Raw genomic sequence first — 56,178 nt, forward strand, 5'->3', positions numbered from 1 at the left:
CCTCCCGACCCCGGGTCCCCTTCCGATCCCCGTACGGGCTCCCCCGTCCGGCTCCCCCGCCGATACCCCCTCCGGCTCCCCAGCCGGTTCCCCTTCTGGTTCCCCATCCGGTTCCCCTTCTGGAGGAGTGACGTGAGCAGCGCGTTCACCGGCACCGATCTGCTGACCGTGATGCCGGACGTCTCGGCGTACGGCTACCCGCCCGACCCGGCGGGCCTGACCCTGGACACCGGCGTTCCCGACGTGGCCGGCACCGGTGTCGCGGACATGGCGTCCGTCTCCGACCAAACCGCCGACGCCGCCACGCACGTCGCCGACGCCGCCACGCACGTCGCCGACGCCGCCACGCACGTCGGCGACGCCGTCGGGCACCTGGCGGACCAGGCCCAGGACATGATCGTGCCCGCCCTCATCGGGCTGGCCGACCTCAGTGGGGCGCTGCTCGTCACACGGCTGGCGCTGCGCGGCACGGTGGCACTGGCGGCGTTCAACAACAAGGTCGCCGCCGAGCAGGAGGCCCTCTCCCGGCGCCAGATGTCACTGGAGACGGGCAGCGAGTGCTGGCGGCGCGCGGCGGAGGCCGCGGCCGGGCTCAACGCCCGGATCACCGTGCTGGGCCTGGACCCCTCGGGGCCCGGCGACCCGCCGCCGCCCGCCCCGGTGCAGCCCGTCGGCGTCCCCCTCGACCTGCTGTGGAAGCGGCTCGCCGAGACCGAGCGCGCGCTGCGCCGGACGGAGGCCCAGCGCGCGGCCCGGGCGACCGCCCGGCTGCCGTTCGACCACGCGCAGGACCCGGAGCACGCCGCCTGGTACGACCGGCTGCGCGAGCGGCGCCGCCAGGCTCTGATCCGGTACGCCGAGGGCGGCCCCGGGCCCGAGGCTGCGGCCCCGGACCACTCCGGGTCCACCGTGCTCGCCGAGGGCACCACGCTCGCCGAGGCCACCGCGCTCACCGAGGACGACGTCCTGCGCGAGGGCGCCGAGCTGTTGGCCGGGCTGCCGCTGGCGTTCACCTCCGCCGGCCGGGAACTGATCGACGACTGTCTGCGGGAGGCCAGGCGGGCGGTGGGCCGACGGCCCACCGCGGTGCGGCGCTACCTCGACGAGGCCGCGCTGATCGCCCACAAGGAGTCGGAGCGGGCGCTGCTCGCCGACCGGGCCCGCCAGGACGCGGCCCTTCGCCTCGGCGCGCTCCAGGCCCCCGCGCCCGAGGGCGTGGACACGCTGCCGGACGCCTCCGAGGCCGTCGAGGTGCTCCAGCGGGCCCTGCGGGCCGGTGTCGCTCCCTCCGGTGCGGCCGAACGCACCGTCCGACAGGCCCTGGTGAGCCGCTCGGCCGCCCTCCAGCGGGCGTACCTGGTGGCGGCGCTGCGTCGGGCGACCGAGCAGTGGGGCGAGGGTTCGGTGCAGGGCCGGATGGACGCGGACCACTGGGACTTCGCCCCGGCGGCCTGGGGCGGCCGGTACTGGCTGCGGGTCCGGCTCACCTCCACCGGCCAGGCCCGCGTCTTCACCATGCGCCGGCCGCTGCCCCCCGAGGAGGAGGCCGACCCGGCCACGGCGGCCCTGGACGCGGAGCGGTGCGCCGAGAGTTCCGGATACGTCGACGCGTTGGGCCGGCTCACCGAGGCGGAGGGCGTCCGCGCGGAGTTCGCCTGGTCCAGCGGCCAGGTCCGCACGGGCGAACCGGCACCGGGTCTGTCCGGCCGTACGTCCTCGCGGCGACGACCGGCGCCGCCCCTGCACCGCCACCACGACCGCTGACCGGCGCCCGCGCCACCGCCTTCCCGGAGGACCCTTGACCAGCTTCCCCGTCCAGTCGCCGCCGCACCTGACCAAGGCGACCGTCACCCGGACCGTCCACCCGCCGTTCGCGGCCGAGCTGCTCACCACGCTCAGCGTCCACTCCCAGTACGTCCTGCACGGCAACGTCCGCGACGACCACCTGGTCGCCGACGTGCGCGACGACGGCACCCGCCGCAACCGCGCGCTGAGCCTGGAGGACCTGCTGTGGGAAGGGCTGCGGCGGGCCGGCTACAAGTGCCTGCTGCGCTACGACCAGGTGGCCGGGTTCACCGTCGCCCGCAGCGAGGACGGCCTCGACATGAACACCCTCCTCCAGCGCAACACCCGCCGGGTGCCCGGCCGTCCGGACGAGGACGACGGCAGCCAGGCGGCACGGGTCTTCGAGTCCTTCGCCCGCGGCTGGGTCGGCGAGCGGCCCGGCCCCCCGAAGGACAATCCGCGCTACGACGACTACCAGAAGCCGGTGCACGCCGCCCTGCTCGTCGACTTCGCCTCCCGGATCCCCACCCAGGCCAACCAGCTCAGCGACGAGGAACGGACGTTCTTCCTGCGTTGTCTGAAGATCGCCGAGGAGGCCCGGCCCTTCCCCCGCCCCAAGACCGGCCGAGCCCTGTTCAACCCGGTGATCTGGCTCGCCGACGGCGAACGCGACCTGCCGGCCTGGCTGGTGACGAGCAGCGTACGGGTGCGCAGCATCGGGGTCCCGATGCCGGACCTCGGCCAGCGTCGCCGTATGGCGGAACTGCTCTCCGGGCAGGCGGGCGTGCCCGAGACCGCCACCAGGCTGGACGTGGGGCCGCTGCTGAAGGGGGCCGAGCGGGAGGAGCCGACGGACGAGGACGTCATGCGGTTCGCGCGGGCCGCGGGCGGGCTCACGCTGCGCGCCATGCGGGAGAGCATGCGGCTGGCCCGTGCCCGCCGGCTGTCGTTCGCCGAGATGGACCAGGCGGTGCGCCTCTACGAGCTGGGCGTCAGCCGCAATCCGTGGACCGGCGGCGCGGTCGCCGACAGCATCCGGGACGGCGAGACGCTCATCGGCGAGCGGGTGCGCGGCCAGCAGAAGGCCGTCACCCAGACCCTGGACGTGCTCAAGCGGGCCGCGCTCGGCCTGTCCGGCGCCCAGGCCGCGTCGACGTCCGTGCACCGGCCGCGCGGTGTGCTGTTCTTCGCCGGACCGACCGGCACCGGCAAGACCGAGCTGGCGCGGGCGGTCGCCACCACCCTGTTCGGCTCGGAGGACGCCTGTCTGCGCTTCGACATGAGCGAGTTCTCCGCCCCGCACTCCGCCGACCGTCTGGTGGGCGCCCCGCCCGGATACGTCGGCTACGAGGCGGGCGGCGAGCTGACCCGCGCGGTGCGCGAGGACCCGTTCCGGGTGGTCCTGTTCGACGAGATCGACAAGGCGGACAAGGGCGTCCTCGACAAGTTCCTCCAGGTCCTGGAGGACGGCCGGCTCACCGACGGCCAGGGGGTGACGACGTACTTCAGCGAATGCGTTCTCATCTTCACGTCCAACCTGGGCGTGCACGGCCCGTCGGGCGCGGACGGGCGGCCCGTGTCGTCCCCGGCCGGGCGCGACCGGCTGCCCGAGACCCCGGACGAGCGGGCCGCGTTCGAGCAGGAGATCCTCGGCAACGTCCGCCACCACTTCGAGCACACCCTGAAGCGGCCCGAGCTGCTCAACCGGCTCGGCGGGAACATCGTCGTCTTCCAGTACATCGACGGGCCCACCTCCCACCTCATCTTCAAGGGGCAGCTGCGCAACATCGTCGAGCACATGCGGCGCCAGGGCGGCCTGTGCCTGGAGGTCCTCCCCGAGGCCGAGAAGGTCCTCGCCGACGCGTGCACCCGTGACCTGCACAACGGCGGCCGGGGCATCGGCATGAAGCTGGAGACCCACCTCATCAACCCGCTCGCCCGCGGCCTGTTCGACCTCGGCGTGCACCTGACCCCCGGCACGGTCGTCACCGTCTCGCGGGTCACCGTCCAGCGGGACGGCAGCGTGCGCCTCGACATCGAGGCCGTACCGGGCGAACGGGCGCAGGACCGGCGACCGCCGTGGTGAGGGACGCATGGGAGCGCCCCGCGCGCCACGTCGACAAGTCGCTCGCGGAGGACGTGGACCTCGACGACGAGACCGGCGACGACGACCTCGACGGGACGGTGCCGGAGCCGCCTCCCTGGCCGCCCGGCCCGCCGGAGCCCGTCGCACCGCCGTCCCGGGCCCACTCCTGCTGGTCCTGCGCCGCAGACGTCCCCTCGGGTGCGGCCGCCTGTCCGGAGTGCCAGGAGTCGGCCCGTCATCTGCGGCTGATCAGCACCCGGCCGCCGGTGGACCTGCGGCACGGCAGCTGCGGCCCCCTGAATTTGGGCCGGCATCCCTCCTGGGCGGCGCCCGACGTGGCCGCCGCCCTCGACGGAGAGCCGGGCGTCTCGCGTCGCCACGCGAGCGTCGAGATGACCCCGGACGGCGGTCTGTGGCTGACGGAACACCCGGCCGGCCCCCTGAACGGCACCTTCGTCAACGGCGAGCGGGTGCCGCCGGGCGGCCGGGTCCCCGTGACGGACGGGGACACCGTCCGGCTCGGCAGGCACTGCGCGTTCAGGGTGCTGGTGGTGGAGCCGCCCGTGTAGGCGGCCCCGGACCGGCCGGCGCAGGGGGATGGTTCAGTCCGCGGGCTCCGGCGGCACGATCGCCGCGCGCAGGGGGGCCAGCAGCCGGTTCGCCGCATCCACCCCGGCGAGCGTGGCGAGGTCGTAGGAGACCAGCGGCTCGCTGTGGAGGGGCACGCGGTCGCAGCGGTCCCCGAACAGCACGAGCGCCTCGCGCGGCCGGTGCCGCCGGGACTGCCAGAGCAGACCGTGCGCCTCCTTGGCCTGACGGCGCAGCTCCTGGGCCCAGTACCGGGTGCGCGGGTAGTCGTCGGGCTCGGAGTCGAGCAGCCAGCTCGTCTGGCAGACGGCCGCCAGGTCCTCCTCGGTGCGCAGTGACACGAAGGTCAGCTCGGTGTCCGTGACGACCTGGGCGAGCGTGTACCGGCTGGCCTGCGCCCACGGCACCAGCCGGACGCCGACGACCGGGTCGAAGTCCATGGACCTCAGGAACACCTCGGCCAGCGCGGTGGTGGGTTCACGGGTGGCGTACAGGTACGGGTAGGGGTCCTCGGCCGTGCAGTCGAAGCGGCTGCCGCCGAACTGCGTGTGCGCCGCGACCGACTTGAAGCCGGTCGCCGGGTAGTGGGTGCGGTGGCAGCGCCAGAGCGCGGTGCCGGCGGGGAGCATCGTGACCCGGGGGACCATGGTGATCTCCGGGGGGATCTGCCGTGTCATCGGCCGCCCTCCTCGACGAGAGCGAGCGCGGCGTCCGCCAGCCGGTCGTCCGGCACCCGGCCGAGCAGCGAGGCCGGCGGCCCGCCCAGCCAGGAGTTCCGGCCCAGCCACCAGTCGGCGGCGCCCCAGGGGTCGCGGTCGGCGAGCAGGATGCGGTTGATCCGTACGACGATGTCCCGGGGCTGCCCGGTGTCCGGGTCGAACTGGAACTCGGGGCTGCGCGGCCCGTCCTCGGGATCGGCCAGCACGATGACGTCCGCGGGCCCCTCACCCGCGGCCGGGCTCCCGGCCGGCGCGGCGGTCCGGGACGGCGCGGTGAGCAACCGCCGCCGCGCGGCGGCGATGACGGCGGCGGGGTCGGTGGCAGCGGGTTCGACGGGGTCGGCGGCGTCTCCTTCGGGAAGGTCCGGCTCCCCCGCCGCCGGTGCCGCGTACAGCTCCTCCAGCGCCGCGAGGACCGCCTCCGGCGTCGGTACGGTCGTCGCCGTGGCGATCGAGCGGTGGTCGGCGTGGAGCAGTTCGGCCAGTACGCCCGCCTCGTCCGGGACGGGCCACAGGGCGCGGACGATCGCCATCACGCCATGCCGGCCCGCTCGGGGTCGTCCCCGACCTCCCGGAGCCGTTCCGTCATGGCCAGGAAGTGCCGGTACTGGTCCTCGTCCAGCCACTGCCGGAGTTCCGCCCGGTGTCTGACGAGAAGGGCCAGCAGCTCATGCGTGTCCAACGGTGTTCCCTTCGGGTCGGACCGGTGCGGGGTTGCCCTGATGGATGAAGGGGGCCCAGGCGTCCGCGGACAGGGCCGGCTTGCCCTTGATCCGGACGGCCAGCGGCCCGGGAAGGCCGGGAAGCGCGGGCCGGTCGGCGTCAAGCGCCCACAGCTGGGTACGCCGCAACGCCTGCGCGGGATCAGCGCCCTGGGCGAGGAAGTGGTGCAGGGCGTACATGAGGACGGCCGAACTGGCGTCGGCGACGGACCACTTGGAGCCGATGACATCGGCGGCCCCGCGCGCGACGAACGCGGTGGTGAGCGTGAGCGTCTCGTCGTGGTCGCGGGTGCTGAGGTCGGTCTCGCAGGCGCTGAGCACCACCAGCGGCCCGGCCCCGCCGCCGTCCACGGCGGGCGCCCCGAGCAGCCGCCGTACGGTGAGCAGGCCGCCTCGTCGGCGGCGCCGCGCGGCCGGTGCAGCAGCAGCCTCGACACGGTGGGCAGGTCGCCGGCGATCCCGTGGACGCTGAACTGCACCAGTCCGGCGGGTCGTTCGGCGGTGCCGCCGGGCAGCAGCGGCAGCAGTTCGTCGGGGGTGCCGTCGACGTCGAAGACGTTCCGGCTGAGGAAGCCGTAGCAGCGGGCGTCCGGATAGAAGGCGGCGCGCAGCGCCTCGACCTCGTGCTCGGCGTAGGCCAGCGTGGCGCGCGGGTCGGCGACCAGGACCGGAGCCTCGGCCAGGGGCAGCCGGGTCCGGGCGGCGGACCGTACGAACTCCGCCCCGGACGCGGCGTAGCTGAGGACGGCGTGGTCGACGGCGTACACGGGCCGCTCCCCCGCACGCGCGCCGAGCCGGGCCGCGTGCCAGGGCACGATGCCGAGGTTCCCGGCGGGCAGCAGCACCAGCCGTACGGGATCGTCGGGGCGGGCCGGGCGGCCGGGCCGGACCACGTCCAGGACCGGCCCCATCACGGCGGGTCCCGCCCAGTCGCACAGCTCGTCCAGGGCCGCCTCCCAGGCCGCCACCGCCTCCGCGCGGCCGGGCGCCGAGGGCGGTACGTCGGGTGCGGTGACGGCGGAACGGGCGCGCGCCGCGTCCACGTACCGTTCCAGGGGTGCGCGTTCCGCCGCGGCGAGGCCGGTCAGCTCCAGCGACAGCGGGGCCAGTCCGGGCCGTACCACCAGCGCCCGGCCGGGCCCCTCGCCCTGCCCGACGAGCAGATGCACCACGGCGTCGACCCCGGCGGCCTCCGCCGCGTCGGACACCTCCTGCCAGCCCGGCCCGGCCGAGATCCCGGCGGTGCGCAGTGCCCTCAGGGCCCGGCGTCGCAGGGTGCTGGGGATGAGGGTGTCGGCGTCCTCGCGGACGGTGGCCGCATCGGCGTCCGCGCCCGCCCGGGCGGCTTCGCGCCACCGGCCGGCGAGGTCCGTCTCGCCGCAGGCCTCCAACTGCTCCGGCACGCTCGCCGAGGCCGCGACCGCGCGCAGCACGAGGGCGCGGCCCGCCTCCAGGACGCGCAGCGCGGTGGCGGCGTCGCCCGACTCCGCCGCCCAGACGGCGGCGGTGACCCCGCGGTCGGCCGCCGCCCGGGCGGCCTCCAGACCGTGCTCGGCGCCGATCTGGAGCAGCACGTCCTCGGCGACCTTCTCCAGCAGCCGCTCGGTCGCCTCCAGCGCCCGCTCGGTGTCGCCGGGGCCGCCGCGGCGCCGGTACTGGTCGGCCAGCTTGCGGTACACGTCCTGCGCGGTGCCGCACCCGGTCAGGTCGCCGATCTCGGCGCGGGCCGCCTCCAGTTCGGCGAGCGCCGCCTCGAGGACCGCCGGATCGCCCCGCCGGTCGTACTCGATGTCGAGGACGAGGGCCATGCCGATCCGTGAGCGGATGTCCTGGTCGGCGGCGACGCGGGGACCGCCGAGCGCGGCACGCAGCTCGGCGACGTCCTCCAGGAGACTGCCGGCGGAGGGGTCGACGTACTGTTCCAGCGCCTTGCACATGGCCCCGACGGGCGCCACGAGCCCGCGCAGCGCGATCGGCATGCCGGGGTGTTCCGTCGACTCGCGCAGATACATCAACGCCCGCCGCAGCGGCGGGGCCACCGATTCGCCGGCCCGGCCGATGGCCATGGTCCGGCGCAGTTGCAGGAAGCCGAGGACGAAGAGGACGACGCTCGCCGAGCCGCTGTCCTCGGACAGTTCCTGACGCATCGCCAGCAGGCGTTCGCCGATGTCGTCGAACGCGTCGAGGTCGTCATCGGGCGTGTCGCAGACCCGCTGGTACTCCAGGAGGGCGCGGCCCGTCTCCATGAACTCCCGGCCGGCCGAGCCCGAGGCCATGCCGTCGGCGAGCGCCGCCAGGTCGATGTCCTCGGTGAGCAGGCGCTGCGCGGCCCTGGCGTCCTCGATGTTGCCGCCGTTGAGGGAGGCGCCGGCCAGCAGCGCCGCCTGGAGGACGGCCGCGACGCCCGGCGGGACGTCCTGGTCCCGTCCGGCCTGGAGCAGCGGCTCGGCCGCCTCCACCAGGTCCTCGGGGTCGCCCGTGCGCATCGCCATGCCGAAGCGGGCCAGCCCCGCGGTGGTCTGTTCCTGCCAGGAACCGCGCGGCAGCCCCTCGACCGCCCGCTCCAGCTCCTCGGGACGCAGGATGCCGGGCGCGAACAGCTCCATCAGCGGAAGCATGTCGTCGGCCGCGCGTTCCACCTGCTCCCGGATCTCCTCCTGCGCGCCGCCCAGCTCCACGGGCGTGGCGTCGGGCAGCCCCTTGAGGAGTTCCATCGCGGCACCCATGAACATCTGGAGCTGCGGCGGCATCGCGCCGGTCGCGGTGGCGAAGTCGCCCAGTTCCAGCAGGGAGTCCCGGTCGCGCGCGGTCTGCATCATCCGCAGCAGCGTCGTCCAGCGTTCCAGGTCCGGTTGGTCGGCCGGGTCGGCGGTCTCCGCCAGTTCCGTGAGCAGGGCACCGACCTCGGCGAGATTCTCGCGCAGCGCGCTGCCGTCCGGTGCCATGAAGGTGGCGCCGACCGTCAGTACGTCGATCATGTCCCGCCGGCCCCGGAACGAGAGGTCCGGCAGCTGCGGCACCAGCAGCCTGATCAGCAGCTTGGTGACGGCCGTCCGGGACCGCGTCTCCCGCTCGTCGACGGGTTCCTGCTCGCGGGCCTCCCGCAGCAGGACGAGGGCCTCGGCCCGGTCGGCCACCGGGTCGCCGACCCGCCGTGCGTCGCGTCGGCCAGGTGACGGACGGCCAGCAGCGAGCCGCGCGCCATCCGTAACGCGCGCCGCCCGGCCCCGTCCGTCTCCCGTTCGGCGTCGGCCAGTTCGCGCAGCATCCGCTCGGTCGCGGCCCCGTCCGGCGGCCCGCCCCCCTCGTGGGCGCCGGCCCACCCCTGGCTGATCGCGGTGGCCCGCCGGAACAGCTCCCGCGTCCGCGCCTCTCCCTCGTCCCCTGCGGCCGTCCCCTGAATCCCGCTCACCGTCACGCGCGCCTCCCCGGATCCCTTTCGCCCACATACTGGCGCCGACGCGGGGTCCGCGAGGCGGTTTCGGCCGCATTTCAGCCGCCTCGACCGGGAAACAACCGTGCTGCGGGCGGTCAGGAGAGACGGGAAGCGCCCACCATCGAGGCAGGGGGCGCCCGCGGCCGCCGGGGCTACGGATCGGGGGAGGCCCTTGGCCCGCGGTCGCCCCCTGCCCACGGCGCCACACGCGTGTGGAGCGCCGGCCGCGCGCGGGGCCCGGGCCAGAGCCTGTCGTTCGGATCAGGTCGCGGGAAATCGACGGCGCTGTTCAGTGCCGGTGAGCGGGGGCTGTGCGTGCGGCTGCAAGGCGGAGGAGGGCGTCGACGCGGAGCGTCGGCGACCGACGACAACGCGGCAGATGCGCGCGCCGGACCCCGCGTCTGCGGCGTGATCCAGACGACAGACCCTGGGCTAGAGCCCGACCCCCACCATCACCGGCTCGTTCACCAGCGTGACGCCGAACGCCTCCCGCACCCCGGCCACGACTTCCCGGGCCAGGGCCAGCAGGTCCTCCGTGGTGGCCGCACCGCGGTTGGTGAGGGCGAGGGTGTGTTTGGTGGAGATGCGCGCGGGCCCGCTGCCGTAGCCCTTGGTGAAGCCGGCCTTGTCGATCAGCCAGGCCGCGGAGGTCTTGGTGCGCCCCTCCCCCGCCGGGTAGGCGGGCGGTACGGCGTCCTCGCCGAGCCGCTCCTTCACGCGCGCGTGGAACACCGCGAAGTCGGCGTCGGTGAGGATCGGGTTGGTGAAGAAGGACCCGGCGGACCAGGTGTCGTGGTCCTCGGCGTCCAGGACCATCCCCTTGCCCGCGCGCAGTTCGAGGACGGTCTCGCGGGCCCGCGTCAGCGGCACCCGGTCGCCGGGCTCCACGCCCAGCGCGCGTGCCGTCTCGGCGTACTTGACCGGCGCGGACAGCCCGTCGGCGTCCTCCAGGGCGAAGCGGACGCGCAGCACGACATAGCGCTCGGGGTCGGCCTTGAAGCGGCTGTGCCGGTAGGAGAAGGCACAGTCCTCGTTGCTGAGGGTGACCGTCTGGCTGGCGCGACGGTCGTAGGCGATCACCTCGGTGATCGTGGCGGAGACCTCCTGGCCGTACGCGCCCACGTTCTGGATCGGGGTCGCGCCCGCCGAGCCGGGGATGCCGGCCAGACATTCGACACCGGCCAGTCCGGCCTCGACGGTGCGGGCGACGGCGTCGGTCCACACCTCACCGGCGGCCAGCTCCAGCGTCGTACCGACGAGGTCGAAGCCGCTGGTGGCGATGCGTAGGGCGGTGCCCGCGAAGCCCTTGTCACCGATGACGAGGTTGGAGCCGCCGCCGATGACGAGCAGCGGCGTGCCGTCGGCGTCGGCCTCGCGCACGGCGGCGACCACCTCGGCGTCGGTCGTCGCGGTCACCAACCGGGTGGCGGGACCGCCCAGCCGGAAGGTGGTCAGCGGGGCGAGCGGGGCGTCGTGGAGTTCCAGCACGCGCCCAGCCTACGAGACGGCACCGACAGCCCCGCCCGCGCACTCGCCATGACGCTCACCATGGGTAAGGGGCGCTCCCCAAGGGAGGACGCCCCTTACCTCACGTGGCTCGTCGAGAGCTTCTCAGAGCCGGGCGGGCCTGCCCGGAAACCCGGCCCGTCTCAGGCCAGTCGTACGACCGCCCGTGACATCCCCAGCACCTTCTGCCCGCCGCTGGTCGCCGTCAGGTCGACGCGGACCGTGTGGTCGTCGAGCTTGGCGCCGATCTTGCCGCTGACCTCGATGGTCGCGCCCTGCTCGTCGTTCGGGACGACGACGGGCCGGGTGAAGCGCACGCCGTACTCGACGACCGCGCCCGGGTCACCGACCCAGTCGGTGACGACCCTGACCGCCTCGGCCATGGTGAACATGCCGTGCGCGATGACGTCCGGCAGGCCCACCTCCTTGGCGAACTTCTCGTTCCAGTGGATGGGGTTGAAGTCCCCGGAGGCACCCGCGTACTGGACGAGGGTGGCACGGGTCACGCCGAACGAGCGGGCCGGCAGCTCGGTGCCGACCTCGACGTCGTCGTAGGAGATCTTCGCGGTCATGTCAGCCCTCCTCCGCCGCGCGGGCGACGAGCTTGGTCCAGGCGGTCACGACGTGCTCGCCCGCCTCGTCGTGGACCTCGCCCCGGACGTCCACGATGTCGTTGCCCGCCATGGACTTGATCGCCTCGATGGTGGAGGTCACGGTGAGCCGGTCACCGGCCCGCACGGGGCGCCGGTAGGCGAACTTCTGGTCGCCGTGCACCACCCGGCTGTAGTCCAGGCCGAGCTGCGGGTCGCGGACGACCTGCCCCGCGGCCTTGAAGGTGATGGAGAACACGAAGGTGGGCGGGGCGATCACATCGGAGTACCCGAGGGCCTTGGCGGCTTCCGGGTCGATGTAGGCCGGGTGGGTGTCCCCCACGGCCTCCGCGAACTCGCGGATCTTCTCCCTGCCGACCTCATAGGGATCGGTGGGCGGGTAGGTCCGCCCCACGAAGGACTGGTCGAGCGCCATCGGCTCGGCACCTCCTGGTTGCTCCGTCGCTCTACTGACCGGTACTGCTCGCTCAACGACGTGAGGCCGCCCCCGATCACTCGGGGACGGCCTCACGTACGAGCCTGTAACTATCCAACTATCGCGTTTCGCGATGCGCGGTGTGCGCATTGCAACGCGGGCAGTGCTTCTTCATCTCCATACGATCCGGGTTGTTACGCCGGTTCTTCTTGGTGATGTAGTTCCGCTCCTTGCACTCCACGCAGGCCAGCGTGATCTTCGGGCGGACGTCGGTGGCAGCCACGTGAGTGCTCCTTGACGAACGGATGGGACATATACACAAAGAAGAGTAGCCGATCGAAGGACCGACCCCACAATCGGCTACTGTCAGTAGCGGTGACCGGACTTGAACCGGTGACACAGCGATTATGAGCCGCTTGCTCTACCGACTGAGCTACACCGCTTTGATGGGATCAGGTCCCGTCTCGCGACGGGAACCTCACCCACCAGAGCCCCAATACGGAATCGAACCGTAGACCTTCTCCTTACCATGGAGACGCTCTACCGACTGAGCTATTGGGGCGAGCGATGAAGACATTACACGGTCCGCAGCCGTTCACCCAAATCCGTTTGTCCGGCCCCGTCCGACCCCTTTCCGCCCAGGTGGCACACGGATCCTGAGCCCCTCGGACCCACCGGACCACACCGGTACGACTATTGCCCTCCTCCCCGTCGGCGCCGGACGGCCGTCCTAGGCTCGACTCACTCTCCGTGATCTTGCCCGAGCCCACGGGCACCGAGCCCCCACTCATCGCCGAGCCCCAGGAGCGCGATGCCCGACAGCCAGCCGCAGCCGCCCCCGTCCTCCGGTGCGCCGGGAGGCTCCCCGGACGGACGGCCGGACCCCGGCACCCTCCTGCTCAGCGGCGCCCGCCTCACGGACGGCCGGACCGTGGACGTACGGCTGGGCCGCGGACGCATCGAGGCGGTCGGCACCGCCGGCAGCCTCACGGCCGGCCCCACCCCCACCCCCGGCACCCGCATGGACCTCGGCGGCTACCTCCTCCTCCCCGCCCCCGCCGAACCCCACGCCCACGCCGACACCGCCCTCTCCGCGGACACCGACGGCCCCGTCTCGTACGCCCCCGAGGACGTCCAGCGCCGCGCCACGGAGGCCGCGCTGCTGCACCTCGGGCACGGGTCCACCGCGTCCCGCGCGCACGTCCGCGTCGGCGACGTCCAGGGGCTCGGCGCGCTGGCGGCCGTCCTCCAGGCCCGGCGCGCGCTGCGCGGCCTGGCGGAGCTGACGACCGTGGCGATGCCCCGGCTGCTGACCGGGGCGGCGGGCGCCGACGGGCTCGCGATGCTGCGGGACGCGCTGAAGATGGGCGCCTCGGTGGTGGGCGGCTGCCCGGACCTGGACCCCGACCCGACCGGCTATGTGGAGGCCGTCCTGGAGGTCGCCTCCGAGCACGGCTGCCCCGTCGACCTGCACACCGACGCCGCCGACCCGGCCCGGCTCGCCCGGCTGGCCGCGATGGCGGGCGGCCTGCGCCCCGGCGTCGCCCTCGGCCCCTGCGCGGCGCTCGGCCGCCTCTCCGCCGAGTCCGCGGGCCGCACCGCCGACCAACTCGCCGCGGCCGGCATCACGGTGGTGTGCCTCCCCCAGGGCGGCTGCGGCGCCACGGACCGCCGCGGCACGCCTCCCGTACGGCTGCTGCGGGCGGCCGGCGTCCGGGTCGCGGCCGGCAGCGGCGCCCTGCGGGACGTCTCCAACCCGGTCGGCCGGGGCGACCCGCTGGAGGCGGCGTACCTGCTCGCCTCCCGCCACGGCCTGCGCCCCGAGGACGCCTACGACGCCGTCAGCAGGTCCGCACGGGCGGCCCTGGGCCTCCCGGAGGTCCGGGTGGAGGCCGGGTTCCCCGCCGACCTGCTGGCCGTCCGGGCCGACCACCTGGCGGGCGCGCTCTCCCTGGCGTACAGCCGGATCGTGATCCACCGCGGCCGGGTGGTAGCACGCACGAGCGCGGTACGCGAGTACTGCGACTCGGCGGCCGCAGCGGAGCTGGGACTGCCCCGGCAGGGGCGGGGGACGCCGTCGTAAGGCGCCCGGCCCCCCTCCGACCTGCCGGTCGCCCGCGGCGACCACCTGGCGGGCGCGCTCTCCCTGGCGTACAGCCGGATCGTGATCCGCCACGGCCGGGGGGCGGCCCGCACGAGCGCAGTGCGCGAGTAGTGCGACTCGGCGGCCGCAGCGGAGTTGGGGCAGCGGAGCTAGGGCTGCCCCGGCAGGGGCGGGGGACGCCGTCTTAGGGCGTGAGGACGCCGTTCGCGCGCCGGGACGGCCCGGCCGGACGGCGCGAGGCCCCGGCCGGGCGTACGGTCGAGGGCATGCGCATTGTCATCGCCGGAGGTCATGGTCAGATCGCACTGCGGCTGGAGCGTCTGCTCGCCGCACGCGGAGTCGAGGTCGCGGGCATCATCCGCAAGGCCGAACAGAGCGACGACCTGCGGGCCGTCGGCGCCGAACCGGTCGTCCTGGACCTGGAGTCGGCGTCGGCGGAGCAGGTCGCGGACGTCCTGCGGGGCGCGGACGCGGCGGTGTTCGCGGCGGGCGCGGGCCCGGGCAGCGGAACGACCCGCAAGGAGACCGTCGACAAGGGCGCGGCGGTCCTGTTCGCGGACGCGGCGGTACGCGCGGGCGTACGCCGCTTCCTCGTCGTCTCCTCCTACGGCGCCGATCCCGGCCACCAGGGCGACGAGGTCTTCGACGTCTACCAGCGCGCCAAGGGCGAGGCCGACGCGTACGTCCAGGGCCTGGACGGCCTCGACTGGACGATTCTGCGCCCTGGTTCGCTCACGGACGACGCGGGCAAGGGACTCGTCCGGCTGGAGGCGCGGACGGGCCCCGGATCGATCCCGCGCGACGACGTGGCCGCGGTCCTCGCGGAACTGCTGGACACCCCGGCGACGGCCGGCCTGACCCTGGAACTGGTCTCCGGGTCGACGCCGGTCCCGGTGGCGGTGAAGTCGGTCGCGGGCAACTGAGCGCGCTGCCGGGAGATTTGCCGGACGGGCGCGTTGTCGGGGCGATTTGCCGGGACGCGTTGCCGGGGCGCGTTGTCGGGCGCGTTGCCGACAGCGTTCAGAACAGGGGCAGCTGCCCCGGAATGTCGGACACCACGTAGCCGTCCAACGAGGGCTGGGCAGCGTCCGATTGCGCCGTGCTGCGGGAGCCGGGGCAAGATGTCAGGCGACCGTTCTCGCGCGCTCCGGGCGGGTCGTGCCGGGCGAACCGTCCGGCGACCACGGCGATCTCCCGACAGCACTCGGGGCAGGTTCTTCGACGGCTGGACATGGGTTCAGTCTGCCCCAGTGAGCCACACGGGTACCGCGCGACAACGCACGCCCCGCTCGCCGCGCACAACTGCCTTCCCGTCCCTAGCATCCCTAGATGTGGCACATACCTTCGAGGAACTCGTGGCGAAACAGCGCGCGGCCGACGAGGCTCACGCGAGGGTCCTGCACCTGCGGGACACCTACGGCGCGCCCACGGCGGCCCCCTGGACCCAGGTCCAGACCGACACCTACGAAACCGCCTGGCGCGCCTGGCGCGACCTCGCCCGCGACACCCAGGCCGCGCTCACCGAATACGCCAAGGACGAGGGCAAACCCCGCAACGCCATCGAAGCGGACTTGAGGAGAGCCGCGAAAACACCGGAGGAGACACCGGGGACGAGGTCGGGCACGGGGTCGAGCCCGACGGCAGGGCCGGGCACGGGGTCGGGTCCGGCAGCCGGGCCGGCATCCGGGTCGGCTTCCGCGGGGCCGCCGTCCGGCGACTGATGCGCCCGGCCCGGACCATGCCCACCCCGACGGACCAGAAGAACCCCCGAAACGAAGCAGACCCCCTCCGCTCTGCGTTTCCGCAGTTCGGAGGGGGTCTCACTCAGCGTGGCGGCGCCAGGATTCGAACCTGGGAAGGCTGAGCCGGCAGATTTACAGTCTGCTCCCTTTGGCCGCTCGGGCACACCGCCGGGTTTGCCGCCGTTCGAACCGCTTTTCGGCGGTGCTCTCCGGCAACGACGTAAACGATACCTGATGGGGAGGGGTGCTTCGCCACCTGGATTCCTCACCGTCCGGGCGGGGCCGGGTGGCTAGGCTTGTCCGGATGCGGCCCGCGTCTTGCGCCGGGTTCGGCGGCAGTCCCACGGACGCCGACACGCATCCGATACACACCCCGATACAAGGAGCCACAGGACATGGCCGACTCCAGTTTCGACATCGTCTCGAAGGTCGAGCGGCAGGAGGTCGACAACGCCCTCAACCAGGCCGCCAAGGAGATCTCGCAGCGCTACGACTTCAAAGGCGTCGGCGCCTCGATCTCATGGTCCGGAGACAAGATCCTCATGGAGGCGAACTCGGAGGACCGGGTGAACGCCGTCCTCGACGTCTTCCAGTCGAAGCTGATCAAGCGCGGGATCTCCCTGAAGGCGCTCGACGCGGGCGAGCCGCAGCTCTCCGGCAAGGAGTACAAGCTCTTCGCGGAGATCAAGGAGGGTATCTCCCAGGACAACGCGAAGAAGGTCGCGAAGCTCATCCGCGACGAGGGCCCCAAGGGCGTCAAGGCCCAGGTCCAGGGCGAGGAACTGCGCGTCAGTTCCAAGAGCCGTGACGACCTCCAGACCGTCATCTCACTGTTGAAGGGTCAGGACTTCGACTTCGCGTTGCAGTTCGTGAACTACCGGTGACCTGAGCGGCTGACCTGCACTATCCGGAAATGAAAGTAGCGGGAGGGCACAACGCGGGCACATCGCCGAGGACCGCCTCGACGGCCGCCCGCGTTGTGTCCTCATCGTCGGGCCACAGATGCGTGTAGATGTCGAGCGTGATCGACGGCTTCGAGTGGCCCAACCGGCGCTGCACGGTCTTCACGCTCTCGCGGTTCTTGATCAGCGCTGAGGCGTAGAAGTGCCTCAGGTCGTGCATGCTCGCCCCGTCCGGCACCCGCACGGGCGCGGGCTCCTCTCCCTTCGGCCGGCCCCGCTGCACCCAGGCCGCGTACGCCTCCGCGTAGGCCTTGCTGAGCGCCTCGTTCGCCCGCTCCTCCATGCGCGTCCACACGTGCGACCAGTTGGCCCGCTTCAACACCACGGCGCGGTCGTTGGTGAACAGCATGCGCGCCTTCCGGCGGCGCGGCTTCCGCGGGTCCGTCCGGTCCTCGATGTCGACCACGGCCGCCGGGTACTGCTGGAGGTGAGCCGCCAGGGCGTCGACCGCGAGGCCGACCAGCGGCACGGTGCGGTAGCTCTCGTGCGTCTTCGGCTCACCGATGTACGGCTCGGGCGTCTCGTCCTGCTCGGCGTCGACGTCCTTGTCCGGGGTGATGAGCTGCTGCCGCACCGTCACCTCGCGGCGCAGGAAGTCGACACAGTCCACCTCCAGGCCGAAGACCTCGCCCTGCCGAAGCCCGGAGGCGACCGCGAGCAGGATCATCGCCCGGTACCGGGGCGGGGCCGCCTCGATCAGCGCGCGCACCGCGTCCCTGTGAAGGGGCACGATTTCCGGGCGTCGCACCTCGGGGAGCTTGATGCCGGTGCACGGGTTCACCGCGATCGTCCGGTCCCGCACCGCCGTGTGCATCACGGTGACCAGGTAGGCGAACGTCACCCGGAGCGTGGACGGGGCGAGGATCTGCGAGCGGTCCTTGACCCAGGCCTGCACCTCCGAGGGGCGGATCGTCACGATCGGCCGGTCCCCAAACGTCGGGTAGATGTGGATCCGCAGGGCCCGTTCGACCCGCGAGGGCGTCCCGCCCTTGTGCACGGCGGACGTACGCCAGCGCTCGGCGACCGCGCGGAAGCTCTCCTTGCCGGCCGCTGGGTCGACGTAGAGGCCGCGCGCGAGGTCCGCCTCGATCGTGGCCGCGCGGGTGTCAGCTTGGCTCCGCTTGGCGAAGTTCTCCTTCTGCTGTTCCCCCGCGGCGTCTCGCCAACGAACCTGCCAGCGCTTCCCCTTGCCGTGGTCGCTGCTGGGCACGAGCGTGCGGGTCTTGCTGGAGTGCTCGGTGCAGGGCTCGGCGCCCTCGTCCGGGCGGGAGCGGTGCCATCGGTCATAGACGCTAGCCATCGTCACGCTCCTCGGCGACCGGCTCGGCGTTCTCCCGCTCCTGTGCCCGCTTCTGGAGCACAGCCCCCTGCTCCGCGAGACTCAGCAGCGTCTCTCCCTGGGCGATCTGCCGTGTGAGGACGTCGTTCCAGTCCCGGATGTGCTGGTAGTGGTCCCGCAGCGTCGCGATGCCTTCAACCAGGTCTGTCGAAGACTTGCCGGTGATGTCCGCAGGGTGGAAGGCGAGCTTGCGATATTCCTCGCGGGACACCTGCACGCCGCTGCGAAGCTCCACTCCGTCGGCCGGCAGCTCAAAGTTGAGCAGCAGCGAAGGGACCGTGGTCTCCAAAGCCAGGGCGAGCGCCACCATGTCGCGCGCAGTGAAGGCTCTCTTGCCCTGTTCAGCAGCGTTCACAGCCTGCCGACTCCACGGCTTTTCCAGGTATCGGCCGAGCGCTTCCCCTAGCTGAGCCTGCGACATCTCTCGATCGTTGCGCAGCCAAGCCAGCTTCTTGCCGATGGCCTCTTCGAGCTTCACGCTCGCTCCCTTCGTGGTGACATCGAAAAGCATGGCAGACGTTGAGAGCGTTGACAACACCAGCCATCGACTGTCATCCTTTTCAACGTCAGACATCGAAACCGATGGCGGAGAGACATGACCAGCAAGCTGCCCCGACGCACTGCGTCCGCACGTCCCCCGCTCGCCAAGCCTGAGGAGATCGCCGAGTTCTGCGGCGTCCCGCTCGGCACCGTCTACCAGTGGTCCAGCCGCGGAGGCGGTCCGAAGCTGATCAAGGTCGGCCGGCACCTCCGCGCCCGCTGGACGACATCGAGCAGTGGCTCGACTCCCAGACGATCGCCGCATAGAAGCGGCCCCCAGCAGGACGGCAATCCAGCTGAGGGCCAGAAGCGCCAGCCATCCATGAACAGCACAACGGCGGCGCGGGCCGTGAACCCGTTGCGCCGCCGTCGAAAGGAGCTTCCCTTGAAGACTGCCACGAACATCCCGCGGAGCGCCACTGCGCCCACCGGCCGCCCGCACCCGCTCCTCACCGCGGCCGCCGTCGCCGAGACCGCCCGCGAGCACACCGACCGGCCGCTCACTGCTGCCGAGCGCGGCAACGACTGGATGTTCCGCTGGGGCTGCACCCCCGACTGCATCAACGACCACGAGGGCCCCGGCGCCGAGTGGCACACCGCCGGCCGGGTCGCAACCGCCCTGCGGGACCTCGACTCCAGCAGCAGCCCCGACGAGAACGCGCGGGTGCCGTGGCTGGCCGCACAGGTCGTCATCTCCAGCGACAAGCCGCAGGCATACGGCCGTCAGACCCGCGTGTGGCTGGACTACGGCACCACCACGGGCGAGCTGAGCCCCGCCGAGGCCCGCCAGGCGCTGGAGGCGATGCGCGGCTTTGTCGCCGATCTGGAGTCCGTCGTCGTTCGCGCCGAGGAGAGCGCGGCCGACGACTTCGACGGGGACCCCGAGATCGCCCGGCTCGACTCCGAGGCGACCAACCGCCGGATCCGCGCGATCACCGAGGCCCGCGCGTGACCTCCCATCAGCCGCAGGAAGCCCCCCGCCCGTTCACCGGGCGGGGCGCCCCCTGCACGCTGTCCCCGACCACGCCACCGCAGGCGAGGTGACCCACCTGCGGGCCTGCGCGCAAGCGACCGTCCTGCTCCCCAACGGCGAGACGTGGCCGACCTACGGCACCCTCCCGTGGCTACGTCTCGATCCCCAGGACCCGCGCGTCTACGTCGCCACCCTCGAAGCAGCGGAACAGCACCGCATGGACGAGGAACGCCGCCACGCCGACGCTCGCGCGCAGGCCCTCGCCACCAGGCAGGCCGCCGCCGATCAGCGCGCCGCACGGCACCACACCATGCGCACCCGCGAGCCGCACGCCCTCACCGCCACTCCCGATTGGCCGCCGATCCAGATCCCTGGCAGCCCCGGCGAGTACCTCACGTACCAGGGGAACGAGTGAACCTGCACGACGCACCCCCGCCGCCGCCGCACGTACGCGACCCGTTCGCGAACGGCGCGGCGGCGGGGGACCGCGGCCCCGTCCTTGGCCCCTTCGCGGATGATGGCCAGTGGCCGCCGCAGGAGCCGCCGGAGAACGAGACGCCGCCGGATCCCGAGCCGCGCGCCCTCATCCTGCGGCCTGCCTCCGAGATCAGGATCCGGCCCGTGCGATGGCTGTGGGACACCACTCCGGAGGGTGCCCCGCCCACCTCGCACGGCCGTATCCCGCTCTACTCACTGGCCATTGCGGCCGGTGGGCCCGGCCTCGGCAAATCTCAGTTCGCCGTCTGGCTGACCGCCCGTATCACCCGCGGTGAACTCCCCGGCGAGCTGTACGGCAAGCCGCGCGGCGTGATCTACGCGGCCACCGAGGACTCGTGGACGTACACGATTGCGCCTCGGCTCATCGCGGCCGGCGCGAACCTGGAGCTGGTGTTCCGCGTCGAAGTGAAGGACGACGAACGCCCAAGGGCTCGACTCACGCTCCCCTCGGACACGTCCCTGATCGGGCAGGCCGCCGAGATGTACAGCGTCGCCCTGCTGGTGGCAGACCCGCTGCTGTCCTTGATCGATCGCGGCATCAACGACTACCGGGCCGCGGAGGTCCGCGAGGCCCTGGAGCCCCTCGTGGCCTCCGCCGAACGTCACCACTTCACGATCCTGGGGCTGGCCCACTTCACCAAGTCTGGTGGCGCCGACCCCCTCGCCCGCCTCGCCGGATCCGGCGCCTTCGGCCAACTCATCCGCTCGTTCGTCGCGTTCGCCCGAGAGGACGTGGAGGGAGGCGAGGAGCGGTTCGTCATGTCCCTGGAGAAGAACAACCTCGGACGCCTCGGACTGCCCTCCTACTCGTACGCGATCCAGCCGGTGACCGTGGAGACCGAGGACGGTCCGTCGTACGTCTCGAGGTTCGTCCTCGGGCCCGAGACGTCCACCTCGGTCCGCGACGTGATGCGCGACGAGATCGCGCCGTCCGGCGACAAGGCTGAGAACGACGAGGTCCGCATGTGGCTGCGCAACTACCTGGTGGACCTCGGCGGTGCCGCCGAGAGCGGCGACCTGATGAAGGACGCGGAGAAGCACCGGTACAGCCGTCCGTCGATCTACCGGGCCAAGACCAAGCTCGGTCTGATCACGCGTCAGAGCGGCTTCGGCAAGAGCAAGAAATCGGTCTGGTACCTGCCTGAAGCGGCGCCCGCCGAAGAGCCCGACACCTCTCCCGTCACACCCTGAGACGAATGAGACGACTGAGAAAAATGGCTCCGACCTGCACCTTCTCTGTACGGACTAGCTGAGACGAATGAGACGGATGGTGAGACGCATGCACGGTATTCGTCTCACCCTCGCCCATGCGTCTCACCAATCGTCTCAGCGTAAAACCGCAGGTCAGCACCAATCTTCTCAATCATCTCAATCTTTCCCCTTTACGTAAGGACAGGCCCCATGATCAACGTCATCCCCGCCACCCCCGGCTGGTACGTCCACGAGACCGACGGAGAAGACAACAGCGTCTCCCTCGACCCGGTCATCGCCTGGAAGGTCGTCGCTGGCAACGACGGCGAAGACATCCTGCTGCCCTTCGTCGACGCCGGCTCCTGCTGCCCGCCCTTCGCACACACCGAGGAGTCGTTCAGGGAGTACAGCCGGCACATCGTCTACCGCCCCAACCACGACCCCGCCAACGGCTGACCCGGAGGACCCATGGAACCCGTACGCACCACCTACGCCGCCGGAGCCCCCGAAGTCCTCGCCGCCATGGTCAGCAACTACCGCTGCGGCAGCTGCAACGGCCAAGTCGAGATGCTCACCACCGACGACCGCACCGGCCTCATGGAGGCCAGCATCCGCCACGACGACAACTGCCCCGTCCTCAACGGTCACGTGAGCGTCCTCGGCGACTACGCCCGCGCCGCGACCATCCCCGACACCTTCCGCCGCTGACTGCCGGGCGCATCCGGTTACACCCCATCCCGCGATTCACGCGCGCGCTCGCGGACACACTGAACCCCCAGGTAGGAACCCCTATGCGACTGCAACCCGTGCACATCGAGTGGAACCAGAAGGTCGTCACCGAAGCCCGCAAGCGTGGCTTCACCGCCCTCGAACAGACCCACCCCAGCCACCGCACCGCCGACCCCTCGATCATCCTGATCCGCGGCCCCCGCATCCTGCATGTCTGGCTGCGCTCCGGGCGACGCAAGCCCGTCCCCCAGGCCGACGCCTACACGGAGGCCGGCCTCGAAGCGCACGTCTGGTATCCGGCGGACTGGCCGTTCGTCCTGTCCACGCTGCTGCTGCCTGCCCCTGAGCCGGTTGCCCCGGACGCCGACGAGGTCAGCAACCTGGCGTGGGCGGTCGTCGCCGCGACCGCCGAGGAGCGCGTCCAGGACGTGCACGCGCTGTTCAGTGAGCTGGCCTGGCCCACACAACTCGCCGTGCTGTACGGCGTGGCCACCGCCCTGGTGCGGAGCGTGGCAGACGCCGGCACGGGCGAGATGACGGCCGAACACCGGGCGATGGTGGCCGACATGGCGCGCCGTCAGCTCATCCAGCGAGCCGGCCGTGACGACGGCTGAGGAACTCCTCGCCGAGGACGGCAGCGTGCGCGTGCTGCCGTCCCTCGTGGACTGCGTCGGCGAGTCCTTCAACCTGTACGGCTCCGCCCTCGCCCGGACCAACGAGACCGGCCTGAGCCCCGACGCCCGCACACAGCTCGCCGCCTTCCGCCTCGCCGCCCGCCGTACCGTTTCGCCCACGAAACCCGCAGGTGACAGCCCTGCCAAGGTGGTCATGTTGGGCATGGGAGAGGTCGCCGCGCTCCTGGGGTGCACACCCCAGTGGGCGCGGCGCCTCGCATCCCGAGGGGACCTCCCAGGCGCCCAACGCGTCGGGGGCACGCGGACCTGGGTGATCTCTTCCACGGATCTCGACGCATACCGCGACGAGACCGAGGAGGGCACCCATGGGGAGCCAGGACACACACCGCCGGCCTGATCTGTACGGTGCGGTCGGCAACGCGCTGACCGAGCAGCGGCAGAAGGCAGACGAGGCCGCGCGACCGGAGCGCGAGCGCATCGAGCAGCAGGCCGCCGCGGACGCCAAGCTGATGGGCACGCCCGCGTGGGTCGCCCTCGGCGGCCTCCGTAAGGCCCGCGCCACCCAGTACGCCACCCGCCCCGTAACCGGCGACGACGCGACCGCACAGACCGTCGTGCAGCTCGCCCAGGGGCAGGCGCAGGGAGGTGGCGACGATGCCGCGTGACCTCGCCACCGCCCAGGCCGAGCTGGACACCGCCCGCGCCACCCTCGCCACCCTGCAAGAGCAAGTCCGCGACGGATCCCCCGACGTGACGCCGCAACAGCTCGCCGACCAGCGCGAGCTGATCGCGTTCGCCGAGCTGCGCGTAGAGGCCGCACAGCGCACCGAGACCCGCATCCGCGATGAGGAGCGGGCCGCGCTCGGCGCCGCCGCCAAGCGGGCCGCCGTGCAGCTCATCGAGGGCGACGGCATGGACGCGGTGGCCGCCGCAGAACGGGCCGCCGTCGACGCCCTCGCCCACCTCGCCTCCGTGGCGTACGCCCGCAACGCGCGGATCGCCGAGGTCGGCACAATGGTCGTCCGGCTGGACGGGGACCTTGAAGTCGCGGGAGCTGGCAAGGCTCCGGGCAACACCCGCCGGTACGGCATCTGGGGCGACCGCGGCCACGTCGTCGTGCAGGGCGTGGGCAGCGTGTCTCTGCTGGACGTCGGCGCCCTCACGACCACCGCGGTAGTCGCCGGGCTCGGTGTCGATCCGGTGGGCCGCGACGCCCAGACGCGCCACATGACCACCTTTCACGGGCTCCGGGACCAGGTGGTGCACGGGCTGCTGGAGGCCTATCCGCAGCTCGCCGAAGTGCTGCATGTGACCCCGGAGGAGTTCGCCGCTGCGGACGAGCGGGGCCGGTATCTGCTGACGTTGCAGGGCCGCCGCCCGGTCGCGCAGGAGGTGCCGGCATGAGCGACACCCTGACCGAGCTGGAGGAGCGCGTCCGGTCCGGCGACGAGACCGTCACCCCCGAGCAGATCGAGCAGGCCCGCACGATGGGCCGGTTTGCCGAGCTGCGTCAGGAGGCCGCCGACCGCCGGGCCGCCGAGGAGGCCGCCGCCAAGCAGGCCCGCGAGCGTGCCGACCGGATCGCCGAGGCCCGCCGCCTCCTCGACGGCCACGGCCTGGACGACGTCGCCCCGCTGTACGTCGCCGCGAGAGACGCGCTCAGTGCCCTCGTGGCCGCCTGCGACGGTCGCACCGAGGCCGTGGGCGAGGCCGCCCGCCTGCTGGCCACGACGGACGGCGTGACGGCCGTGTGGGACGGCTCGACGCGCAACGCGGTCGTGGAGTTCGAGCCCGGCGACCGGCACACCGCCCTCCCGCCCGGCCCGGTCGTGCAGGTGCTAGTGGGCAGGCTCGCCGAGGCACGGCCGGACGGCATGGCCATCGACTACACGCACTCGGTCGCCCGGAAGCTCACCCCCTTCCCTCGCGTGTCGCCCCTGGACGAGGCTCTCGCCCGGCGGGAGGGCTGACCCATGGCCCTGACCGTCGGCGAACTCAACGGCATCATCACCATCGATGCCCGTGGCATCGACCCCGGTCTGCGCCGTGCCGAGCAGGCCATGCGCCAGTCCGGGCGGAGCATGGGCGACGACGCCGACCGCGCGGGCGAGACCGCCGGCCGCAACCTCGGCGAGGGCGTACAGACCGGGCTCCTCGCCCGCATGCGCAGCGCCCTGTCCCGCTTCCGTAGCGCAGGCCAGGCCGCGGGCGAGGAAGTCGGGGAGGGTGTCGCCCGCGGAGCCAGCAACAGCCTGCGCACCGCCAGCGGCAGACTCGCCGACGCAGGCCGTGACGCAGGCGAGGACGCAGGCGACGCCCTCGGCGACGGGCTCAACGACCAGGCCAGCGCGGGCGCCGGTGATGCCGTGGGAGGCGTGAAGGGCAAGCTGGCCACACTGGGCCCGGCCGCCCTCGCGCTCGGCGCCGCCGCAGGTGCCGCGCTGATCGGCGCGTTCGGCGAGGCCATGGAGCAGGGCAAGATCACGGCCAAGCTCGGTGCGCAGCTCGGCGCGACCGGCGCGCAGGCGGAGCGGTACGGGAAGATCGCGGGGCAGCTCTTCACCGACGCGGTCGTGGACGACTTCCAGGCCGGCGCCGACACGATCCGGGCCATCGCCTCGTCCGGACTCATCCCGCCGGGCGCGACGAACGCGCAGATCAAGTCCATCGCCACGAACGCGGCGGACCTCGCCGACCTCCTCGGCGTGGACGTGTCGCAGGCCGCGAACGCCGCGGGCACGATGATCCGCAACGGCCTGGTGAAGAACAGCAAGCAGGCGTTCGATCTGCTGGTGAAGGGCTCGCGCGGGCTCGGCGCTGCCTCCGAAGACCTGCTGGAGACGTTCACCGAGTACGGGCCCGTGTTCAAGGCGGCCGGCCTGTCCGGGCAGACCGCGATGGGCCTGATCCGGCAGGCCGTCACGAAGGGCTGGGGCAAGGACACCGACAAGATCGGCGACGCGTTCAAGGAACTGAACCTGCGGGTCACCTCCGGGGCCAAGTCCTCGTCCGACGCGCTCAAGTCGCTGGGCCTTGACTCCCAGAAGCTCGCCGACGACATGTCCGCCGGCGGGACCCGCGGCGAGAAGGCCATGGATACCGTCCTCGACGCGATCCGCAAGGTCGGGCCCGACTCGCAGACCGCGAAGGTCGCCGTGCAGGACCTGTTCGGCGGGCCCGGCGAGGACCTCGGTGCGGCTCTGTTCGCCCTGGACGTCGACAAGGCGTCCGAGGCGATGGGCGGCACGGCCGGGGCCGCCGACAAGCTCGGCAACGCGATGCGGGACAACGCGGGCACGAAGGTGACGCAGTTCCAACGGCGCATCCAACAGGGCGTGGTCGACTTCCTGGGGACGAAGGTCATCCCCGGGATGGAGACGTTCCGGAAGTACGTCGGCACGAAGTTCGCGGGCGTCTGGGAGGAGGCCGGGAAGGACGGCGAGAAGGGCGCGGACCGCGTGGCGAACGTCGCCCTCCTGATCGGTCAGAAGCTGGTGGAGAAGATCGTGGAGGTCACGCCGAAGGTGCTGTCCGCGGTCGCCGGGCTCGGCGGGAAGATCGCCGAGTACGTGATGAAGAACCCGATGCAGGTCTTCAAGATCGCGGCCATCGCCGGGGCTATGCTCACCGCCCTCGTGGCCCTGCCCGCGCTGGTCGCGGCGGGTATCAGCGCGGTCGCCATCTCCATCATGGTCGGCTTCGTCGGCAAGCTCATCAGCGCCACGAAGACGAACGTCCCCAAGTGGTGGAACAGCTTCACCGGCTGGGTGTCGAAGAAGGCAGGCGAGGCGGGCTCGTGGCTGGCCGTCCTCGGAACGGCGATCGGCCGATGGTTCGGCAACCTGTGGTCGAAGTACGTGACGCAGCCCGTGAGCCGCACGTGGAACTCGTGGCTCACGTCCGTCCGAGGCCTACCGGGCCGGACGACGGCGGCCCTGTCGCGGCTGGGCTCGCAGCTGGGCTCGACGGCGGGGCAGGCGTGGCAGCGGTTCAAGGACGCCGGCGTGCGCAAGACGGGCGAGATCATCTCGTACGTCCGGGGCATCCCCGGCCGCGCCCGGTCGGCGCTCGGTGGTCTCGGTGGCTACCTGTTCAACGCGGGCATGTCGCTGATCGGGGGGTTCATCAACGGCATCCGCGCGAAGATCGGCGACGTGCGGCGTGCGGCCTCAGCCGTGCTGTCCGCGGCCCGCGACTACTTCCCGTTCTCCCCGGCGAAGCGAGGCCCGTTCTCGGGGCGCGGGTACACCACGTACTCCGGTCGGGCACTGATCCAGGGGTTCGGGAAGGGTATCGACGGTGAGGCGTCGACGCTGCGGAAGCGGATGCACACGCTGATTGCCAGTCTGCCGCGGCTGGACGTCGAGAGGCAGGTGGCGGTGCGGCCGTCGATGGCCAGCCTGGTCGAGACGCCGCCCCCGGCGGGCGCCGGTGGCTACGGCGGAGGTTCCGGGCGTCAGCGCCCGTCGGTGACTGTCCTGGAGCTGCGCTCATCAGGCAGTGGCCTCGACAACTTCTTGATCGATCGGCTCCGTGCAGGCATTCACAAGAAGGGCGGAGGCGACGCGCAGTTCGTCCTTAGCGGCAACAATCCCGCGATGAGGTGGACAACCCGGGTGCGCAGATGAAGGAACGAGAGAAGCTCGACAAAGGTTGAGGTCTGAGGGGCGTCCGGTCGGGCGCCCCTCACCGCTGCTCGGCGACGAAACTGCCCAGCCCCGGCTCGGTGTAGATCAGCCCGTCCTCGCGCAGCCCGGCATGCACCTTCTGCGCGGTGGCCTGCGCGATGCCGAACTCCGTGGACAGCTGGATGACCGACGGCACGCGCGTGCGCGGCGGATAGGTGCCGTCGGCGATCCGTTGCCGGATCACGTCCGCGACCTGGCGCCAGCGGGGCACATCGGGTGCGAATTCGATCATGCGATCAAGCTGACACGCGATGGTGTACCACGCGAGCGGTCGCATACCTAGCACGCCATAGCATACTGCCTCTACGCTGCACGGATACGACAGAGCCCCCGCGACCTGGCCGGGTCCGGGGGCATGGACGACTGGTGTGGAGTCGACATGCAGCAGCGTACGCAGCCCGACCAGGACCCGACCATCCCCCCGACCGTGGGTATCGCCTGGTGCGCGTGGCACGAGGCGTACAGCAACACCGCCCGCCCCGTCCGGGACAGCAGTGGCGCCCGACTGTTCGCCTGCTACTCGTGCAGGGAGGCCTACGACCTCCCGCTGATCGCGGACGACCAGCAGTGAAGTGCGAGCTGCCCGACGCGGGCGACCTGCCGCGGCGCCAGTACTCCGGCTGGGCGTGCGTGTGGTGTGGCGCATCCTTGCGGGAGGGCGGGAAGTCGGCCGGCATCGCCCGCGGCCGTATAGGTGCCCACCGGCTCGACGTTGAGGTGTACGAGTGCCTCCCCGGCCGCGGGTGCGGCGATGAACCCCGGGCCGCCGCAGCTCCCCAGGCATAGGCGGTCCGGACAGGAAGCGACCCCCGAGGGCTGGAGCCTTCGGGGGTCGCTTCACGTGCGAGTGGGCTACTGGTGCGGGCAGTTCTGGACCCACCAGCCGCATGACGGACAGTAGTCGTAGGCCAGGGCCAGGAGACGACGGATCATCGGGAATGCACCTCCCCCGACTCGTCGACGTACTCGATTTCGGGGAAGATCGTCATCCCCTCCCCCGGCCCCTTCCGCACTTCGCGGACGCGTCCGCTCTCACGTGCATAGGAGTCGACGAGGGGGGCCGTGGAGCGCGGTGGGGGAGGGGCGGACCAATCGGACATCTGCCATGCGCCGACCGCCCACACGAGCGGCACGGCGTAGATCCCGCCGGGGACCCGCTGGAGCAGCGCCCCGTAGAAGACGACCACGAGGAGTGACAGCAGGAGGCGGCGCAGGATCACGCCGAGACGGACGAGGCCGGACTCCTGCTTGTGGCTGGCGCCGGACAGCCACCGCCCCCAGGCCTCCATCTGGTGCCACGTCCCGCGGCTCATGCGGCGGCCCGCGTTGGCCGCTTCCGCCTTCACAGCAGGCCTGCCACGAGGTCACCGAGGGTGGAGACGACCGGGGCGAGGACGACGCCGGCCACGCCTGCCACGCTCTTGGCCAGGCCCAGGCTGATCCCGGCGACGGTCGGCCGTACGAAGTCCCATCGCCAGCCGCGACGGGACGCCACGGCGACCAGCACGACCGTGGCGAGAATGACGACCGCGTGGCCGCCCGGGGTGAGGACGAGGTGGGCGGTGCGGGTGACGTTCGGTGCGGTGCCGCCGACGCCGTAGACGAGGAGGCCCTCGCCGATGTGGTTGGTGCCCCACAGGGACCAGTCCGCTGCGGCGCCGAGGAGCCCGCCGGCCGACAGGATCAGAAGGGTGCCGTAGGACAGGCACAGCAGCGTCGGGGCGAGCTTGCGCAGGGACTTGAGGCTGAGCCGCTTCTTCGGGTGGTCGGCCCACCAGCGGGAGGCGTCCCACAGGAACAGGCCGAGGCCGACGACGACGCCGCCAAGGGTCACGATGCTGTACGTCGGGATGTCGAGCGGAGTCATTGTGGTCCTATCGGACGATGGCCGCGGCGAGGGCGGCGCAGGTGACGATGAACGCGACGGTCCCGGTGATGCGGGGGACGTCGTGGAGCGCGAGGGCGCACAGCCCGGCGAGGGCGACCAGGGCGGAGCCTGCGAAGAACACGGCGATCACGTGGCGTCTCGTGCGGTGCGCAGGAGTCGCCGGCCGTATCCGTCGGAGACGCCGAGCCTGGTTCCGATCTCGGTTCCGGTGAGTTCCGGTTCGGAGTAGAGCCAGGTGCGGACCAGGGCGACGCGGGCCTCGAACGTGGTGTTGCCGGTGTCCTCGGAGGCGATGTCTTCGGCGCCGGTTCCGGTGGGCGGAACTAGGGCGGTACTCGGTTCCGGTGCCGGTTCCGGCATGGGCCCGGTGATCACTTCACGGACGTCCGTAAAGTGATCGAGCAGCAGGTCACGGCTGGTTCCGGTGCCGGTTCCGCTGGTTCCGCCCGCGAGTTCCGCCACAGGCTGCCAGGGGCCGAGGACAGGCCCGACCGGGGCCGCGTCGACGGGCTCCGGGGCACGCTCCACGGTGATCGGTTCCGCTGGTTCCGGCGCCGGTTCCGCCACGGCCAGGACCGGTTCCGCCGCGCGTTCCGGCTGGTGCTCGGAGAGCCGGTGGACGCGCCACAGGACGAGCGGGGCGACCGCTGACACGGCGACGACCAGGGGCACGCTCACGGGCAGCAGGCCGACCGCGACGAGGTGGCTGGCCGCGTTCACGGCGATCAGGGTGACGACGACCGCGAGGACGTCTCGGCGGGCTCGGAGCGCGGCGAGGGCGTACACGTCGAGGGCGGCCGGGACGCCGGCGGCGACGTACTGGCCGAAGCCGCACGCGACCGCGAGTTCGTACTCGGCGGAGGCGAGGACGACGAGGACCGCGGCAAGCGCAGCCCACAGCAAGGGGTCGCGCTTCACGCCGCCACCTCCAGCTGCTCGCGGGTCAGCCAGGGCCGCAGGATGAGCAGCAGCCCGAGCGGCAGCGTGTCGCCCTTGGCGTTGTTGCATGGCTGGCAGGCCACGACGAGGTTGAAGACCACGTTCGCCTGCCACAGCGCGTACGGGAGGTAGTGGTCGAACGTGCCCTCGGTGGCCGGGTCGGTGAAGCGGAGACGGCAGTAGAAGCAGCGGTTCCCCTGCTGGCGGGCGATGCGGACGCGCTTGCGGCGGCCCTTGGCGCCCCGCATGTGGCCGACGCGCTGGCGGGCGCTCACTGGCCACCCCCAGCGAGGAACGCCTCGTGCTGGTCGGCGAAGTCGCGGAGCTGATCGGCCGCGGAGTCGAGTGCCGCAGCCAGGTCGTACAGGCCGGCGGCGTCGAGCGTCGCGGTGAAGTTGGTGTGCTCGATGTACGCGCGGGTGTCGCGGCTGGCCTTCCTGGCCATCGGGGTCTGCGCGAGCATCACGCGGAACAGCGCGGCTCCGTTGAAGGTGAGCCGGTGCTCGGGTCCGTAGTGGGTGATGTCGCTGCGGTGCTGGGCGTGCTCGTGCGGGTCGACGCACCAGTCGGGCTCTTCGACTTCGAGCCGGTAGGTGCGGAGCACGTGCACGCTGACGGTACGGTCTGGCATGGGTCTGACTCCTTGATGCGAAGGGGTTCGGATCAAGGCGCCGTTCGGTGGTAGGACACCGGGCGGCGCCGCTCTGTCTGCGCGAGGCAGACGAGCGGAGTCGGAGGACCACGAGAGGGCACACCCAGGGCACAAGCCCCTGGATGACAGTGCGCAACGTTGGCAAACACTGTCAGTAGTTTCGGCACGTCAACCCCCCTTTCGGGGTTCACGTGCAGGTCAGGCAATCAAGCGGGCGGTACGTGAACTACCGGTAGCACCTGACTCTTCCAGGACGGACTCCCTCAAGACCCGGCAGCGTGGCGGGAAGGGGCGGGGCACCGCGGCAGCGGTGCCCCTTCCCGCCTGCCCGGCCCGGCCCGGACGAGAGGCCCGGGGTCAGTCTCGTGAATTGCCGAACAGGATGCGGTAAGCGATCAGCAGCACCAGCGATCCGCCGATCGCCGCCGCCCAGGTGGCACCGTCGTAGAAGTCCTTGGTGACGGGGTGGTCCAGCCACCGGGCCGATATCCAGCCGCCGATGAACGCGCCCGCCACGCCGATGACGGTGGTGCCGATGAAGCCGCCCGGGTCCCGGCCCGGCAGCAGTACCTTGGCGATGACCCCGGCCAACAGCCCCAGAATGATCCAACTGACGATGCTCATGTCCTGACCCTGCCCTTCCGCGCTGTGCCCGCACCGTCCCGGTGCTGTGATCCTGCTGCGGACGGGCTGTGCGTCCGCACGTCGTCCACGGACCGTTCGTGCTGTGTTGCCGGGGACGACGCCCCGGCGGCGCCCAGTGGTTCCCCGGCTCAGTAGGGTGCGGCCCATGGCACAGTCCGGATCGGCCGCCGAACTGCGGCGCACCCTGGGTGTCGGGGACGCCGTGGTCGTCGGGCTCGGCTCGATGGTCGGCGCCGGCATCTTCGCCGCCCTCGCGCCCGCCGCACGTGCCGCCGGCTCCGGACTGCTGCTCGGACTCGCGCTCGCCGCAGTGATCGCCTACTGCAACGCCATGTCGTCGGCCCGCCTGGCCGCGCTGTATCCGGCCTCGGGCGGCACCTATGTGTACGGACGCGAACGGCTCGGCCCCTTCTGGGGGTATCTCGCGGGCTGGTCCTTCGTGGTCGGCAAGACGGCCTCCTGTGCGGCGATGGCGCTGACGGTCGGGGCGTACGTCTGGCCGGGGCAGGCGCACGCGGTGGCGGTCGCGGCCGTGGTGGCGCTGACCGCGGTGAACTACGGCGGCGTCCACAAGTCGGCCTGGCTGACGCGGCTGATCGTGGCGGTGGTCCTGGCGGTCCTCGCTTGCGTGGTCGTCGTGTGCCTGGGCTCCGGTGAGTCCGACGCCGGGCGGCTCGACATCGGGACGTCCGCAGGCCTCGGCGGTGTGCTGGAGGCCGCCGGCCTGCTGTTCTTCGCCTTCGCGGGATACGCGCGCATCGCGACCCTCGGCGAGGAGGTGCGGGATCCGGCGCGCACCATCCCGCGGGCGATCCCGCTCGCGCTCGGTATCGCGCTGGTCGTGTACGTGTGTGTGGCGGTCGCCGTCCTTTCCGTACTGGGGGCGGGGAGTCTCGGGCGCGCTGCCGCGCCGCTGGCGGACGCGGTGCGCGCCGCGGGTGTGCCGGAACTGGTGCCGGTGGTCCGGGTCGGGGCAGCCGTGGCCGCGCTGGGTTCGCTGTTGGCCCTGATCCTGGGCGTCTCGCGGACGACGCTGGCCATGGCACGGGACCGTCATCTGCCCCGCGGGCTGTCGGCCGTGCATCCGCGCTTCCAGGTGCCGCACCGAGCCGAGCTGGCCGTGGGTGCGGTGGTCGCGGTCCTCGCCGCCACGGTGGACGTGCGCGGGGCGATCGGTTTCTCCTCCTTCGGGGTGCTGGCGTACTACGCGGTGGCCAACGCCTCGGCGTGGACCCTGGATGCCGCGCCGCTCAAGCGGGCTGTGCCGATGGTGGGCCTCCTCGGCTGCCTGGTCCTGGCTTTCGCGCTGCCGGGGACGTCGGTGGTCACGGGGGCGGGTGTGCTGGCGGTGGGCGTGATCGCGTACGGGGTGCGGGCGCGGATGGGTGCGGGGTGAAGGGCGGGGCGAGGATAGGGACGTAGGCCCGTTACGCGGTCGGTGCCTGTGCTCGCCCGGATATGCGGGACACCGGGCGCGGTCGGGCCTGGGCCCGTGGTCCGGTCGGTGGTGTCGTCGCCTGTTCGTTCTCGCTCATGCAATTCATGGTGCGGGCTGCCACTGACATCCGGGTCGGCCTGTGGACAACCGGCGGGCTGTGGACAACTCAGGTCCGCTCGCGGTGACTCAGCGCCCGGCGAACGGCTGGTCCGTGGGCACGATGTCGCGCCCCAGCGGAAGCAGTGAGACCGGGATCAGCTTGAAGTTGGCGATGCCGAACGGGATGCCGATGATCGTGAGACACAGGGCGACGCCGGTGACGATGTGTGCGAGGGCCAGCCACCAGCCGGCGAGGACCAGCCACAGGACGTTGCCGACACAGGACGGCGCTCCCGCGTCGCGGCGCTCGACGGTCGTGTAGCCGAAGGGCCAGAGGGCGTAGACGCCGATACGGAATGCGGCGATGCCGAACGGGATGCCGATGATCGTGACGCACAGCAGCAGGCCCGCGAACACGTAGCCGAGGAACAGCCAGAAGCCGCTGAGGATGAGCCATATGACGTTCAGAATGGTCTTCACTGGTGGCCTGCCATCTTCTCGAGACGGGCGATGCGCTCCGCCATCGGCGGGTGCGTCGAGAACATCTTGGAGAGGCCCTGGCCCGGGCGGAACGGGTTCGCGATCATCATGTGGCTCGCGGTCTCGATACGGGGCTCGGGCGGCAGCGGGAGTTGCTTGGTGCCCAGTTCGAGCTTGCGCAGGGCACCGGCGAGGGCCAGGGGGTCGCCGGTGAGCTGGGCTCCTGAGGCGTCGGCCTCGTACTCGCGGGAGCGGCTGATGGCCAGTTGGATGAGGCTGGCGGCGAGCGGGCCGAGGATCATGATCAGCAGCATGCCTAGGATGCCGGGGCCGTCGTCGTCGTTGGACCGCCCGACGGGAATCAGCCAGGCGAAGTTGACCAGGAACATGATCACGGAGGCGAGCGCGCCGGCGACCGAGGAGATGAGGATGTCGCGGTTGTAGACATGGCTCAGCTCGTGGCCGATGACGCCGCGCAGTTCGCGCTCGTCCAGGAGTCGCAGGATGCCCTCCGTGCAGCACACGGCGGCGTTGCGCGGATTGCGGCCGGTGGCGAAGGCGTTGGGTGCCTCGGTCGGGGAGATGTACAGGCGGGGCATGGGCTGACGGGCCTGGGTGGAGAGCTCGCGGACCATGCGGTACAGGCCGGGCGCCTCGAACTCGCTCACGGGGCGGGCGCGCATGGCGCGCAGGGCCAGCTTGCCGCTGTTCCAGTACGCGTACGCGTTGGTGGCGAGCGCGATCAGCACCGCGACGACGAGCCCCGTACGGCCGAAGAAGCTGCCGATGACGATGATGAGTGCGGACAGTCCCCCGAGGAGTACTGCGGTCCTGAGCCCGTTGTGCCGGCGGTGCACGGTACGCCCTCCTGGTCGTGCGGCAGGGGAACCCTTCGCTTGCTGATCTTCTCTTCCGATCTGCGGTCGCACTGGTGTCGTGGTGCCACCTCCAGTGGAACCTCCCGTTTTGGACAACGCCAGACGAGAGCCCCTGGTTCCCTGGTGCTCCCGGCGGCGGGCGTGGACCGTCCGGGTGACCGCTCAGAAGAGGGTGGTGCCGGCGAAGCGCAGGACCAGCTGCGGGGCGCCGGAGAGGGCGACGCCGAGGACTGCGGTGAGGGTGAGGGCGACCGTGAGGGGCGCGGGGACGGGGTGCTTGCCGGTCGTGCCCTCGGGGGCGCGGAACAGCAGGGCCGTCCACTGGAGGTAGTAGTACAGGGCGATCACGACGTTGGCTGCCATGACGACGGCGAGCCAGCCGAGGCCGGCTTCGACGGCGGCCGAGAAGACGGTGACCTTGGCGAAGAGTCCGATGATGCCGGGCGGCAGTCCGGCGAGGCAGAGCAGGAAGAACGCCAGGAGCAGCGCGGAGAGCGGGTTCTTCGCGTACAGGCCCCGGTAGTCGGTGATGCGGTTCGCGGCGTGCGTGCGGCCCACCAGGGCGGCGACGGCGAAGGCGCCCAGGTTCACGGCGGCGTACATGAGGGCGTACGCGACGGTGGAGCCGACGGCGTGCTCGGGGTCGTCGGAGTACGCGGCGGCGGCGATCGGGACGAGGAGGTAGCCGGCCTGTCCGACGGAGGACCAGGCGAGCAGGCGTACGGCGCTGTACGCGCGCATGGCCTGTTGCCGGAGGGCGCCGACGTTGCCGACGGTCATGGTGAGGGCGGCCAGTGCCGCCAGGGCGGGGCCCCAGACGTCGGCGTACGACGGGAACGCGACGACCGTGACGAGGATGAGGCCGGAGAAGCCGACGGCCTTGCCGACGACGGACAGGTAGGCGGCGATGGGGAGGGGGGCGCGACGTAGGTGTCGGGGACCCAGAAGTGGAACGGGACGGCGGCCGTCTTGAAGGCGAAGCCGATGAGGGTGAGGACGACGCAGGTCTGGGCGAGGGTGTGCAGTTGTCCGTCGACGTCCTGGATGCGGTCGGCCACCTGGGTGAGGTACAGGGTGCCGGTCGCGGCGTAGACGAAGCTGATGCCCAGGAGGCTGACGGCGGTCGCGGTGACGGACGACAGGAAGAACTTCAGGGCGGCCTCGGAGGACCTGCGGTCGCCGTGCCGGATGCCGACGAGGGCGAAGGCGGGGAGGGAGGCGACCTCCAGGGCGACGACGAGGGTGGCGAGGTCGCGGGAGGCGGGCAGGAGGGCTGCGCCCGCGGCGGAGGACAGCAGCAGGAACCAGAACTCCCCTTCGGGGAGCCGTCCGCGCTCGTCCTTGAGGGCGGTGACCGACAGGAGGGCGGCCAGCAGTGCTCCTCCCAGCACCAGGAACTGGATGACCAGGGTGAAGGTGTCGGCCGTGTAGCTGCACACGCCTGGGTCGCCGGTCAGGCAGAAGGTGGAGCGGTCGCCGTCCAGGAGGGGCAGCAGGAGGGCCGTGGCGGCGGCGAGGCCCGCGACGGAGAGCCAGCCGAGGAGCGGCTTGCGGTTCTCCGGCACGAACAGGTCGGCGACGAGGACGACGAGCCCGACGACCGCCGTGAGGGTGGGCGGGGCGATGGCGAGCCAGTCGACTGACTGGACGACGGAGGGGGCGGCGGCGAGCCGGCTCATCGGTTGCCTCCTGCGAGGAGCTGCTGCACGGCCGGGTCGGTCAGGCCGAGGAGTGCCTTGGGCCAGAGGCCGGCGACGACGGTGAGGACGACGAGCGGTGTCCAGGCCGCGAACTCGTAGCCGCGGACGTCGGTGAGGCGTGCGCCGTCCCGCGGGACGGCGCCCATGCAGACGCGGCGGACCACGACGAGGAGGTAGGCGGCGGTCAGGAGCGTCCCGAACGCGGCGATCGCGGTGTAGGTGAGGAAGGCTGTGCGGTTGAGGCCGTCGGCGGGGTCGAACGCGCCGAACAGGGCCAGCATCTCGCCCCAGAATCCGGCGAGGCCGGGCAGGCCGAGCGAGGCGACCGCGGCGAAGGCGAGGAGGCCTCCGAGGCGGGGGGCCTTGCCGTAGAGGGCTGCCCCGGTCTCCTCCGCGAGGGTGTCGAGGTCGCTGGTGCCGGTGCGGTCCTTCAGGGCGCCGACCAGGAAGAACAGCAGGCCGGTGATGAGGCCGTGGGCGATGTTGGCGAAGAGGGCGCCGTTGACACCGGTCGGGGTGGTGGAGGCGATGCCGAGCAGGACGAAGCCCATGTGGCCGACGGAGGAGTAGGCGATCAGGCGCTTGAGGTCGCCCTTGGCGCCCTGTCTGGCGAGGGCGAGGCAGGCCAGGGAGCCGTAGATGATGCCGACGACGGCGAGGGCGGCGAGGTACGGCGCGAAGGTGTGGAAGCCGTCGGGCGCGACCGGGAGGACGATGCGGACGAACCCGTACGTGCCCATCTTCAGCAGGACGCCGGCGAGGAGGACCGAACCGACGGTCGGGGCGGCGGTGTGGGCGTCGGGCAACCAGCTGTGCAGGGGCCACATCGGGGTCTTCACGGCGAGCCCGACACCGATCGCCAGAACGGCGATGACCTGCACGGATGTGGACAGTGACCGGCCGTTGTCAGTGGCGAGTGCCACCATGTCGAAAGTGCCCGCCTTGATTCCGATCAGGAGCAGGCCGAGCAGCATGACCACGGATCCGAGCAGCGTGTACAGGATGAACTTCCAGGCCGCCCGGGTCCGGCCGGCGCCGCCCCAGCGGGCGATGAGGAAGTACATCGGGATGAGGACCATCTCGAAGGCGAGGAAGAACAGCAGCAGGTCGAGGACGGCGAAGGTGGCGAGGGTGCCGGCCTCGAGGACGAGCAGCAGTGCGACGAAGGCCTTCGGGCTGGGGCCCGCGGGCAGGTTGAAGTACGAGTAGACCGCGCACAGGAAGGTCAGCAGCGCGGTCAGGACCAGAAGGGGGAGGGAGATGCCGTCGATGCCGAGGTGGATGCGCACGTCGAGCGCGGGGATCCAGCTGATGTCGGTCGTGGCCTGCATCCTCGACGGCTGGTCGTGGTCGAAGCCGAGCGCGAGGACGATCGCGGCGATGAGGATCGCGCCGGTCACGACGACACCGTGCCGTAGGACGGCCTGCTCGGGTGACTTCCCCTTCAGTCCGGGCGGCGCGGGGAGAAGAGCGGCGGCCGCGCCGAGGAGCGGACCGGCCACGATCAATGCCAGAAGGAACTGCATCACGGACTCGCTGATATCGATCACGCGTGCTCACGCTCCCGTGGCGACGAGGAGGACGGCGACCACCAGGACGACGGTGCCGGCGAGCAGCGCGCTCACATAGGTCTGGACGTTGCCGGTCTGGGCTCGCCGTACGGCGGTGCCGAGCCAGCGGGGCAGGGTGCCCGCGCCGCGTACGTAGGTGTCGACGACCTCGCGGTCGAGGAACCGGACGAGGCTCGCTCCGGTCTGCACCGGGCGGACGAACAGCGTGGTGTAGACGGCGTCCAGGTGGAAGCCGGTGGCCGCGTGGCGGTGGAGCGGGCCGAGCAGGAGCCGTCCGGGGTCTGCGGGGTCTGGCGCCGAGGCCACGTCTCCGTAGGCGGGGGTGTGGGTCGCGATGGCCTCGGCCTCGACGAGTCCGGCGTCGCCCCCGGGGTGGGCGGCGACGGCGCCCAGCGGGGCACGGGCGGCGCGTGCGGTGGTGTGCCGCCAGGCGCTGTGGACGACCAGACCGCCGACGAGCGCCAGGCCGGTGCCGAGGACGGAGGTGGCGAGGGTGGGGGCGAGGTCACGGCCGTCGAACCAGTCGGGCAGCGAGCGGTAGGCGAACCCGCCGAGGGCGAGGGACGGGACCGCGAGCACCCACAGCACCACGGTCATCGTCAGTGGCTGCCGACCGTGGTCGGGGGTCTCGGCGCCACGGCCGCGGAAGGCGAGCAGCCACAGCCGGGTCGCGTAGGCGGCGGTGAGTACGGCGGTGAGCAGACCGGCGACGAGGACGATCCAGCCCGCCGCGGCGGGGGCGTGCTCGGTGTGGCCGGTGGAGACGTGCTCGGCGGCGCCGAGGACGGACTCCTTGGAGAAGAAGCCGCTGAACGGCGGGATCGCGGCGAGCGCGAGGAGGGCCACGGTCATCGTCCAGAAGGCGTCCGGCACGCGGTCCCGCAGGCCGCTCATGCGGGACATGGCGGCCAGCGAGTTGGTGCCGGCGGCGTGGATGATCACGCCGGCCGCAAGGAACAGCAGGGCCTTGAAGGCTCCGTGGGAGACGAGGTGGAAGACGGCGGCACCACGGTCGCCGACGGCGAGGGCACCGGTCATGTAGCCGAGTTGGCCGATCGTCGAGTAGGCCAGGACCCGCTTGATGTCGTCCTGGGCGAGCGCGGCGAGACCCGAGCCGGCCATGGTGACGGCGGCCATGACGGCGAGGACGACCATCGCGGCCTGGGAGGCCTCGAACACCGGGAGGAGACGGGCGACGAAGTAGACACCGGCGGCGACCATCGTCGCGGCGTGGATCAGTGCCGAGACGGGTGTCGGGCCCGCCATCGCGTCGGGGAGCCACGTGTGCAGCGGGAACTGCGCCGACTTGCCGGCCACGCCTGCCAGGAGCAGCAGGGCGATCAGTGTCGGGTGGTCGAGTCCGCCGTGCGCGACCGCGCCGAGGACCTTCGTGATCCGGAAGGAACCGGCGTCGGTGGCGAGGGCGAACAGGCCGATGAGGAAGGGGACGTCACCGAGCTTGGTGACGAGGAACGCCTTGATGGAGGCGGCGCGAGCCTCCGGGGTCTCCCAGTAGTGGCCGACCAGGAAGTAGGAGCAGATGCCCATCACTTCCCAGCCGACCAGCAGCACCATCAGGTCGCCCGAGTAGACGACGAGGAACATCGCGGAGGTGAACAGGGAGACGAGGGCCGCGTACGAGGGGTAGCGCGGGTCGTCGCGCAGGTAGCCCGTCGAGTAGACCTGCACACAGGTGGCGACGAGGCCGACCACGAGGGCGACGAGGGCGGCGAATCCGTCGATGTGCAGGGCGAGTTCGACCGGGACGGAACCGGTGGGCGTCAGCTCGGTGGCCGCGTCGACCGCCGCGTCCCCGCCCTGGCGTACGGCGACGATCGCGGCCAGTACGAGGGAGGCGAGGGTCGGCAGGACGGCCAGCGGGCGGACGAAACCGGGGGCGGTGCGGCCGAGGAGCAGGCCGGTTACGGCGCCGAGGAACGGAAGGAGGGGGACGAGGACGGCGAGGGTGGTCGTGGTCACGCGGTGGCCTCAGCCTTCTCGGCCGCGGGGGCGGTGTCGTCGTCGGCGGGCTCGTCGCTCGGGGCGCTCTCGTGGCCCTCGGCGGTGTCGCGGAGTCTGTCGATGTCCGCGGTGCCGCGGTTGCGGTGGACGGCGAGGACGATCGCCAGGCCGATGCCGATCTCGGCGGCGGCGATGGCGATGGTGAACAGGGTCAGGGCCTGGCCGGAGTGCAGGGTCTCCTCGGCGGTCCGGCTGAGCCAGACGTCGAAGGCGACGAGGTTGAGGTTGACGGCGTTGAGCATCAGCTCGACCGACATCAGGACCAGGATCGCGTTGCGGCGGGCGAGGACGCCGTACAGGCCGGTGCAGAAGAGGAGGGCGGACAGCACGGCGGGATAGGCGAGGTGCATCAGCCGGCGCCTTCCTGCTCGGCCGGATTTTTCCGGGCATCCGGGACGGATGGGGAACTCTCGCCGGTGGCTCGGGAGTTCAGAGGGGGAGAGCTTCGCTCCGCCTTCCCCTTGCGGGACAGGACGATCGCGCCGACCAGGGCCGCGAGGAGCAGGACGGAGAGGGCCTCGAAGGGGAGCACCCAGTTCTGGAACAGGCTCGCGCCGGTGGCCTCGGTGGAGCCGGCGGCCGGGCCGTCGAGGTCGATCCAGGTGGCGCGGAAGGCGTCGACGACCACCCAGACGAGGGCGGCCGCGGCGGCGACGGCGACCGTGAGGGCGGCCCAGCGGTTGGCGGAGTCCGCGTCCGGGGAGCGGCCGATGGGTGCCCTGGTGAGCATCAGACCGAAGAGGAGGAGGACGACGACGGAGCCCACGTAGATCAGCACCTGCACCCAGGCGATGAACTCCGCGGTGAGCAGGAGGTACTCGACGGCGAGGCCGCCGAGCGCCACCACCAGCCAGAGAGCGGCGTGCACCAGCTGCTTGGTGGTGACGGAGACGAGGGCGGCGCCGAAGGTCACCAGGCCGACGAGGAGGAAGGCGATCTCCACGCCGGTCGGGGAGAGGAAGCCGTGGGGTGCCTGAGCGAGGATCACGCCTGGCCTCCCTGGGGGTTGTCCGGTCCGGCCGGGGTGGCCTCGGTGGCCGACGCGGACTGAGCGGCTTGGGTGGCGGCCAGCTTCTCGGCCGTCCTGCGGGCGGCGGTGATCTCCTTCGGTTCCTCCGCGCCGGGGTCCAGGGCAGGCGGGGCCGGCACCGTCCACATCCACTCGCGGAGCTTGTCCCGCTCGTGGGTGAGTTCGTGGATGTCGGTCTCGGCGTACTCGAACTCCGGGGACCAGAACAGGGCGTCGAAAGGACAGACCTCGATGCAGATACCGCAGTACATGCACAGGGCGAAGTCGATGGCGAAGCGGTCGAGGACGTTGCGGCTGCGTTCGCGGCCGCCGGGGGTGGCCGCCGGGATCGTCTCCTTGTGGGAGTCGATGTAGATGCACCAGTCCGGGCACTCCCGGGCGCACAGCATGCAGACCGTGCAGTTCTCCTCGAAGAGGCCGATCACTCCGCGGGTGCGGGGGGCGAGGTCGGGCTGGGTGTCCGGGTACTGCTCGGTGACGGTCTTCCGCGTCATCGTGCGGAGGGTGACGGCCAGGCCCTTGGCGAGGCCGGAGCCAGGAATCGACAGGCGGGGCCGCCCGGAGGACGTCGTTGCGGGGCGGTGGTCGGGTGACGGGCGGGACATCAGGAGATCACCACCTTGACGACGCCGGTGAGGGCGATCTGGGCGAGGGAAAGGGGGACGAGGAGGGTCCAGGAGAGCTTCTGGAGCTGGTCCTCGCGCAGTCGCGGGTAGGTGACGCGCAGCCAGATCACGACGAAGGCGAGGACGGCCGACTTCAGCAGGGTCCAGACCCAGCCGAGGCCGTCGGCGCCCCAGGGACCGTGCCAGCCGCCCAGGAAGAGGACGGTGGTCAGACCGCACAGGACGACGATCCCGGCGTACTCGGCGAGGAGGAACAGGGCGAAGCGGAGGCCCGTGTACTCGGTGTAGGCACCGAAGATGATCTCCGAGTCGGCGACGGGCATGTCGAACGGGGGGCGCTGCAGTTCGGCGAGGCCGGCGATGAAGAAGACGATCGCGCCGACGATCTGCCAGGGCAGCCACCACCACTCGAAGGCGTCGACGATGCCGGGGAGGGACACCGTCCCGGCCGCCATGGCGACGGAGGCGGCGGTGAGCAGCATCGGGAGTTCGTAGGCGAGGAGCTGGGCGGCGGTGCGCAGGCCGCCGAGGAGGGAGAACTTGTTCGCGCTGGCCCAGCCGGCCATGAGGGAGCCGAGGACGCCGACGCCCATGACGGCCAGGACGAAGAAGACGCCCGCGTCGACGACCTCGCCGACGGCGCCGTCGCCGGGGCCGATGGGGATCGCGAGGAGCACCAGGAGGTACGGGAGCAGGGCGACGGCGGGAGCGAGCTGGAAGATACGGCGGTCCGCGCCCGCGGGGACGATGTCCTCCTTCTGCGCGAACTTCACGCCGTCCGCGACGAGCTGGGCCCAGCCGTGGAAGCCGCCGGCGTACATCGGGCCGAGGCGGCCCTGCATGTGGGCCATCACCTTGTGCTCGGCCTGACCGACGATCAGGGGGAAGGTGAGGAAGACGACGAAGACGATCAGGAGTCGCAGGGCGACGTCGAGAGCGTCGTTCACTGCGGGCCTCCCTGGGGGTTCGCCGGGGTGTCCTTGTCGGAGGGGTCGTTGTCGGGCGGGTCGTTCTCGGGAGCGGGCTCTTGGGGCGTCGCCGGTTGCTCGGGCTCGGGGTGCTTCGGGTCCCGGTCCGGGTCCTGGAAGGCGGGGCGGGCGTGGTGCCAGGGGGCGTCGGCGCTGCGGGGTGCCCCGCCGGGGGGTGGCCGACGGCCGGCCGGGCGAGCCCTGGGACGTGCGGCGCGGGTCCGCCGGGGGCTGGGCCGTCCCGTCTGAGGTCGGGGACTCCGGAGCGGTGGGCCCGGTGCCTGTCTCGTCCTGGGCCGTCCCGTCCGACGCCGGGGCCTCCGGGGACGTGCCCTCTGCCCGCTGCGAAGCAGACCCTTGGCTCACGCTTCGGGACCGGCGGGGGGGCGGCGGGCCGGACCGGGGGGCTGGTCGGCTGCCTGGCCGGCCGAGCCCTCGGCGGCCGTCCGGGCGTGTCGTGCGGGGCCGTCGGCCGCGGTCGGCGGTGTCTCCGCGGCGGCGGCAGGCCGGCCGGCCTCCTGGCTGACCGGCTGGCGCGGGGCTTGGCCGACAGCCGGCTGATCCGTGGCCTGGCCGCCGAGCCCTCCGACGCCGTCTCCGCGATGCCCGACACCGGCACCCCGAGGTCCAGCGCGATCTGCACGGTCCAGCGGCCGGTGCCCTTCTGCTCGGGTTGGCCCTTCAGGGGGCCCCACTCGTTGGGGTCGGGGACGCCCGGGGGGGAGCATCTGGCGGCGCTTGGGGGCCGCCGTGCTCGGACTCGCCGGGTTCCTTCGCGCCGGGCCAGGCCTTGGCGACGCGGGCGGCGAGGACGAAGTCCTTGCGCAGGGGGTGGCCCTCGAAGTTCTCGGGGAGGAGGAGGTGGTCCAGGGCCGGGTGGTTGGCGAAGACGACGCCGAACATCTCGTGGGTCTCGCGTTCGTGCCAGGCGGCGCCCGCGTAGACGTCGACGGCGGAGGCGAGCGTCGGGGCCTCGTGCGGGACGGTCGTGCGCACCAGCAGCCGGCGGACCGGTGTCAGGGCGACGACGTGCGCGCAGACGCGGAAGCCGGTGTCCGGTTCGTCGACCGCGCTGAGCCAGTCGAAGTAGGTGCAGGCCAGCCGGTCGCGGGCGGTCAGGAGTGCCTCGGTCCAGGACTGCGGCGGTACGTCGACCGTCAGGACCTCGTACGACTCCTCGGCGGTGGCCTCCGGGCCGAAGAGTTCCTCGGCGGGGGCGGGCAGCCAGCCGACGGTGGTCATCGGGCGTCCCCCTCCGCGGCCGGCGGCCGTACGAGCCCGCTCTGGAGGGCAGCCGCCGAAGGGCGGTCGGTGCCGGTGGCGTAGCGCTCCCCCAGCGACTCGCGCGCGATCTTCTCCTGGAGTTTGAGGATGCCCTGGAGCAGCGCCTCGGGGCGCGGCGGGCAGCCGGGGACGTACACGTCGACCGGGATGATCTGGTCGACGCCCTTGGTGACGGAGTAGGAGTCCCAGTAGGGGCCGCCGCAGTTGCTGCACGCGCCGAAGGAGATGACGTACTTCGGTTCGGGCATCTGTTCGTAGAGGCGTTTGACGGCCGGGGCCATCTTGTCCGTGACCGTGCCCGAGACGACCATCAGGTCGGCCTGGCGCGGGCCCGGCGCGAAGGGGATGACGCCCAGACGGATGAAGTCGTGGCGGGCCATCGACGCGGCGATGAACTCGATCGCGCAGCAGGCGAGGCCGAAGTTGAAGACCCAGAGCGAGTAGCGGCGGCCCCAGTTCAGGACGACCTTCATCGGCTCGGGGGCGAGGCGGGACAACGCACCCAGCCGCTTCGGCTCGGGAAGCAGCACCGGCTCGGGGGCGGGCGGGTTCACGTCCATGTCAGGACGCCCTTCTTGTAGGCGTACAGCAGGCCCACGGCCAGGAAGCCGAGGAAGATGAACATCTCCACGAGCGTGGCCGCGCCGTAGCCGGGGGCGGCGAAGACCGTCGCCCAGGGGAACAGGAAGATCGAGTCGACGGCGAAGATGACGTAGAGGAAGGCGTAGACGTAGTAGCGGACCTGGGTGTGGGCCCAGCCCTCGCCGACGGGGTCGACGCCGCACTCGTACGTCAGGAGCTTCTCGGGGGTCGGGACCACGGGGCGCAGCAGGCGGCCCGCCCCGAACGCGACCGCGACGAAGAGCACGCCGATGACGGCGAGGAGTCCGACGACCGCGTAGGAGTCGAAGTAGTCCGACGCCACGACGACCGTCGGTTCCCTCAGCGCTGCTTGCGACGACTGCGGCACGGTCCGTCCCTCGCTCCCCGACCCGACCTCGGCCTGTTCGACGATCTGTACGCACGGGAGTCTAGGGCCTGATAAAGGCACGGTAAGCAGGCCGTCACAGCTGAGGCAACGGGGGTGGGGTTTTCCCCAGGGACTCCTGGCGGCGAACTCCATGGCGCGGGGGCGTCTCGCGCGGCACGCTAACCCATATGACCGTATCCAAACCCGCTTCCACGGCCGTGCGTCCGCGCGCCGTGCCCGTCGAGTCCGCCGCCGGCCGGGACGCGCCGGGGGCCGACGAGCAGTTGCCGCGCGTCCGGTTCGCCTACGACCCGCGGACGTGGAAGGAGATCGCACACCTTCTGACGAACCTGCCGATGTCGGTCGTCGGTTTCACCTACGTGATGACGGTGCTGTTCACCGGCGCCACCTTGACGCTCACGGTGGTCGGGCTGCCGGTGCTCGCGCTGGGACTGCTGGGGGCGCGGCTGATCGGCCGGTTCGAGCGGGGCCGGGCACGGATGCTGCTCGCGGTGCGGGTCGACGAGCCGAGCCCGCTGCCGTTGCGCCGGGCGGGCAACGTCTTCCAGGGCATGTGGCTGGTGCTGAAGGACCCGGTGGCCTGGCGGACGGTGCTGTACGACTTCATCCGGCTGCCGTGGGGGATCCTCACCTTCGCGGTGACGCTGACGTCGTTGTTCGTGCTGTGGCCGGTGCTGCCGTTCCTGGCCCGGGGGCTGACCAACGCGGACCGGGCGATGGTGCGGGCCCTGCTGTGCCCGTCCGACGAGCTGGAGCGGCGGATCGCCGAGCTGGAGTCCGACCGGGGGATCGTGGTGGACACCGCCGCGGCCGATCTGCGGCGCATCGAGCGGGATCTGCACGACGGGGCGCAGGCGCGGCTGGTCAATCTGGCGATGGGGCTGGGCCTGGCCAAGGAGAAGCTGCTGGAGGACCCGGACGCGGCCTCGGTGATGGTCGAGGAGGCGCACGGCGAGGTGAAGCTCGCGCTCCAGGAGCTGCGGGACCTGGCGCGGGGGATCCATCCGGCCGTACTCACCGACCGGGGGCTGGACGCGGCGCTGTCGTCGGTGGCCTCGCGGTGCACGGTGCCGGTGCAGGTGACGGCGGATCTGCCGGCGCGGCCGGCGCAGGCCATCGAGGGCATCGCCTACTTCACCGTCTCCGAGCTGCTCCAGAACGTCAGCAAGCACAGTGGGGCGCGGTCGGCGGCCGTGGACGTGTGGCGGGTGGAGGACCGGCTGCTCATCCAGGTGCAGGACGACGGCCGGGGCGGTGCGCGGCTCGACGGCGGGACGGGGATGCGGGGGCTGGCGGACCGGCTGGGCGCCGTCGACGGGCTGTTCATCGTGGACTCCCCGGTCGGCGGGCCTACGACCGTGACGGCGGAGTTGCCCTGGCGGGACCGGACGGAGCCGACGGCGTAGGGGGCGGCGTGGGGGACCGATCCGGGACAGCTCCGGGACCGACCCGGGATCGATCCCCGCGGAGCCGTAAGGGGATCTCCGGGGTGGGACCCCCGGGGTGGGAGCGCTGAAGTCCTGAGGTAGGGAAAACCCCCCTTCCAAGAGGCCGACGGACTCCATGGTCCGCGGGGCCGCCTCCGAGGAGGGTGGAGGTAGGGGACGACACCTGCGGACGCGACAAGCAGAACGGACGACGCCGATGGCCACGCAGTACGGGCAGTACGGGGACTACGGGGACTACCGGGACTCCGGGAGCTACGGGGACCGGTCGCGGCAGGGTGAGGTGCCGGGGGCCGGGTCCGGGGAGCGTCGTCGGCACCGGCTGCCGGCCGCGTTGCGGGCGCCGGTCGAGGCTCGGGCGTGGCGGGAGTTCGCCTACGTGCTGCTGAGCCTGCCGATCAGCATCATGCTGTTCACCTTCGCCGTCACGATGCTGTCGGTGGGGGCGGGCCTGCTGGTGACGTTCCTCGGGGTGCCGGTGCTGGCGGCGGGGCTGGCGGCGTGCCGGGGCTTCGGGAGCGTGGAGCGGGCGCGGGCGCGGGGGCTGCTCGGGCTGGACGTGGCCACGCCGGAGCCGTTGCGGCCGCGGGGGAAGGGGGCGATGTCCTGGATGGGCGCGGTGCTCAGGAGCGGCACGTCCTGGCGGCACGTCCTGTACGCGGTGCTGCACCTGCCGTGGGCGGTGTTCTCCTTCTCCGTCGCGATCACCTTCTGGGTGTACGGCTGGGCGACGCTGACGTATCCGCTGTGGTTCTGGCTCTTCCCGCTGTACGGCGGGCAGGGCGGCCTTCAGCTGTACGGCGACGACGGGCACCGCGTGTACCTGGACAACCCGTTCGAGATCACCGTGACGGCGCTGGTGGGGCTGTTGTTCACGCTGGCCACGCCGTGGATCGTGCGGGCGCTGACGACGGTGGACCGGGTGATGGTGCACGGGCTGCTCGGGCCGTCGCGGCTGGCGTCGCGCGTGGTGGAGCTGGAGTCCGACCGGGGGGTCGTGGTCGACACGGCGGCCGCCGACCTGCGGCGTATCGAGCGGGACCTGCACGACGGGGCGCAGGCCCGGCTGGTCGCGCTGGCGATGGATCTGGGGCTCGCGAAGGAGAAGCTGCGGGAGGATCCGCGGGAGGCGGCGCGGATGGTGGACGAGGCGCACGGAGAGGTGAAGACGGCGTTGCAGGAGCTGCGGGATCTGGCGCGCGGGATTCATCCCGCCGTGTTGACCGACCGGGGGCTGGACGCGGCGTTGTCGTCGGTTGCCTCGCGGTGCACGGTGCCGGTGCAGGTGGAGGTGGACCTGGTGGAGCGGCCGGCGCGGCGATCGAGGGGATCGCGTACTTCACGGTGTCGGAGCTGCTTCAGAACGTCAGCAAGCACAGTGGGGCGAGGTCCGCGGCCGTGGATGTGTGGCGGGTGGACGAGCGGTTGATGGTGCAGGTGAGTGATGACGGGGTGGGCGGGGCGGATGCCTCCGGCGGGTCGGGGCTGGCCGGGTTGGCCGGGCGGCTCGACGCGGTGGACGGGATCCTGGTGGTGGACTCGCCGGCCGGGGGGCCCACGCGGGTGACGGCGGAGTTGCCTTGGCGGCGGGGGCAGTAGCAGTGGACGGCGGGGTGGGGCAGGGGGTTTGGCTCGCCCCACGCCGGTTTGCTCGCCCCCCACCGCCCCCTACCCTTCCCGTCCCCAGGGGCTCCGCCCCTACCCTTCCCGTCTCCATGGGCTCCGCCCCTTCGACCCCACCGGGGCTCCGCCCCCGCACCGCGGCCGGGACTCCGTCCCCTGCACCCCGTACCGGGGGCCGCCTGCCCCCCTGGGCAGGCGGCCGCTTCCCCCACGGCGAACCACCGCCCTCGGGCGCCTCGCGGGGACTCCGTCCCCCGCACTCCTGACGGGCTCCACTCCGCACCTCCCTTCTTGCAAGGGCCCGCGCCTGTCCCTCTCAGGGACCACGTTCCTCGGTCTCCGTGGGCCCGCCCCACTACCCCGACAAGGCGCCGCACCTGACTGGCGCGCGGCCGCGTCCCCGCACCCCCGCGGACTCTGCCGCCCCGCCCCTCGACGCCACCGCCCGTCAGGCGTTTCCCTCCTCCCCCGCTGAGTCCGTCGTTGTCCGGGCGCGGGTGGGGGGTTTGCTGAAATGCTGGGGGTGTTCTGTGGGTGACGGGTGGCTGGGGGCCGGCGAGCGTGGAGGTCAGGGTGCGGGTGGTCATTGCCGAGGATTCGGTGTTGTTGCGGGAGGGGCTGACGCGGTTGTTGACGGACCGGGGGCTCGAGGTGGTCGCCGGGGTCGGGGATGCCGAGGCGTTGGTGAAGACGATCACCGAGCTGGACGCCGAGGGCGCGCTGCCCGACGTGGTCGTGGCCGACGTACGGATGCCCCCTACGCATACCGACGAGGGGGTGCGGGCCGCCGTACTGCTGCGCAAGGCGCATCCGGGGCTTGGCGTGCTGGTTCTGTCGCAGTACGTGGAGGAGCGGTACGCCACCGAGCTGCTGGCCGGTTCCAGCCGGGGCGTGGGGTATCTGCTCAAGGACCGGGTGGCCGAGGTGCGGGAGTTCGTGGACGCGGTGGTGCGGGTGGCCGAGGGGGGTACGGCCCTCGATCCCGAGGTGGTCGCGCAACTCCTCGGGCGCAGCCGTAAGCAGGACGTGCTGGCCGGGCTGACCCCGCGGGAGCGGGAGGTGCTGGGGCTGATGGCCGAGGGGCGGACGAACTCGGCGATCGCGAAGCAGCTGGTGGTGAGCGACGGCGCGGTGGAGAAGCACGTCAGCAATATCTTCTCGAAGCTCGGCCTGTCCCCGAGCGACGGAGATCATCGTCGCGTTCTCGCGGTCCTCACCTATCTCAATTCGTGACAATGACAATGACAATGACAATGACAATGACAAGACAACGACACTGACGGTGACTGTGACGATGGCGATGACAATGGCGGTGGCGGTGGCGGTCTTCATCCGTCGGGCCGTGACCACCGCGGCAGTCGTCACGTCGGCCGTCTCGGAATGACCGGTTTTCCTCGTCGTGCCTTCTTGGTCATCCTGGGCAGTCGGAAATCATGGCAAGTCAGGGCGTCGGGCCGTCTCGGGGCAGTGACCGTCATACGAATGGCCGAGGGAAGGCGACCCTTACAGACGTAGGGTTGATCCAGGGAGGGCCTTCGGGAAGGCCTCTCCCACGGACAGCCGCCTCTAGGGAGGTCCAGTTCAGTGACCAGTCAGGTCAGCAGCCCAGCGGAACAGGCCGACGGAACCGACGGAACCGATGCAGCCGTCGTGGGAGAGCAGCGCAAACCGGGCGGGGCGAAGGACGTACGCCGTCTCGACCGGGTGATCATCAGGTTCGCGGGGGACTCGGGTGACGGTATGCAGCTCACCGGTGACCGTTTCACCTCGGAGACGGCGTCGTTCGGCAACGACCTGTCGACCCTGCCGAACTTCCCCGCCGAGATCCGTGCGCCCGCCGGCACCCTTCCCGGCGTGTCCTCGTTCCAGCTGCACTTCGCCGACCACGACATCCTCACGCCGGGTGATGCGCCCAATGTGCTGGTCGCGATGAATCCGGCGGCACTGAAAGCCAACATCGGCGATGTGCCGCGCGGCGCGGAGATCATCGTCAACACGGACGAGTTCACCAAACGGGCGATGCAGAAGGTGGGGTACGCGGCCTCGCCGCTGGAGGACGGTTCCCTCGACGGTTACCAGATCCACCCGGTCCCGTTGACCACTCTGACCGTCGAGGCTCTCAAGGATTTCGACCTCACCCGCAAAGAGGCCGAGCGCAGCAAGAACATGTTCGCGCTCGGCCTCTTGTCGTGGATGTACCACCGTCCGACGGAGGGGACGGAGAAGTTCCTGAAGTCGAAGTTCGCGAAGAAGCCGGACATCGCGGCCGCCAACATCGCCGCGTTCCGGGCGGGCTGGAACTTCGGCGAGACGACCGAGGACTTCGCCGTCAGCTATGAGGTCGCTCCGGCGGCCAAGGCGTTCCCGGTCGGCACCTACCGGAACATCTCCGGAAACCTGGCGCTGTCGTACGGGCTGGTCAGCGCCTCCCGGCAGGCCGATCTTCCGCTGTTCCTGGGCTCGTACCCGATCACGCCTGCCTCGGACATCCTGCACGAGCTGAGCAAGCACAAGAACTTCGGCGTACGCACCTTCCAGGCTGAGGACGAGATCGCGGGCATCGGCGCGGCGCTGGGGGCGGCGTTCGGCGGGTCGCTGGCGGTGACCACCACCTCCGGTCCCGGTGTGGCGCTGAAGTCGGAGACCATCGGGCTCGCCGTGTCGCTGGAGCTGCCGCTGCTGGTGATCGACATCCAGCGCGGCGGGCCGTCGACCGGTCTGCCCACGAAGACCGAGCAGGCGGACCTGCTCCAGGCGATGTTCGGGCGCAACGGCGAGGCCCCGGTCCCGATCGTCGCGCCCCGCACACCCGCTGACTGCTTCGACGCCGCCCTGGAGGCGGCCCGGATCGCCCTGACGTACCGCACGCCGGTGATGCTGCTGTCCGACGGCTACCTCGCCAACGGCTCCGAGCCCTGGCGCATCCCCGAGCTGGAGGAGCTGCCGGATCTGACCGTGCGGTTCGCGCAGGGCCCCAACCACACCCTGGAGGACGGCTCCGAGGTCTTCTGGCCGTACAAGCGCGACCCGCAGACCCTGGCCCGGCCGTGGGCGGTGCCGGGCACGCCGGGTCTGGAGCACCGTATCGGCGGGATCGAGAAGCAGGACGGCACCGGCAACATCTCCTACGACCCGGCCAACCACGACTTCATGGTGCGCACCCGGCAGGCCAAGATCGACGGCATCGACGTGCCCGACGTCGAGGTCGACGACCCGCACGGGGCGAGGACCCTGGTCCTGGGCTGGGGTTCCACCTACGGGCCCATCACCGCGGCCGTACGGCGGCTGCGGGCGGCCGGGGAGCCGATCGCGCAGGCCCATCTGCGGCATCTGAACCCCTTCCCGAAGAACCTGGGCGCGGTCCTGAAGGCGTACGACAAGGTCGTGATCCCGGAGATGAACCTGGGCCAGCTCGCCACCTTGATCCGGGCGAGGTATCTGGTCGACGCGCACTCGTACAACCAGGTCAACGGCATGCCGTTCAAGGCGGAACAGCTCGCCTCGGCGCTCAAGGAGGCCATCGATGGCTGACACGTCCACGGAAGGCACGGGCACGATCGAGGCGCTCTCACTCGTCCCCAAGGCCGAGGGCCGCCAGTCCATGAAGGACTTCAAGTCCGATCAGGAAGTGCGCTGGTGCCCCGGCTGCGGTGACTACGCGATCCTGGCGGCCGTCCAGGGCTTCATGCCGGAGCTGGGGCTGGCGAGAGAGAACGTCGTCTTCGTCTCGGGCATCGGCTGCTCCTCGCGTTTCCCGTACTACATGAACACCTACGGGATGCATTCGATCCACGGCCGGGCCCCGGCCATCGCGACCGGGCTCGCCGCCAGCAGGCGCGACCTGAGCGTGTGGGTGGTCACCGGGGACGGGGACGCCCTGTCCATCGGCGGCAACCACCTCATCCACGCCCTGCGGCGCAATGTGAACCTCAAGATCCTGCTGTTCAACAACCGGATCTACGGGCTGACCAAGGGGCAGTACTCCCCGACCTCCGAGGTCGGCAAGATCACCAAGTCGACGCCGATGGGCTCGCTGGACGCGCCCTTCAACCCGGTGTCGCTGGCGATCGGGGCGGAGGCGTCGTTCGTGGCGCGCACGATCGACTCCGACCGCAAGCACCTGACGGAGGTGCTGCGTCAGGCCGCCGCCCATCCGGGCACGGCCCTGGTGGAGATCTACCAGAACTGCAACATCTTCAACGACGGTGCCTTCGAGGCGCTCAAGGACCGGCAGTCGGCCGAGGAGGCGGTGATCCGGCTGGAGCACGGGCAGCCGATCCGGTTCGGCGGTGACCGGTCCAAGGGGGTCGTGCGGGACCGGGCGACCGGCGATCTGAAGGTGGTGGCGGTGACCCCGGAGAACGAGTCCGAGGTACTGGTCCACGACGCGCACTCCACGTCCCCGACCACCGCCTTCGCACTGTCCCGGCTGGCCGACCCGGACACCCTGCACCACACGCCGATCGGGGTCCTGCGCTCCGTCGAGCGGCCGGTCTACGACACCCAGATGAGCGACCAGCTCGACGAGGCGATCGACCGGCACGGCAAGGGGGACCTGGCGGCGCTGCTGGCCGGCGGGGACACCTGGACGGTCGTCGGCTGAACGACCGGACCGGCTGTACAACCGGTTGAACGACCGGTTGTACGACGTACAACGACTGAACGGCGGCTGAGCGACCAAGCACGTCTGGCGTGAACACGGGCCCGGGACCGCGGAGGTTCCGGGCCTCTGTGTTCGCGCCCGCGGGACACCGTGGCACTTGGACCCAGCACCGGACATCGCGGCACTGAACACCGCGGCACTGGACATCCCGGCACTGGACATCCCGGCACTGGACATCCCGGCACTGAACATCCCGGCACTGGACATCGCAGAACACCGTGGCTCTGACACCGCGCCACCGGCGTCAGTGCGCTTACCTTGACACCAGTACCTTACTTGAAAGTGGGTACTTTCCAGAAGTTAGCGCAGGCCTTAGGGTTAGTTGCACACCGCACCCCCCAAGGAGTTCTGAACCATGAGCATCGTCGTCACCGGAGCCACCGGACACCTCGGCCGTCACGTCGTGGAGCAGTTGCTGGAGAAGGTCCCCGCCGAGGGGATCACGGCCGTCGTGCGCGACAAGGCCAGGGCAGCCCACCTCGCCGAGCGGGGCGTGAAGCTCGCGGTCGCCGACTACAACGCACCCGAGACGTTCGACGGCCTGTTCGCCGCCGGTGACAAGGTGCTGCTGATCTCGGGCAACGAGTTCGACAAGGGCCGCCCGGCCCAGCACCAGGTCGTCATCGACGCCGCGAAGGCGGCCGGCGTCGCACTGCTGGCGTACACCAGCGCGGCCGCAGCCTGAGCGCCGCGCTGGCCGACGACCACCGCGCCACCGAGAAGGCGCTGCTCGCCTCCGGGCTGCCCTACAGCCTGCTGCGCAACGGCTGGTACCACGAGAACTACACCGAGAACCTCGCCCCGGTGCTGGAGCACAACGCCGTCGTCGCCGCAGCCGGTGACGGGCGCGTCTCCTCCGCCGCCCGCGCGGACTACGCGGCCGCCGCGGTCGCCGTACTGACCGGCGAGGGGCACGAGAACACGACGTACGAGCTGGGCGGCGACGAGGCGTGGAGCTTCGCGGAGTACGCGGCCGAGCTGAGCCGGCAGACCGGCAAGGAGATCACCTACAGCGCCGTGCCCGCCGAGACCCTGGTCGGCATCCTGACCGGCGCCGGGCTGCCCGAGCCGTTCGCCGCGATCCTGGCGGGTGTGGACGCGTCTATCGCCAGGGGCGAGCTGGTCGTCTCCACCGGTGACCTGTCCCGCCTGGCCGGCCGCCCGACCACCCCGCTGTCCGAGGCGATAGCCGCCGCGCTGAAGGGCTGACCTCGGGGGTCGGCCCCCGGGCCGGCCTCGCAGGACCTCCGACCGGCCTCCCGACCCCCGCCTGTCACGACCGTATGGCGATACGGGCATGACAGGCGGGGGCGTCCGGCGTTACCTTCGTCCACGCATGCCTGTCGTGAGGTCGTGAGAAGGAGGAGGCCCGTGACCGGGACGTCCAAGGGTGGTGAGGGCCGGATCGGCCTGCTGAACGGCTTCGCCGCCTACGGGATGTGGGGCCTCGTCCCCCTCTTCTGGCCGCTGCTCAAGCCCGCCGGCGCGGCCGAGATCCTCGCCCACCGCATGGTGTGGTCCCTCGCCTTCGTCGCCGCCGCGCTGATCGTCGTACGGCGCTGGAAGTGGGCCGGTGAGCTGTTGCGCCAGCCGCGTCGGCTCGCCCTCGTCACGGTCGCCGCCGGCGTCATCACCGTGAACTGGGGTGTCTACATCTGGGCCGTGAACAGCGGCCACGTCGTCGAGGCGTCTCTCGGCTACTTCATCAACCCGCTGGTCACCATCGCCATCGGGGTCCTGCTCCTGAAGGAGCGGCTGCGGCCCGTGCAGTGGGTGGCGGTCGGCATCGGCCTCGCCGCCGTCCTCGTGCTGACCGTCGGATACGGCCGCCCGCCGTGGATCTCGCTCTGCCTGGCCTTCTCCTTCGCCACCTACGGGCTGGTGAAGAAGAAGGTCAACCTCGGCGGGGTCGAGTCGCTGGCCGCCGAGACCGCGATCCAGTTCCTGCCGGCGCTCGGGTATCTGCTGTGGCTGTCCAGCCACGGCGGCTCCACCTTCACCGGTGAGGGCGTCGGGCACTCGGTCCTCCTCGCCTCCACCGGCATCGTCACCGCGCTGCCGCTGGTCTGCTTCGGCGCGGCGGCGATCCGGGTGCCGCTGTCCACGCTGGGCCTGTTGCAGTACATGGCGCCGGTGTTCCAGTTCCTGCTCGGCATCCTCTACTTCGGCGAGGCCATGCCGCCCGAGCGCTGGGCCGGCTTCGCGCTGGTCTGGCTGGCGCTGGTGCTGCTCACCGGGGACGCGTGGCGTTCCTCGGTCCGCACGGCCCGCTCGGCCCGGGCCGCCCGGAGCCTCGCCGCCGAGACCAGGGTGCCCAGCACCACCGTACCGACGGGCACCACCGTACCGACGGGCTCCACCGTGCCGACGGGCACCGCCGGCGCCGTACGGAAGGCGGAGAGCGTGCCGTCCGCGGTCGAGGCGCCGGAGGTCTCCCCCATCACCAAGCCGTAGGCGGCGGTCGCGGCGGGGGTCCCGCCGGCCGGACCGCATCGGGTCGAGGTGTGCGGCAGGCCGTTCGTCGGCCCCTGCTCCGCCTCGGCCACCCCGTCGGTCGCCGCGAGGGTCGACGGGCGGGAGATCGACGGCGTCTGCCTGCGCGTGCTCACCGTCACCTGCGCAGCCGGAGCGCGACGGCCTGGTCGGCCGGACCGTGCACCCGGCGCGCACTCGCCGCGCGGCGAGTGCGCATCCAGCCCCCGGGCGGCACCCTGCACCCCGCCACCGGTCCCTGGTGACCTGGACGGAACCACTACCAGGGGACGGTCGCGGCGGCGCGGGCGGTGTACGACGAGCGGGAGACTAGCTCTCCGTAAGCCGTCCGCGGGCCCGGTGGGCGCGAACCTTCTCGCGGTTGCCGCAGTGTTCCATCGCGCACCAGCGGCGGCGGCCGGGGCGGGAGGTGTCGACGAACAGCAGCCTGCAGTCGTGCGCGCCGCACTCGCGGACCCGGTGCGCGTGCGGCCCGGTGAAGAGGTCGATCGCGTCGCGGGCGACGGTCGAGAGCAGTTGGGTGCCGGTGGCGTCGGGGGCCCAGGCGCGGGTTCCGTTTGGGGTGAGGCGGGAGACGAGCGGGGCCTCGGCCGCGGCCGCGTTGAGGACGTCGAGGTGCTCCGGCCGCTGCGGGCGGCCGTGGGCCCGGTCGGCGGTGAGCAGGAAGAGGGCGTCACGTACCTCCCGTGCGCGGACCAACTCCCTTTCGGACACGGCGAGTTCCAGCCCTTCGGACAGTCTGCTGCGGGCGGCCCAGGCCGCGAGGTCGGCGGGTTCGTGCAGCACCTCGAAGCGGGCGAAGGCGCCGGGACCGCCGGTGGGCAGCAGCTCCAGGCAGAGGGCGCCCGGGTCGAAGCGGTAGGGCTTGCCGTCGCGCGAGACCAGGATCAGGCCGGGGAGCGGGCCGGGTGGTGACGACTGGCCGGCTGGTGCCGACTCGTCGACCGGTGACGACTGGCCGGGTGGTGAGAGCTGGCCGGGTGGTGACGGCTGGCTGGGCGGTGACGGCTGGCCGGGTCGTGCGGCACGTGCTTTCGGCGATGTAGACGATCCCGATGTTTTCGCGTGTCCCGGCGTTTCCGTTGCCCGCTCGCTCATGTAACCAATATAACTGGTTACATGAGCGAGACACCCGCAACGAACCCACGCCCGTCCACTGGAAACTCGTCGTCGACTCCCTCGACCCGCACACGCAGGCGGACTTCTGGGCCGCCGCGCTGCACTACACCGTCGAGGACAACAGCGCGCTCATCGAGCGTCTGCTGGGACTCGGCGCACTGCCCGGCGCGGCCACGCTGGAGCACCACGGCCGCCCGGCCTTCCGGGACCTGATCGCCGTACGGCATCCCGCGGACCCCTTCGACGCGGACAGCGGCACCGGGCTGGGGCGGCGGCTGCTGTTCCAGCGGGTGCCGGAGGAGAAGTCGGTCAAGAACCGGCTCCACCTCGACCTGCACCCCGGTGCGGGGCGGCG

At 71.7% G+C, this 56,178-nt stretch carries 56 protein-coding genes, 3 tRNA genes and 3 pseudogenes (1 of these 62 cut by a window edge); 28 read left to right on the top strand and 34 right to left on the bottom strand.

The annotated features are described in order from the left end of the window. The first annotated feature begins 132 nt into the window (after positions 1-132). The 3 genes from BM536_RS31910 to BM536_RS40430 are packed head-to-tail and all read left to right on the top strand — an operon-like array spanning position 133 to position 4,440. On the top strand, positions 133-1,764 hold the full coding sequence (locus BM536_RS31910) for a hypothetical protein (RefSeq protein ID WP_094103798.1): 1,632 nt from the start codon (positions 133-135) through the stop codon (positions 1,762-1,764). A 34-nt stretch (positions 1,765-1,798) separates the two neighbouring features. Beyond that, positions 1,799-3,871: an AAA family ATPase gene (locus tag BM536_RS31915; protein ID WP_245873890.1), complete on the top strand. Its 2,073-nt coding sequence runs from the start codon at positions 1,799-1,801 to the stop codon at positions 3,869-3,871. Next, a complete protein-coding gene (locus BM536_RS40430) occupies positions 3,865-4,440 on the top strand; it encodes an FHA domain-containing protein (protein WP_079274990.1) in 576 nt (191 codons plus the stop codon). Before BM536_RS31915 ends, BM536_RS40430 begins: the two co-directional genes overlap by 7 nt. Positions 4,441-4,473: 33 nt before the next feature. On the opposite strand, the gene BM536_RS31925 is transcribed toward BM536_RS40430, so the two are convergent. The 9 genes from BM536_RS31925 to BM536_RS31965 all read right to left on the bottom strand — a co-directional run bounded on the left by BM536_RS31925 (position 4,474) and on the right by BM536_RS31965 (position 12,430). Next, positions 4,474-5,136, bottom strand: coding sequence for an RES family NAD+ phosphorylase (locus BM536_RS31925; RefSeq protein WP_211362987.1), 663 nt, complete (start codon positions 5,134-5,136; stop codon positions 4,474-4,476). Then, positions 5,133-5,711, bottom strand: coding sequence for a hypothetical protein (locus tag BM536_RS31930; RefSeq protein WP_094103799.1), 579 nt, complete (start codon positions 5,709-5,711; stop codon positions 5,133-5,135). The genes BM536_RS31925 and BM536_RS31930 overlap by 4 nt, the downstream gene beginning before the upstream one ends. Positions 5,712-5,846: 135 nt before the next feature. Further along, positions 5,847-7,835: a CHAT domain-containing protein gene (locus tag BM536_RS45035; protein WP_425444711.1), complete on the bottom strand. Its 1,989-nt coding sequence runs from the start codon at positions 7,833-7,835 to the stop codon at positions 5,847-5,849. A gap of 1,933 nt (positions 7,836-9,768) precedes the next feature. Then, positions 9,769-10,824, bottom strand: a complete 1,056-nt coding sequence (locus BM536_RS31940) for a UDP-N-acetylmuramate dehydrogenase (RefSeq protein ID WP_073493045.1) — start codon at positions 10,822-10,824, stop codon at positions 9,769-9,771. Positions 10,825-10,985: 161 nt separating this feature from the next. Then, the gene (locus BM536_RS31945; protein WP_073493043.1) at positions 10,986-11,414 is read right to left on the bottom strand and encodes a MaoC family dehydratase; all 429 of its coding nucleotides are present in this window, start codon (positions 11,412-11,414) and stop codon (positions 10,986-10,988) included. 1 nt (position 11,415) lies between these two features. Then, the gene (locus BM536_RS31950) at positions 11,416-11,868 is read right to left on the bottom strand and encodes a MaoC family dehydratase N-terminal domain-containing protein (protein ID WP_073493041.1); all 453 of its coding nucleotides are present in this window, start codon (positions 11,866-11,868) and stop codon (positions 11,416-11,418) included. Between the two features lie 118 nt (positions 11,869-11,986). Beyond that, a complete protein-coding gene (gene rpmG, locus BM536_RS31955; RefSeq protein ID WP_018834916.1) occupies positions 11,987-12,151 on the bottom strand; it encodes a 50S ribosomal protein L33 in 165 nt (54 codons plus the stop codon). A gap of 87 nt (positions 12,152-12,238) precedes the next feature. Then, a tRNA-Met gene (locus BM536_RS31960) sits at positions 12,239-12,311 on the bottom strand. Between the two features lie 46 nt (positions 12,312-12,357). Further along, a tRNA-Thr gene (locus BM536_RS31965) sits at positions 12,358-12,430 on the bottom strand. A 249-nt stretch (positions 12,431-12,679) separates the two neighbouring features. Here BM536_RS31965 and BM536_RS31970 point away from each other — a divergent pair. After that, a complete protein-coding gene (locus BM536_RS31970) occupies positions 12,680-13,951 on the top strand; it encodes an amidohydrolase family protein (RefSeq protein WP_094103800.1) in 1,272 nt (423 codons plus the stop codon). A gap of 287 nt (positions 13,952-14,238) precedes the next feature. Next, complete coding sequence (locus BM536_RS31975) at positions 14,239-14,895, top strand: SDR family oxidoreductase (RefSeq protein ID WP_073493062.1); 657 nt, start codon at positions 14,239-14,241, stop codon at positions 14,893-14,895. A gap of 97 nt (positions 14,896-14,992) precedes the next feature. Here the strand turns inward: BM536_RS31975 and BM536_RS43395 are convergent, their stop codons facing one another. After that, complete coding sequence (locus BM536_RS43395) at positions 14,993-15,205, bottom strand: hypothetical protein (RefSeq protein ID WP_073493038.1); 213 nt, start codon at positions 15,203-15,205, stop codon at positions 14,993-14,995. 98 nt (positions 15,206-15,303) lie between these two features. Between BM536_RS43395 and BM536_RS31985 the strand changes: the two genes are divergently transcribed. After that, positions 15,304-15,693 carry a hypothetical protein gene (locus BM536_RS31985; RefSeq protein ID WP_425444704.1) on the top strand — a complete coding sequence of 130 codons (390 nt, stop codon included), beginning with the start codon at positions 15,304-15,306 and terminating at the stop codon, positions 15,691-15,693. Between the two features lie 109 nt (positions 15,694-15,802). On the opposite strand, the gene BM536_RS31990 is transcribed toward BM536_RS31985, so the two are convergent. Continuing rightward, positions 15,803-15,884: transfer RNA gene (locus BM536_RS31990), tRNA-Tyr, on the bottom strand. A gap of 225 nt (positions 15,885-16,109) precedes the next feature. Here BM536_RS31990 and BM536_RS31995 point away from each other — a divergent pair. Further along, positions 16,110-16,598, top strand: a complete 489-nt coding sequence (locus BM536_RS31995; protein WP_062640209.1) for a YajQ family cyclic di-GMP-binding protein — start codon at positions 16,110-16,112, stop codon at positions 16,596-16,598. A 19-nt stretch (positions 16,599-16,617) separates the two neighbouring features. On the opposite strand, the gene BM536_RS32000 is transcribed toward BM536_RS31995, so the two are convergent. Further along, positions 16,618-17,976 (bottom strand): tyrosine-type recombinase/integrase, encoded by a 1,359-nt coding sequence (locus BM536_RS32000; RefSeq protein WP_073493035.1) that lies wholly within the window; start codon positions 17,974-17,976, stop codon positions 16,618-16,620. Further along, a complete protein-coding gene (locus tag BM536_RS32005) occupies positions 17,969-18,493 on the bottom strand; it encodes a helix-turn-helix transcriptional regulator (RefSeq protein ID WP_158086559.1) in 525 nt (174 codons plus the stop codon). Before BM536_RS32005 ends, BM536_RS32000 begins: the two co-directional genes overlap by 8 nt. A 117-nt stretch (positions 18,494-18,610) precedes the next feature. Here BM536_RS32005 and BM536_RS44460 point away from each other — a divergent pair, with 117 nt between their 5' ends. The 11 genes from BM536_RS44460 to BM536_RS32065 all read left to right on the top strand — a co-directional run bounded on the left by BM536_RS44460 (position 18,611) and on the right by BM536_RS32065 (position 27,209). Then, a complete protein-coding gene (locus tag BM536_RS44460; RefSeq protein ID WP_342748854.1) occupies positions 18,611-19,507 on the top strand; it encodes a hypothetical protein in 897 nt (298 codons plus the stop codon). Positions 19,508-19,595: 88 nt separating this feature from the next. After that, positions 19,596-19,943: a DUF2742 domain-containing protein gene (locus BM536_RS40935; RefSeq protein WP_158086560.1), complete on the top strand. Its 348-nt coding sequence runs from the start codon at positions 19,596-19,598 to the stop codon at positions 19,941-19,943. Further along, a complete protein-coding gene (locus BM536_RS32025; RefSeq protein WP_158086561.1) occupies positions 19,940-21,217 on the top strand; it encodes an AAA family ATPase in 1,278 nt (425 codons plus the stop codon). Before BM536_RS40935 ends, BM536_RS32025 begins: the two co-directional genes overlap by 4 nt. A gap of 210 nt (positions 21,218-21,427) precedes the next feature. Continuing rightward, the gene (locus BM536_RS32030; RefSeq protein WP_073493023.1) at positions 21,428-21,673 is read left to right on the top strand and encodes a hypothetical protein; all 246 of its coding nucleotides are present in this window, start codon (positions 21,428-21,430) and stop codon (positions 21,671-21,673) included. A gap of 12 nt (positions 21,674-21,685) precedes the next feature. Further along, complete coding sequence (locus tag BM536_RS32035; protein WP_073493020.1) at positions 21,686-21,925, top strand: hypothetical protein; 240 nt, start codon at positions 21,686-21,688, stop codon at positions 21,923-21,925. An 83-nt stretch (positions 21,926-22,008) separates the two neighbouring features. Then, positions 22,009-22,560, top strand: a complete 552-nt coding sequence (locus BM536_RS32040) for a hypothetical protein (RefSeq protein ID WP_073493017.1) — start codon at positions 22,009-22,011, stop codon at positions 22,558-22,560. After that, positions 22,547-22,978, top strand: coding sequence for a helix-turn-helix domain-containing protein (locus BM536_RS32045; RefSeq protein WP_073493014.1), 432 nt, complete (start codon positions 22,547-22,549; stop codon positions 22,976-22,978). Before BM536_RS32040 ends, BM536_RS32045 begins: the two co-directional genes overlap by 14 nt. Beyond that, entirely contained in the window at positions 22,947-23,246 is a 300-nt protein-coding gene (locus BM536_RS32050) for a hypothetical protein (protein ID WP_073493012.1), read from the top strand. Before BM536_RS32045 ends, BM536_RS32050 begins: the two co-directional genes overlap by 32 nt. Next, positions 23,236-23,985 carry a hypothetical protein gene (locus BM536_RS32055; protein ID WP_073493010.1) on the top strand — a complete coding sequence of 250 codons (750 nt, stop codon included), beginning with the start codon at positions 23,236-23,238 and terminating at the stop codon, positions 23,983-23,985. The genes BM536_RS32050 and BM536_RS32055 overlap by 11 nt, the downstream gene beginning before the upstream one ends. After that, positions 23,982-24,551 carry a hypothetical protein gene (locus tag BM536_RS32060; protein ID WP_073493008.1) on the top strand — a complete coding sequence of 190 codons (570 nt, stop codon included), beginning with the start codon at positions 23,982-23,984 and terminating at the stop codon, positions 24,549-24,551. Before BM536_RS32055 ends, BM536_RS32060 begins: the two co-directional genes overlap by 4 nt. 3 nt (positions 24,552-24,554) lie before the next feature. Beyond that, positions 24,555-27,209 (top strand): phage tail tape measure protein, encoded by a 2,655-nt coding sequence (locus BM536_RS32065; RefSeq protein WP_094103801.1) that lies wholly within the window; start codon positions 24,555-24,557, stop codon positions 27,207-27,209. Positions 27,210-27,267: 58 nt separating this feature from the next. Here BM536_RS32065 and BM536_RS32070 read toward each other — a convergent pair whose 3' ends face one another. Beyond that, positions 27,268-27,501, bottom strand: a complete 234-nt coding sequence (locus BM536_RS32070; protein ID WP_211362988.1) for a GntR family transcriptional regulator — start codon at positions 27,499-27,501, stop codon at positions 27,268-27,270. Between the two features lie 147 nt (positions 27,502-27,648). Between BM536_RS32070 and BM536_RS32075 the strand changes: the two genes are divergently transcribed. Beyond that, complete coding sequence (locus BM536_RS32075; protein ID WP_073493059.1) at positions 27,649-27,840, top strand: hypothetical protein; 192 nt, start codon at positions 27,649-27,651, stop codon at positions 27,838-27,840. 358 nt (positions 27,841-28,198) lie between these two features. Here BM536_RS32075 and BM536_RS32085 read toward each other — a convergent pair whose 3' ends face one another. The 7 genes from BM536_RS32085 to BM536_RS32110 all read right to left on the bottom strand — a co-directional run bounded on the left by BM536_RS32085 (position 28,199) and on the right by BM536_RS32110 (position 31,372). Beyond that, on the bottom strand, positions 28,199-28,582 hold the full coding sequence (locus tag BM536_RS32085; RefSeq protein ID WP_073493003.1) for a hypothetical protein: 384 nt from the start codon (positions 28,580-28,582) through the stop codon (positions 28,199-28,201). A 29-nt stretch (positions 28,583-28,611) separates the two neighbouring features. Next, positions 28,612-29,136: a hypothetical protein gene (locus BM536_RS32090; RefSeq protein ID WP_073493001.1), complete on the bottom strand. Its 525-nt coding sequence runs from the start codon at positions 29,134-29,136 to the stop codon at positions 28,612-28,614. A 7-nt stretch (positions 29,137-29,143) separates the two neighbouring features. Beyond that, a complete protein-coding gene (locus BM536_RS41460; protein ID WP_170109973.1) occupies positions 29,144-29,287 on the bottom strand; it encodes a hypothetical protein in 144 nt (47 codons plus the stop codon). Next, entirely contained in the window at positions 29,284-30,075 is a 792-nt protein-coding gene (locus BM536_RS32095; protein WP_073492999.1) for a hypothetical protein, read from the bottom strand. The genes BM536_RS41460 and BM536_RS32095 overlap by 4 nt, the downstream gene beginning before the upstream one ends. Next, on the bottom strand, positions 30,072-30,371 hold the full coding sequence (locus tag BM536_RS32100; RefSeq protein WP_094103802.1) for an HNH endonuclease: 300 nt from the start codon (positions 30,369-30,371) through the stop codon (positions 30,072-30,074). Before BM536_RS32100 ends, BM536_RS32095 begins: the two co-directional genes overlap by 4 nt. Then, on the bottom strand, positions 30,368-30,727 hold the full coding sequence (locus tag BM536_RS32105; RefSeq protein ID WP_073492997.1) for a DUF6907 domain-containing protein: 360 nt from the start codon (positions 30,725-30,727) through the stop codon (positions 30,368-30,370). Before BM536_RS32105 ends, BM536_RS32100 begins: the two co-directional genes overlap by 4 nt. Before the next feature lie 378 nt (positions 30,728-31,105). Next, positions 31,106-31,372, bottom strand: coding sequence for a GlsB/YeaQ/YmgE family stress response membrane protein (locus BM536_RS32110; RefSeq protein WP_073492995.1), 267 nt, complete (start codon positions 31,370-31,372; stop codon positions 31,106-31,108). A 166-nt stretch (positions 31,373-31,538) separates the two neighbouring features. Between BM536_RS32110 and BM536_RS32115 the strand changes: the two genes are divergently transcribed. After that, on the top strand, positions 31,539-32,789 hold the full coding sequence (locus tag BM536_RS32115; protein ID WP_073492993.1) for an APC family permease: 1,251 nt from the start codon (positions 31,539-31,541) through the stop codon (positions 32,787-32,789). 228 nt (positions 32,790-33,017) lie between these two features. Here the strand turns inward: BM536_RS32115 and BM536_RS32120 are convergent, their stop codons facing one another. The 12 genes and pseudogenes from BM536_RS32120 to BM536_RS32175 form a co-directional block, all read right to left on the bottom strand. Further along, positions 33,018-33,410: a YccF domain-containing protein gene (locus tag BM536_RS32120; RefSeq protein ID WP_073492991.1), complete on the bottom strand. Its 393-nt coding sequence runs from the start codon at positions 33,408-33,410 to the stop codon at positions 33,018-33,020. Then, a complete protein-coding gene (gene htpX / locus BM536_RS32125; protein WP_073492989.1) occupies positions 33,407-34,267 on the bottom strand; it encodes a zinc metalloprotease HtpX in 861 nt (286 codons plus the stop codon). Before htpX ends, BM536_RS32120 begins: the two co-directional genes overlap by 4 nt. 183 nt (positions 34,268-34,450) lie before the next feature. Further along, positions 34,451-35,967 (bottom strand): annotated as a pseudogene (locus BM536_RS32130) (NADH-quinone oxidoreductase subunit N). Next, positions 35,964-37,538 carry a complex I subunit 4 family protein gene (locus tag BM536_RS32135; protein WP_094103803.1) on the bottom strand — a complete coding sequence of 525 codons (1,575 nt, stop codon included), beginning with the start codon at positions 37,536-37,538 and terminating at the stop codon, positions 35,964-35,966. The pseudogene BM536_RS32130 and the gene BM536_RS32135 overlap by 4 nt, the downstream one beginning before the upstream one ends. Positions 37,539-37,544: 6 nt before the next feature. Beyond that, positions 37,545-39,539 carry an NADH-quinone oxidoreductase subunit 5 family protein gene (locus BM536_RS32140; protein WP_094103804.1) on the bottom strand — a complete coding sequence of 665 codons (1,995 nt, stop codon included), beginning with the start codon at positions 39,537-39,539 and terminating at the stop codon, positions 37,545-37,547. Next, positions 39,536-39,931, bottom strand: coding sequence for an NADH-quinone oxidoreductase subunit NuoK (gene nuoK / locus BM536_RS32145; protein WP_073492987.1), 396 nt, complete (start codon positions 39,929-39,931; stop codon positions 39,536-39,538). Before nuoK ends, BM536_RS32140 begins: the two co-directional genes overlap by 4 nt. Then, positions 39,931-40,569 carry an NADH-quinone oxidoreductase subunit J family protein gene (locus tag BM536_RS32150; protein ID WP_073492985.1) on the bottom strand — a complete coding sequence of 213 codons (639 nt, stop codon included), beginning with the start codon at positions 40,567-40,569 and terminating at the stop codon, positions 39,931-39,933. Before BM536_RS32150 ends, nuoK begins: the two co-directional genes overlap by 1 nt. Next, on the bottom strand, positions 40,566-41,105 hold the full coding sequence (locus BM536_RS32155) for a 4Fe-4S binding protein (RefSeq protein WP_073493054.1): 540 nt from the start codon (positions 41,103-41,105) through the stop codon (positions 40,566-40,568). The genes BM536_RS32150 and BM536_RS32155 overlap by 4 nt, the downstream gene beginning before the upstream one ends. Positions 41,106-41,215: 110 nt before the next feature. After that, the gene (locus tag BM536_RS32160) at positions 41,216-42,184 is read right to left on the bottom strand and encodes a complex I subunit 1/NuoH family protein (RefSeq protein ID WP_073492983.1); all 969 of its coding nucleotides are present in this window, start codon (positions 42,182-42,184) and stop codon (positions 41,216-41,218) included. A 702-nt stretch (positions 42,185-42,886) separates the two neighbouring features. Continuing rightward, the gene (locus BM536_RS41945) at positions 42,887-43,447 is read right to left on the bottom strand and encodes an NADH-quinone oxidoreductase subunit C (RefSeq protein ID WP_245873891.1); all 561 of its coding nucleotides are present in this window, start codon (positions 43,445-43,447) and stop codon (positions 42,887-42,889) included. Continuing rightward, positions 43,444-44,049, bottom strand: coding sequence for an NADH-quinone oxidoreductase subunit B (locus BM536_RS32170; RefSeq protein WP_073499889.1), 606 nt, complete (start codon positions 44,047-44,049; stop codon positions 43,444-43,446). Before BM536_RS32170 ends, BM536_RS41945 begins: the two co-directional genes overlap by 4 nt. Continuing rightward, positions 44,040-44,435, bottom strand: a complete 396-nt coding sequence (locus BM536_RS32175; RefSeq protein ID WP_073499893.1) for an NADH-quinone oxidoreductase subunit A — start codon at positions 44,433-44,435, stop codon at positions 44,040-44,042. Before BM536_RS32175 ends, BM536_RS32170 begins: the two co-directional genes overlap by 10 nt. A gap of 212 nt (positions 44,436-44,647) precedes the next feature. On the opposite strand from BM536_RS32175, the gene BM536_RS32180 reads away from it, so the two are divergent. The 7 genes and pseudogenes from BM536_RS32180 (at position 44,648) to rarD (ending at position 54,665) form a co-directional block, all read left to right on the top strand. Beyond that, on the top strand, positions 44,648-45,886 hold the full coding sequence (locus tag BM536_RS32180) for a sensor histidine kinase (protein ID WP_073499891.1): 1,239 nt from the start codon (positions 44,648-44,650) through the stop codon (positions 45,884-45,886). 238 nt (positions 45,887-46,124) lie between these two features. After that, positions 46,125-47,524: pseudogene (locus BM536_RS32185) on the top strand (sensor histidine kinase). Positions 47,525-48,109: 585 nt separating this feature from the next. Further along, positions 48,110-48,781 carry a response regulator transcription factor gene (locus tag BM536_RS32190; protein ID WP_094103917.1) on the top strand — a complete coding sequence of 224 codons (672 nt, stop codon included), beginning with the start codon at positions 48,110-48,112 and terminating at the stop codon, positions 48,779-48,781. Between the two features lie 351 nt (positions 48,782-49,132). Beyond that, positions 49,133-51,079, top strand: a complete 1,947-nt coding sequence (locus BM536_RS32195; RefSeq protein ID WP_073498745.1) for a 2-oxoacid:acceptor oxidoreductase subunit alpha — start codon at positions 49,133-49,135, stop codon at positions 51,077-51,079. Then, the gene (locus BM536_RS32200) at positions 51,072-52,151 is read left to right on the top strand and encodes a 2-oxoacid:ferredoxin oxidoreductase subunit beta (RefSeq protein WP_073498743.1); all 1,080 of its coding nucleotides are present in this window, start codon (positions 51,072-51,074) and stop codon (positions 52,149-52,151) included. The genes BM536_RS32195 and BM536_RS32200 overlap by 8 nt, the downstream gene beginning before the upstream one ends. Before the next feature lie 415 nt (positions 52,152-52,566). Continuing rightward, positions 52,567-53,420 (top strand): annotated as a pseudogene (locus BM536_RS32205) (SDR family oxidoreductase). A 162-nt stretch (positions 53,421-53,582) separates the two neighbouring features. Further along, on the top strand, positions 53,583-54,665 hold the full coding sequence (rarD, locus tag BM536_RS32210; RefSeq protein WP_073498741.1) for an EamA family transporter RarD: 1,083 nt from the start codon (positions 53,583-53,585) through the stop codon (positions 54,663-54,665). Between the two features lie 348 nt (positions 54,666-55,013). Here the strand turns inward: rarD and BM536_RS32215 are convergent, their stop codons facing one another. After that, positions 55,014-55,589: a CGNR zinc finger domain-containing protein gene (locus BM536_RS32215; protein ID WP_073498747.1), complete on the bottom strand. Its 576-nt coding sequence runs from the start codon at positions 55,587-55,589 to the stop codon at positions 55,014-55,016. A 197-nt stretch (positions 55,590-55,786) separates the two neighbouring features. Between BM536_RS32215 and BM536_RS32220 the strand changes: the two genes are divergently transcribed. Then, a protein-coding gene (locus BM536_RS32220) for a VOC family protein (RefSeq protein WP_073498739.1) crosses the window boundary here: on the top strand, positions 55,787-56,178 show its 5' portion. The gene runs 121 nt beyond the window's last position; only the first 392 of its 513 coding nucleotides appear in the window; it begins with the start codon at positions 55,787-55,789; the stop codon falls past the right edge of the window.

The sequence above is a fragment of the Streptomyces phaeoluteigriseus genome (assembly GCF_001896135.2).
GTDB classification, from domain to species: domain Bacteria; phylum Actinomycetota; class Actinomycetes; order Streptomycetales; family Streptomycetaceae; genus Streptomyces; species Streptomyces phaeoluteigriseus.

Excerpts from the sequence above, each read along its gene's own strand:
- BM536_RS31930 (WP_094103799.1), bottom strand. The coding sequence starts at position 5,711 with ATGGCGATCGTCCGCGCCCTGTGGCCCGTCCCGGACGAGGCGGGCGTA.
- BM536_RS31945 (WP_073493043.1), bottom strand. The coding sequence starts at position 11,414 with ATGACCGCGAAGATCTCCTACGACGACGTCGAGGTCGGCACCGAGCTG.
- BM536_RS32030 (WP_073493023.1), top strand. The coding sequence starts at position 21,428 with ATGATCAACGTCATCCCCGCCACCCCCGGCTGGTACGTCCACGAGACC.
- BM536_RS31950 (WP_073493041.1), bottom strand. The coding sequence starts at position 11,868 with ATGGCGCTCGACCAGTCCTTCGTGGGGCGGACCTACCCGCCCACCGAT.
- BM536_RS32000 (WP_073493035.1), bottom strand. The coding sequence starts at position 17,976 with ATGGCTAGCGTCTATGACCGATGGCACCGCTCCCGCCCGGACGAGGGC.
- BM536_RS32040 (WP_073493017.1), top strand. The coding sequence starts at position 22,009 with ATGCGACTGCAACCCGTGCACATCGAGTGGAACCAGAAGGTCGTCACC.
- BM536_RS31975 (WP_073493062.1), top strand. The coding sequence starts at position 14,239 with ATGCGCATTGTCATCGCCGGAGGTCATGGTCAGATCGCACTGCGGCTG.
- BM536_RS32110 (WP_073492995.1), bottom strand. The coding sequence starts at position 31,372 with ATGAGCATCGTCAGTTGGATCATTCTGGGGCTGTTGGCCGGGGTCATC.
- BM536_RS32075 (WP_073493059.1), top strand. The coding sequence starts at position 27,649 with ATGCAGCAGCGTACGCAGCCCGACCAGGACCCGACCATCCCCCCGACC.
- BM536_RS32170 (WP_073499889.1), bottom strand. The coding sequence starts at position 44,049 with ATGGACGTGAACCCGCCCGCCCCCGAGCCGGTGCTGCTTCCCGAGCCG.
- BM536_RS32060 (WP_073493008.1), top strand. The coding sequence starts at position 23,982 with ATGAGCGACACCCTGACCGAGCTGGAGGAGCGCGTCCGGTCCGGCGAC.
- BM536_RS32035 (WP_073493020.1), top strand. The coding sequence starts at position 21,686 with ATGGAACCCGTACGCACCACCTACGCCGCCGGAGCCCCCGAAGTCCTC.
- BM536_RS31925 (WP_211362987.1), bottom strand. The coding sequence starts at position 5,136 with ATGACACGGCAGATCCCCCCGGAGATCACCATGGTCCCCCGGGTCACG.
- BM536_RS32085 (WP_073493003.1), bottom strand. The coding sequence starts at position 28,582 with ATGAGCCGCGGGACGTGGCACCAGATGGAGGCCTGGGGGCGGTGGCTG.
- BM536_RS32050 (WP_073493012.1), top strand. The coding sequence starts at position 22,947 with ATGGGGAGCCAGGACACACACCGCCGGCCTGATCTGTACGGTGCGGTC.
- BM536_RS31995 (WP_062640209.1), top strand. The coding sequence starts at position 16,110 with ATGGCCGACTCCAGTTTCGACATCGTCTCGAAGGTCGAGCGGCAGGAG.
- BM536_RS32180 (WP_073499891.1), top strand. The coding sequence starts at position 44,648 with ATGACCGTATCCAAACCCGCTTCCACGGCCGTGCGTCCGCGCGCCGTG.
- BM536_RS32200 (WP_073498743.1), top strand. The coding sequence starts at position 51,072 with ATGGCTGACACGTCCACGGAAGGCACGGGCACGATCGAGGCGCTCTCA.
- BM536_RS31970 (WP_094103800.1), top strand. The coding sequence starts at position 12,680 with ATGCCCGACAGCCAGCCGCAGCCGCCCCCGTCCTCCGGTGCGCCGGGA.
- nuoK (WP_073492987.1), bottom strand. The coding sequence starts at position 39,931 with ATGCACCTCGCCTATCCCGCCGTGCTGTCCGCCCTCCTCTTCTGCACC.
- BM536_RS32070 (WP_211362988.1), bottom strand. The coding sequence starts at position 27,501 with ATGATCGAATTCGCACCCGATGTGCCCCGCTGGCGCCAGGTCGCGGAC.
- BM536_RS32090 (WP_073493001.1), bottom strand. The coding sequence starts at position 29,136 with ATGACTCCGCTCGACATCCCGACGTACAGCATCGTGACCCTTGGCGGC.
- BM536_RS41945 (WP_245873891.1), bottom strand. The coding sequence starts at position 43,447 with ATGACCACCGTCGGCTGGCTGCCCGCCCCCGCCGAGGAACTCTTCGGC.
- BM536_RS32065 (WP_094103801.1), top strand. The coding sequence starts at position 24,555 with ATGGCCCTGACCGTCGGCGAACTCAACGGCATCATCACCATCGATGCC.
- BM536_RS44460 (WP_342748854.1), top strand. The coding sequence starts at position 18,611 with ATGACCAGCAAGCTGCCCCGACGCACTGCGTCCGCACGTCCCCCGCTC.
- BM536_RS43395 (WP_073493038.1), bottom strand. The coding sequence starts at position 15,205 with ATGTCCAGCCGTCGAAGAACCTGCCCCGAGTGCTGTCGGGAGATCGCC.
- BM536_RS32105 (WP_073492997.1), bottom strand. The coding sequence starts at position 30,727 with ATGCCAGACCGTACCGTCAGCGTGCACGTGCTCCGCACCTACCGGCTC.
- BM536_RS32155 (WP_073493054.1), bottom strand. The coding sequence starts at position 41,105 with ATGACGCGGAAGACCGTCACCGAGCAGTACCCGGACACCCAGCCCGAC.
- BM536_RS32055 (WP_073493010.1), top strand. The coding sequence starts at position 23,236 with ATGCCGCGTGACCTCGCCACCGCCCAGGCCGAGCTGGACACCGCCCGC.
- BM536_RS32115 (WP_073492993.1), top strand. The coding sequence starts at position 31,539 with ATGGCACAGTCCGGATCGGCCGCCGAACTGCGGCGCACCCTGGGTGTC.